The sequence below is a fragment of the Bdellovibrio sp. NC01 genome (genome assembly GCF_006874625.1).
Lineage (GTDB): Bacteria > Bdellovibrionota > Bdellovibrionia > Bdellovibrionales > Bdellovibrionaceae > Bdellovibrio.
Genome location: NZ_CP030034.1, coordinates 3,453,878 through 3,511,039, shown reverse-complemented (window position 1 = coordinate 3,511,039; position 57,162 = coordinate 3,453,878). Strand labels below are relative to the sequence as shown.

58 protein-coding genes (2 of these 58 only partly in view) are annotated in these 57,162 nt (G+C 44.5%); 28 read left to right on the top strand and 30 right to left on the bottom strand.

Features of this window, described 5'->3' with window-relative positions; all coding sequences use genetic code 11:
* Positions 1 to 6 carry the final stretch of a thymidine kinase gene (locus DOE51_RS16715; protein WP_142697665.1) on the top strand. Its footprint begins 612 nt before the window's first position, so 6 of the gene's 618 nt are visible here — the last part of the coding sequence; its start codon lies beyond the left edge, outside the window; the stop codon is at positions 4 to 6.
* Here the strand turns inward: DOE51_RS16715 and DOE51_RS16710 are convergent.
* Complete coding sequence (locus DOE51_RS16710) at positions 3 to 809, bottom strand: ABC transporter substrate-binding protein (protein WP_168196478.1); 807 nt, start codon at positions 807 to 809, stop codon at positions 3 to 5. The genes DOE51_RS16715 and DOE51_RS16710 overlap by 4 nt on opposite strands.
* A gap of 88 nt (positions 810 to 897) precedes the next feature.
* Positions 898 to 2,223, bottom strand: coding sequence for a methylenetetrahydrofolate--tRNA-(uracil(54)-C(5))-methyltransferase (FADH(2)-oxidizing) TrmFO (trmFO, locus tag DOE51_RS16705; RefSeq protein WP_142697663.1), 1,326 nt, complete (start codon positions 2,221 to 2,223; stop codon positions 898 to 900).
* Between the two features lie 140 nt (positions 2,224 to 2,363).
* On the opposite strand from trmFO, the gene DOE51_RS16700 reads away from it, so the two are divergent.
* On the top strand, positions 2,364 to 2,771 hold the full coding sequence (locus DOE51_RS16700; RefSeq protein WP_142697662.1) for a DUF721 domain-containing protein: 408 nt from the start codon (positions 2,364 to 2,366) through the stop codon (positions 2,769 to 2,771).
* A gap of 29 nt (positions 2,772 to 2,800) precedes the next feature.
* On the opposite strand, the gene DOE51_RS16695 is transcribed toward DOE51_RS16700, so the two are convergent.
* Positions 2,801 to 3,679, bottom strand: coding sequence for a trypsin-like serine protease (locus DOE51_RS16695; RefSeq protein ID WP_142697661.1), 879 nt, complete (start codon positions 3,677 to 3,679; stop codon positions 2,801 to 2,803).
* A gap of 239 nt (positions 3,680 to 3,918) precedes the next feature.
* On the opposite strand from DOE51_RS16695, the gene DOE51_RS16690 reads away from it, so the two are divergent.
* Positions 3,919 to 5,859 (top strand): hypothetical protein, encoded by a 1,941-nt coding sequence (locus tag DOE51_RS16690; RefSeq protein ID WP_142697660.1) that lies wholly within the window; start codon positions 3,919 to 3,921, stop codon positions 5,857 to 5,859.
* A gap of 55 nt (positions 5,860 to 5,914) precedes the next feature.
* Here the strand turns inward: DOE51_RS16690 and DOE51_RS16685 are convergent, their stop codons facing one another.
* The 6 genes from DOE51_RS16685 to DOE51_RS16660 form a co-directional block, all read right to left on the bottom strand.
* The gene (locus tag DOE51_RS16685) at positions 5,915 to 6,748 is read right to left on the bottom strand and encodes a hypothetical protein (protein ID WP_142697659.1); all 834 of its coding nucleotides are present in this window, start codon (positions 6,746 to 6,748) and stop codon (positions 5,915 to 5,917) included.
* A gap of 85 nt (positions 6,749 to 6,833) precedes the next feature.
* The gene (locus tag DOE51_RS16680; RefSeq protein WP_142697658.1) at positions 6,834 to 7,358 is read right to left on the bottom strand and encodes a hypothetical protein; all 525 of its coding nucleotides are present in this window, start codon (positions 7,356 to 7,358) and stop codon (positions 6,834 to 6,836) included.
* A 56-nt stretch (positions 7,359 to 7,414) separates the two neighbouring features.
* Positions 7,415 to 8,227, bottom strand: a complete 813-nt coding sequence (locus DOE51_RS16675; RefSeq protein ID WP_142697657.1) for an MlaD family protein — start codon at positions 8,225 to 8,227, stop codon at positions 7,415 to 7,417.
* The gene (locus tag DOE51_RS16670) at positions 8,227 to 8,979 is read right to left on the bottom strand and encodes an ABC transporter ATP-binding protein (protein WP_142697656.1); all 753 of its coding nucleotides are present in this window, start codon (positions 8,977 to 8,979) and stop codon (positions 8,227 to 8,229) included. The genes DOE51_RS16675 and DOE51_RS16670 overlap by 1 nt, the downstream gene beginning before the upstream one ends.
* Positions 8,976 to 9,764, bottom strand: coding sequence for an ABC transporter permease (locus tag DOE51_RS16665; RefSeq protein ID WP_142697655.1), 789 nt, complete (start codon positions 9,762 to 9,764; stop codon positions 8,976 to 8,978). The genes DOE51_RS16670 and DOE51_RS16665 overlap by 4 nt, the downstream gene beginning before the upstream one ends.
* 1 nt (position 9,765) lies before the next feature.
* Positions 9,766 to 10,227, bottom strand: a complete 462-nt coding sequence (locus DOE51_RS16660; protein ID WP_246845153.1) for a hypothetical protein — start codon at positions 10,225 to 10,227, stop codon at positions 9,766 to 9,768.
* Positions 10,228 to 10,458: 231 nt separating this feature from the next.
* On the opposite strand from DOE51_RS16660, the gene DOE51_RS16655 reads away from it, so the two are divergent.
* The 17 genes from DOE51_RS16655 to DOE51_RS16575 all read left to right on the top strand — a co-directional run bounded on the left by DOE51_RS16655 (position 10,459) and on the right by DOE51_RS16575 (position 28,833).
* The gene (locus DOE51_RS16655; RefSeq protein ID WP_246845152.1) at positions 10,459 to 13,236 is read left to right on the top strand and encodes a tetratricopeptide repeat protein; all 2,778 of its coding nucleotides are present in this window, start codon (positions 10,459 to 10,461) and stop codon (positions 13,234 to 13,236) included.
* 8 nt (positions 13,237 to 13,244) lie between these two features.
* Complete coding sequence (locus DOE51_RS16650; protein WP_142697653.1) at positions 13,245 to 14,084, top strand: sigma 54-interacting transcriptional regulator; 840 nt, start codon at positions 13,245 to 13,247, stop codon at positions 14,082 to 14,084.
* Positions 14,081 to 14,494 carry a flagellar basal body rod protein FlgB gene (gene flgB / locus DOE51_RS16645; protein WP_142697652.1) on the top strand — a complete coding sequence of 138 codons (414 nt, stop codon included), beginning with the start codon at positions 14,081 to 14,083 and terminating at the stop codon, positions 14,492 to 14,494. The genes DOE51_RS16650 and flgB overlap by 4 nt, the downstream gene beginning before the upstream one ends.
* 12 nt (positions 14,495 to 14,506) lie before the next feature.
* On the top strand, positions 14,507 to 14,950 hold the full coding sequence (flgC, locus tag DOE51_RS16640) for a flagellar basal body rod protein FlgC (RefSeq protein WP_142697651.1): 444 nt from the start codon (positions 14,507 to 14,509) through the stop codon (positions 14,948 to 14,950).
* A 74-nt stretch (positions 14,951 to 15,024) separates the two neighbouring features.
* A complete protein-coding gene (gene fliE, locus DOE51_RS16635; protein ID WP_142697650.1) occupies positions 15,025 to 15,360 on the top strand; it encodes a flagellar hook-basal body complex protein FliE in 336 nt (111 codons plus the stop codon).
* Positions 15,361 to 15,420: 60 nt separating this feature from the next.
* The gene (fliF, locus tag DOE51_RS16630) at positions 15,421 to 17,073 is read left to right on the top strand and encodes a flagellar basal-body MS-ring/collar protein FliF (RefSeq protein ID WP_142697649.1); all 1,653 of its coding nucleotides are present in this window, start codon (positions 15,421 to 15,423) and stop codon (positions 17,071 to 17,073) included.
* A complete protein-coding gene (gene fliG / locus DOE51_RS16625) occupies positions 17,073 to 18,107 on the top strand; it encodes a flagellar motor switch protein FliG (protein WP_142697648.1) in 1,035 nt (344 codons plus the stop codon). Before fliF ends, fliG begins: the two co-directional genes overlap by 1 nt.
* Positions 18,094 to 18,906: a FliH/SctL family protein gene (locus tag DOE51_RS16620; RefSeq protein ID WP_142697647.1), complete on the top strand. Its 813-nt coding sequence runs from the start codon at positions 18,094 to 18,096 to the stop codon at positions 18,904 to 18,906. Before fliG ends, DOE51_RS16620 begins: the two co-directional genes overlap by 14 nt.
* Positions 18,906 to 20,234 (top strand): FliI/YscN family ATPase, encoded by a 1,329-nt coding sequence (locus DOE51_RS16615; RefSeq protein ID WP_142697646.1) that lies wholly within the window; start codon positions 18,906 to 18,908, stop codon positions 20,232 to 20,234. Before DOE51_RS16620 ends, DOE51_RS16615 begins: the two co-directional genes overlap by 1 nt.
* A gap of 33 nt (positions 20,235 to 20,267) precedes the next feature.
* A complete protein-coding gene (gene fliJ, locus DOE51_RS16610; RefSeq protein ID WP_142697645.1) occupies positions 20,268 to 20,717 on the top strand; it encodes a flagellar export protein FliJ in 450 nt (149 codons plus the stop codon).
* Between the two features lie 4 nt (positions 20,718 to 20,721).
* Positions 20,722 to 21,525 (top strand): MotE family protein, encoded by an 804-nt coding sequence (locus tag DOE51_RS16605; RefSeq protein ID WP_142697644.1) that lies wholly within the window; start codon positions 20,722 to 20,724, stop codon positions 21,523 to 21,525.
* Between the two features lie 10 nt (positions 21,526 to 21,535).
* Positions 21,536 to 23,401: a flagellar hook-length control protein FliK gene (locus tag DOE51_RS16600; protein WP_246845151.1), complete on the top strand. Its 1,866-nt coding sequence runs from the start codon at positions 21,536 to 21,538 to the stop codon at positions 23,399 to 23,401.
* A gap of 20 nt (positions 23,402 to 23,421) precedes the next feature.
* Positions 23,422 to 24,432 (top strand): flagellar hook assembly protein FlgD, encoded by a 1,011-nt coding sequence (locus DOE51_RS16595; protein ID WP_142697643.1) that lies wholly within the window; start codon positions 23,422 to 23,424, stop codon positions 24,430 to 24,432.
* A gap of 1 nt (position 24,433) precedes the next feature.
* Positions 24,434 to 24,871, top strand: a complete 438-nt coding sequence (locus tag DOE51_RS16590; protein ID WP_142697642.1) for a TIGR02530 family flagellar biosynthesis protein — start codon at positions 24,434 to 24,436, stop codon at positions 24,869 to 24,871.
* Between the two features lie 170 nt (positions 24,872 to 25,041).
* Positions 25,042 to 26,325 carry a flagellar hook protein FlgE gene (locus DOE51_RS16585; protein WP_142697641.1) on the top strand — a complete coding sequence of 428 codons (1,284 nt, stop codon included), beginning with the start codon at positions 25,042 to 25,044 and terminating at the stop codon, positions 26,323 to 26,325.
* Between the two features lie 440 nt (positions 26,326 to 26,765).
* On the top strand, positions 26,766 to 27,440 hold the full coding sequence (locus tag DOE51_RS16580) for a response regulator transcription factor (protein ID WP_142697640.1): 675 nt from the start codon (positions 26,766 to 26,768) through the stop codon (positions 27,438 to 27,440).
* Positions 27,421 to 28,833, top strand: a complete 1,413-nt coding sequence (locus DOE51_RS16575; RefSeq protein ID WP_142697639.1) for an ATP-binding protein — start codon at positions 27,421 to 27,423, stop codon at positions 28,831 to 28,833. Before DOE51_RS16580 ends, DOE51_RS16575 begins: the two co-directional genes overlap by 20 nt.
* A gap of 69 nt (positions 28,834 to 28,902) precedes the next feature.
* Here DOE51_RS16575 and DOE51_RS16570 read toward each other — a convergent pair whose 3' ends face one another.
* From DOE51_RS16570 to DOE51_RS16530, 9 genes are all read right to left on the bottom strand, one after another.
* On the bottom strand, positions 28,903 to 29,616 hold the full coding sequence (locus DOE51_RS16570) for an ABC transporter ATP-binding protein (RefSeq protein ID WP_142697638.1): 714 nt from the start codon (positions 29,614 to 29,616) through the stop codon (positions 28,903 to 28,905).
* Entirely contained in the window at positions 29,613 to 30,389 is a 777-nt protein-coding gene (locus DOE51_RS16565; RefSeq protein ID WP_168196477.1) for an ABC transporter ATP-binding protein, read from the bottom strand. Before DOE51_RS16565 ends, DOE51_RS16570 begins: the two co-directional genes overlap by 4 nt.
* The gene (locus DOE51_RS16560) at positions 30,370 to 31,341 is read right to left on the bottom strand and encodes a branched-chain amino acid ABC transporter permease (RefSeq protein WP_142698337.1); all 972 of its coding nucleotides are present in this window, start codon (positions 31,339 to 31,341) and stop codon (positions 30,370 to 30,372) included. The genes DOE51_RS16565 and DOE51_RS16560 overlap by 20 nt, the downstream gene beginning before the upstream one ends.
* Positions 31,342 to 31,343: 2 nt before the next feature.
* Positions 31,344 to 32,246 (bottom strand): branched-chain amino acid ABC transporter permease, encoded by a 903-nt coding sequence (locus DOE51_RS16555; RefSeq protein WP_142697636.1) that lies wholly within the window; start codon positions 32,244 to 32,246, stop codon positions 31,344 to 31,346.
* 18 nt (positions 32,247 to 32,264) lie between these two features.
* Positions 32,265 to 33,386: an ABC transporter substrate-binding protein gene (locus DOE51_RS16550; protein WP_142697635.1), complete on the bottom strand. Its 1,122-nt coding sequence runs from the start codon at positions 33,384 to 33,386 to the stop codon at positions 32,265 to 32,267.
* An 80-nt stretch (positions 33,387 to 33,466) separates the two neighbouring features.
* Positions 33,467 to 34,456, bottom strand: a complete 990-nt coding sequence (pfkA, locus tag DOE51_RS16545) for a 6-phosphofructokinase (RefSeq protein ID WP_142697634.1) — start codon at positions 34,454 to 34,456, stop codon at positions 33,467 to 33,469.
* Between the two features lie 117 nt (positions 34,457 to 34,573).
* Positions 34,574 to 34,846: an HU family DNA-binding protein gene (locus DOE51_RS16540; RefSeq protein WP_142697633.1), complete on the bottom strand. Its 273-nt coding sequence runs from the start codon at positions 34,844 to 34,846 to the stop codon at positions 34,574 to 34,576.
* Positions 34,847 to 35,017: 171 nt separating this feature from the next.
* Positions 35,018 to 35,251, bottom strand: a complete 234-nt coding sequence (locus tag DOE51_RS16535; RefSeq protein WP_142697632.1) for a DNA gyrase inhibitor YacG — start codon at positions 35,249 to 35,251, stop codon at positions 35,018 to 35,020.
* A gap of 66 nt (positions 35,252 to 35,317) precedes the next feature.
* Positions 35,318 to 36,025, bottom strand: a complete 708-nt coding sequence (locus tag DOE51_RS16530) for a hypothetical protein (RefSeq protein ID WP_142697631.1) — start codon at positions 36,023 to 36,025, stop codon at positions 35,318 to 35,320.
* Positions 36,026 to 36,239: 214 nt separating this feature from the next.
* Here DOE51_RS16530 and DOE51_RS16525 point away from each other — a divergent pair, with 214 nt between their 5' ends.
* Positions 36,240 to 37,094 carry a hypothetical protein gene (locus DOE51_RS16525; protein WP_246845150.1) on the top strand — a complete coding sequence of 285 codons (855 nt, stop codon included), beginning with the start codon at positions 36,240 to 36,242 and terminating at the stop codon, positions 37,092 to 37,094.
* Here the strand turns inward: DOE51_RS16525 and DOE51_RS16520 are convergent.
* A complete protein-coding gene (locus tag DOE51_RS16520) occupies positions 37,044 to 37,814 on the bottom strand; it encodes a prolipoprotein diacylglyceryl transferase (protein ID WP_142697630.1) in 771 nt (256 codons plus the stop codon). The two genes, DOE51_RS16525 and DOE51_RS16520, sit on opposite strands and share 51 nt — an antisense overlap.
* A 107-nt stretch (positions 37,815 to 37,921) precedes the next feature.
* On the opposite strand from DOE51_RS16520, the gene DOE51_RS16515 reads away from it, so the two are divergent.
* Both DOE51_RS16515 and DOE51_RS19345 read left to right on the top strand, forming a co-directional pair.
* The gene (locus DOE51_RS16515; protein WP_246845149.1) at positions 37,922 to 38,998 is read left to right on the top strand and encodes a cyclic nucleotide-binding domain-containing protein; all 1,077 of its coding nucleotides are present in this window, start codon (positions 37,922 to 37,924) and stop codon (positions 38,996 to 38,998) included.
* Complete coding sequence (locus tag DOE51_RS19345; protein WP_246845148.1) at positions 38,958 to 39,353, top strand: hypothetical protein; 396 nt, start codon at positions 38,958 to 38,960, stop codon at positions 39,351 to 39,353. Before DOE51_RS16515 ends, DOE51_RS19345 begins: the two co-directional genes overlap by 41 nt.
* Before the next feature lie 8 nt (positions 39,354 to 39,361).
* Here DOE51_RS19345 and DOE51_RS16510 read toward each other — a convergent pair whose 3' ends face one another.
* Genes DOE51_RS16510 through DOE51_RS16495 form a run of 4 tightly spaced genes read right to left on the bottom strand, consistent with a single transcriptional unit; the run spans position 39,362 to position 42,702 of the window.
* A complete protein-coding gene (locus tag DOE51_RS16510; protein ID WP_142697629.1) occupies positions 39,362 to 40,174 on the bottom strand; it encodes a metal ABC transporter permease in 813 nt (270 codons plus the stop codon).
* Positions 40,174 to 40,743, bottom strand: a complete 570-nt coding sequence (locus DOE51_RS16505; protein ID WP_142697628.1) for an ATP-binding cassette domain-containing protein — start codon at positions 40,741 to 40,743, stop codon at positions 40,174 to 40,176. Before DOE51_RS16505 ends, DOE51_RS16510 begins: the two co-directional genes overlap by 1 nt.
* Positions 40,744 to 40,752: 9 nt before the next feature.
* Complete coding sequence (locus DOE51_RS16500) at positions 40,753 to 41,628, bottom strand: metal ABC transporter solute-binding protein, Zn/Mn family (RefSeq protein WP_142697627.1); 876 nt, start codon at positions 41,626 to 41,628, stop codon at positions 40,753 to 40,755.
* Positions 41,629 to 41,637: 9 nt separating this feature from the next.
* Complete coding sequence (locus DOE51_RS16495) at positions 41,638 to 42,702, bottom strand: outer membrane beta-barrel protein (RefSeq protein WP_142697626.1); 1,065 nt, start codon at positions 42,700 to 42,702, stop codon at positions 41,638 to 41,640.
* 112 nt (positions 42,703 to 42,814) lie between these two features.
* On the opposite strand from DOE51_RS16495, the gene DOE51_RS16490 reads away from it, so the two are divergent.
* Positions 42,815 to 44,176, top strand: coding sequence for a sensor histidine kinase (locus DOE51_RS16490; protein WP_246845147.1), 1,362 nt, complete (start codon positions 42,815 to 42,817; stop codon positions 44,174 to 44,176).
* Entirely contained in the window at positions 44,173 to 44,697 is a 525-nt protein-coding gene (locus tag DOE51_RS16485; protein ID WP_142697625.1) for a response regulator transcription factor, read from the top strand. Before DOE51_RS16490 ends, DOE51_RS16485 begins: the two co-directional genes overlap by 4 nt.
* A 35-nt stretch (positions 44,698 to 44,732) precedes the next feature.
* On the opposite strand, the gene lspA is transcribed toward DOE51_RS16485, so the two are convergent.
* A complete protein-coding gene (lspA, locus tag DOE51_RS16480) occupies positions 44,733 to 45,239 on the bottom strand; it encodes a signal peptidase II (RefSeq protein WP_142697624.1) in 507 nt (168 codons plus the stop codon).
* Between the two features lie 60 nt (positions 45,240 to 45,299).
* Positions 45,300 to 45,809, bottom strand: coding sequence for a hypothetical protein (locus DOE51_RS16475; RefSeq protein WP_246845146.1), 510 nt, complete (start codon positions 45,807 to 45,809; stop codon positions 45,300 to 45,302).
* Positions 45,810 to 46,114: 305 nt separating this feature from the next.
* Between DOE51_RS16475 and DOE51_RS16470 the strand changes: the two genes are divergently transcribed.
* Positions 46,115 to 46,597 (top strand): hypothetical protein, encoded by a 483-nt coding sequence (locus DOE51_RS16470; protein ID WP_142697622.1) that lies wholly within the window; start codon positions 46,115 to 46,117, stop codon positions 46,595 to 46,597.
* A 60-nt stretch (positions 46,598 to 46,657) separates the two neighbouring features.
* Here the strand turns inward: DOE51_RS16470 and DOE51_RS16465 are convergent, their stop codons facing one another.
* The 4 genes from DOE51_RS16465 to DOE51_RS16450 all read right to left on the bottom strand — a co-directional run bounded on the left by DOE51_RS16465 (position 46,658) and on the right by DOE51_RS16450 (position 53,678).
* A complete protein-coding gene (locus DOE51_RS16465; protein ID WP_142697621.1) occupies positions 46,658 to 48,190 on the bottom strand; it encodes a sigma-54 dependent transcriptional regulator in 1,533 nt (510 codons plus the stop codon).
* Positions 48,183 to 49,970 carry a CHASE2 and HATPase_c domain-containing protein gene (locus DOE51_RS16460; RefSeq protein WP_246845145.1) on the bottom strand — a complete coding sequence of 596 codons (1,788 nt, stop codon included), beginning with the start codon at positions 49,968 to 49,970 and terminating at the stop codon, positions 48,183 to 48,185. Before DOE51_RS16460 ends, DOE51_RS16465 begins: the two co-directional genes overlap by 8 nt.
* Positions 49,971 to 50,191: 221 nt before the next feature.
* On the bottom strand, positions 50,192 to 51,511 hold the full coding sequence (locus DOE51_RS16455) for a radical SAM/SPASM domain-containing protein (protein ID WP_142697619.1): 1,320 nt from the start codon (positions 51,509 to 51,511) through the stop codon (positions 50,192 to 50,194).
* Positions 51,512 to 51,728: 217 nt separating this feature from the next.
* A complete protein-coding gene (locus DOE51_RS16450) occupies positions 51,729 to 53,678 on the bottom strand; it encodes a hypothetical protein (RefSeq protein WP_142697618.1) in 1,950 nt (649 codons plus the stop codon).
* A 197-nt stretch (positions 53,679 to 53,875) separates the two neighbouring features.
* Here DOE51_RS16450 and DOE51_RS16445 point away from each other — a divergent pair, with 197 nt between their 5' ends.
* Positions 53,876 to 54,139: a 2Fe-2S iron-sulfur cluster binding domain-containing protein gene (locus DOE51_RS16445; RefSeq protein ID WP_168196476.1), complete on the top strand. Its 264-nt coding sequence runs from the start codon at positions 53,876 to 53,878 to the stop codon at positions 54,137 to 54,139.
* A 49-nt stretch (positions 54,140 to 54,188) separates the two neighbouring features.
* Positions 54,189 to 55,169: an MBL fold metallo-hydrolase gene (locus DOE51_RS16440; RefSeq protein ID WP_142697616.1), complete on the top strand. Its 981-nt coding sequence runs from the start codon at positions 54,189 to 54,191 to the stop codon at positions 55,167 to 55,169.
* A 62-nt stretch (positions 55,170 to 55,231) separates the two neighbouring features.
* Here the strand turns inward: DOE51_RS16440 and DOE51_RS16435 are convergent, their stop codons facing one another.
* Positions 55,232 to 57,162 carry the 3' portion of a transglycosylase domain-containing protein gene (locus DOE51_RS16435; protein WP_246845144.1) on the bottom strand. 334 nt of this gene lie beyond the right edge of the window, so only the last 1,931 of its 2,265 coding nucleotides appear in the window; its start codon lies off the right edge, out of view; its stop codon occupies positions 55,232 to 55,234.

Sequence of the window (57,162 nt, the reverse complement as noted above, 5' to 3'; positions counted from 1 at the left end):
GCTTAGTTTTTTCCCAGAAGCTCGCTGTTTTCGGCGAGCTTCGTGTGTTTACGGATAATTCGGTCCCAAGTGCCATCACTGGCAATCTGTTTTAAAGTCTTTTCGATCACCGGCAAATTCTGTTCATTACTTTTTTTGACTATATAATATGCGCCAATTTCAAAGGTTGTCTTACGATCAGGGATGCGCGCGAAATTGCGATCCAACTTCATTTTTGCAAAGAAATAGTCCTGAACAAACGTGGTCTGCATGATCACGGTATTTTTAGAGCGTACCAGCAAGGCATAAGCTTCTTGTAAAGAGGTCGTCGTCATAAAGCGACCCTCTTTTTCCAAACGAGCTGATTCTTCTGGAGTAAAGAAGAACGGTGCGCCCGGCAGAATAATGAATTTCACACGAATATTGTTTATGAAATCCTGAATCGAAGAGTGCACGTGTACCAGCTCTTTCGGACCAGCGACTTCGCGTTGAATCGAAGTGATGGGTAAAAACTTGCCGACTTTGTCATAGCGATTATTGCGAATCGTGACTAATGCCAGGTCGACACGAAACGATGACATTTCTTGATAGAGCTTAGAACGATTGATCTGTTGTGCTTCAAAATTACAGCCGGTTCTTTTTGCAAGTTCATCAATCACGTCAGAGGAAATTCCGACATATTTGTTATGCTGGTCGTCCCGATAGTAAAGCGGTTCAGATTCATTAACGGCAGTTCGGTAAGTCGTTGAACATGTCGGTGCCGTGACCGTCGCAAAAGACCGGGAGCCAAAGAAAAGCAAAGCTGACAGAATCACGGACAAATGTTTCATAAGAACAATCATACTCCCATGGATTCCGGTGGACAAATTTCAGACAAAAAAGCCGCTCATTGTGTTGAGCGGCAGTCTAGGATTCGAGCTATACTTTTAACCATTCATTCATCGCATCTTGTGCGATGGCGATTTGCTTTTTCTTACGCGTTTCTTTGTCACGCTCTTTTTCAGCCAAAGGTGGGAACAAAGCAAAGTTGATATTTGTCGGTTGGAAGTGATCCGCACGAGTTTCATCTGTGATCGCCTCTAACAACGAACCCATCGCAGTCGGGCGCGGTGGCGGAGTGAAAGGTTTGTCTTTCAATTTCTGATCAAGGAAACGTGCCACCATCAAACCCACACACGTCGATTCGAAATAACCTTCAACGCCTGTGATCTGTCCTGCAAAGAACAACCATGGATCATTTTTGCTTGAAAGATCTTTGTTCAAACGTTTCGGTGAATTGATGAACAAGTTTCTGTGGATGCTGCCAAGTTTTAAGAACTCGGCGTTTTCAAGGCCCGGGATCATTCTGAACACACGCACTTGTTCAGCGTAAGCCATGCGTGTTTGGAAGCCCACCATATTGAAAGCAGTGCCCTCTTTATTGTCTTGGCGAAGTTGCACAACGGCCCATGGGTAACGACCCGTGCGTGGATCATCAAGACCGATCGGTTTCATCGGCCCGAAACGCAAAGTTTGTGGACCACGTTCAACCATCACTTCAATCGGCATGCAGCCTTCAAAGAACTCTGTTGTTTCGAAATGTTTTGGTTCGATTTTTTTGGCGTTAGCGATTTCTTCGATAAAGCGGTTGTATTCCTCTTTATTCATTGGACAGTTGTAGTAATCGTCCGTGCCTTTGCCATAACGATCGGCTTTCCACGCGATTTCTGTGTTGATTGATTCGGCGTCGATGATCGGCGCAATCGCATCAAAGAAATACAAGAATTCATCACCGAAATGTTTGCGTAAGTCTTCCGCCAATTCTTCGTGAGTCAACGGACCTGTTGCGACAACAGTCGGGCGCGGTACATCGTTTAAAGATTTGATCACATCCGTGCGCACTTCGATGTTGGGATGATTTTTGACTTTTTCTGTGATCAACGATGCGAACACTTCGCGATCCATGCCCAAAGCTTGACCTGCAGGGACCGCCGCTTCGTGAGCCGCCGACAGGATGTGTGATTTCAATTGTTGCGCTTCCCACTTCAACTGACCCGGAGCTGAAATTGGATTCAAGCTGCCAAAAGAGTTCGAGCACACAAGCTCTGCAAACTTTCCGGTTTTATGTGCCGGGGTCATCGTCTTTTCGCGCATTTCGAAAAGCACCACTTGGTAGCCCATATCGGCTAATTGCAAGGCACATTCAGAACCAGCAAGGCCAGCTCCAACTACAGAGATTTTTTGTTTATTCAAGCTTTGAGTCATGGCGCAGGTAGTACGCTTTTTACACCCGGAATGCAACCGCGCTCTGTTAAAAGGTCGCTAATTTCAAGCCCTTGGAAAATAGCTCAAATTCCGAATGAAAAAAGGGTGAAAAATGGCGCCTTTATGGTAATCATGGCCGTATGGATTTCAATGGTGCCAACAGCAAAAAAAAGAAGAAATTCGCCTTAGGGTCGGAAGTTCTTCAAGCTCTCTTTGAAAACGGTCGTTCACCGTTGTCAGAGCAATTTATGCGTTGGAAACTTTGGGCAAAGTGGGAAGAGGTCGTCGGACCGACAATCGCTAAAAATGCCGAACCGGTTGGTTTCCAACGGGGAGTTTTGTACGTGTGGGTTCGTAACTCCACATGGATGCAGCAGATGATCTTCATGAAAGATCCCATTCGCGATACCATCAATCAGAAATTCGAAAATAATTTCGTGAAATACATCAAGTTCACACTCGATCGCAGAGAAGTTCCACAAAGCGACGATATGCAGTTCAAAGAAATGATTCAAAAGATTGCGCCTAAAGAAGAAGACCAGGAATAAGAACTATTCCGACGAAGTCGGAGTGTAAGTTACTCTTGCGCGTTCACGGCGGTGTAGTCATAAGTCACAGCCAAAGCGGGATTCACCGCATTTGTTAGCATGGCTTGATTTGAAGTATCGATGATCCACTTACGCAGTTCACCCTGTTGGATATTGACGTAAACGCCTTTGTAATTGCAAAAATCAGGAACGCCATCAATCGTTTCAGGCAATTGATAAACTGTTTTTGAAACGACACCCACGATATAGTCGATACCGTCTTTCGTAACCATCGCTGGTCCACCGGAATCACCTTGGCAGATGCCGTGACCTTTACGTTGATCGACGACGAAAGTTTTTTTAGTCTTATCAAACTCTAAAACGGGGATGTTGGTAACGCGTAAAACCCCTAAAGTGTATTTCTCGCCTTGTACGCCGTTGTCTTTGCCGTAGCCAGCAGCAAGAATTTGATCAAACAAAAGAACTGACCACTGATAAGGTAAAGACAATTTTCTAATTCCTGCCGGAAGTGGCTTTTCTAAAAGCAAAAGTGCTAAGTCGTTCTGTTTGTCTTTCGCATAACCAGCATGCACGAATGCTTTTTCAGCTTTGAAGGGTACAATTTTGTTGTTGTTATCGCGAAGTTCAACTTGGGTATGGACCGCGTTCGCCGAAATACAGTGCGCCGCTGTGATGATCAAGCGCGACGTCAAAGCACTAGCTGTGCATTGGGAAGCACTCAACCCTCCGTCGACATTTTTTACCGCGACACCCAAAGACAGCACTTTGGTTTTTAAAACGCCGTTACTCACCACGGTATAACCACCAACCACGGCAGCTTCCTGTCCCGCCGGGACAGTTTCTTCCGAGTGATTTGAACCCTGGCAGGCCGTTAATAGCAAAAGTGCGAGTGCGACAATCTTCTTCATGGTTGGTATTCAATGCAATTCCCGTATCCCTCTGAAATGCCTGTTTTTCAGAGGAGAAATGTAGAACTTTTTGACAGTGACTTTTCCAGGAATACGGACGCAGTTACCAAAATTTTTCGGTGAATGTTCCAGTAGTTTACCGCCAAAAAACAATGACCCGGTGTGTGTTGTGCTTCCTTACAAAATCGTTAGAGTTTCCGCTCCATTGCATTTAAGTAACCTAAACATTTGGAGCGAACTTGAAATTTACATCTTTGTTAACCGCAGCCGTGATTGGTCTGAGCTTAACCGCGACACCTGCAACCAGCCAAGCGGGCTGGGGCTTCCTTGAGCCTGCGAAAATCTTTGAAACAATCCGCAAGCAAATCGCGAAAGCTGAAATCGGCGCTTCCATTGGCTTAATCGATGGTGAATTGATCAATGGCTTCAACACAGCTTTGAAATACCGTTTGGAAAGTGAACCTTCATACCTTGATGGTTTCTACACACGCGTAGACAAGTACTCTTTGAATGCGAAGATCAATCCTGGTGACATCATTGACGACAATGATTCTCCATTTGGTTTTTCTATCGAACAGGGCACAGAGATCATCTTTGCTCGTCAATTCAAAACACAAAAAGATTCTTTGAAGGCAATTCCATACACGTTGAAGAACGTTCCTTTGAATGCCAACAAAGCGATTCGCAACTTGAATGTCGGCGACTTCGTAGCATTGCAAGCAAACGTGGGCGTTGTGTTCTCAGTAGGTGCCAACACTGAAGTCGGTGGTGGCTTCAACTTGGGTGGTTCAACGCATGTCTTCTTGTCTGGCGACTTCATGATCCATCTATTCCGTATGGATAACGACAAAGTTCGTGTGAAGTTGATCACGATGCGCAAAAAAGGTACGGGCATTAATGCTGACCTCGAGTACGGTCGTAAATTTAAAATCGTAGGTCTGCGTGTGGTTGATCGCCGTATCGAAAAGTGGGTGGATCTGACTCCAATTTCTTTGGGCTTCGGTAAAAGCGCCAATGACGTATTCATGCTTGATTACGTGTTTGATTTGAAAAACGCGCAAGCTTCACAGGCTTTCGACGATTTCATGTCTAAGAAAGTTAAATTCAAAGACTTGAAAGTCATTGATCCAACGGCTTCTCGTACAGATCTTGCGAACGATTTGATGACAGATATGTCTGATATCGAAGGCATCTTCAACGAAGACCTAAATCTTCCAGGTCAACAACGCCGTATCGACCGTATCTTTAAAGGTTCGAACACTTCGTTGGATTCATCACAAAGCTTCAAATTGGGCTTGAGTGTCATCAAATTCAAGTCAGGTTTGGTCTACAGCCAAAATCAATTGTTGAATTACGATCGTAACAACAATGAACAACGTTACTTGTTCGATACTTACACAAAAGATTTCGAATCAAGAATCTTGTTCGGTTTGTTCGGTGATAAAACTCGTGATGGCAGCAACTTGGTGTTTAACTCGAACGACGCTTGGACGCCAGGCAGCTTCGTCACTTATACAAATTATCGCGAAGTAAAAATGCGTAGCGTTTCTAAGCGCGACTTCAGAAGTGTACAAGATCAAGTTCGTAAAGCGATTCCAGCAGAAGCTTATGCACAAATTGATTGGAAGAACTGGAACTTTGATGATTTGGTGAATGGTTACTTCAAACACCAATTGTTCATCAACCCAGAAGCTTTGTCGAATATGCCGCCAATGAACACAGTGGGTTATTATAGCGCCTTCGTTCAGTACATTGAACGTACTGGTTTGCCAGTAAAACGTAACAATCCTACTTCACATGGCAACAATGACGATTACGTATGGACTTCTGATTACAGTTCAGACCTTGATGTCATTGCAAAAGGTCTTTCGGCAATTACAAATCCACTTGTAACGAACGAAGCTATGTTCACAAACTTCAGATCTATGCAAAGATCTCAATTGTGGAGAGAGCGTGGCATTAGTTTCATCATGTCAATGGTGCCAAAAGCGAAAGCAAACACGTTGTTTAGTTATGAAATGACGTTCTCGGCAAAAGGTGTGGAACCGATTAACTTTAAAATTGGTTACTGCCCGAACGAAGAATTGTACAAGTCATTGATGTACATTCAAAACGTTATCAACAACAGATCCTTCGATCTTCGTTTGTTGATCGACGAAAACGGAAACTTCAAAAACTAGTTTTGATCACTGTTTAGATAAAGAAGGCCTCGGAAGAGGCCTTTTTCTTTTTGAACTATTGTGGGCAGCCTTGAGGGCCGTACACTTTCGTGCAGATCAGTGCGCGTTCGTTTGCGTCTGGAGTGCGCCCATAGCGTTCGATGAATTTCTTTACGACGTTTTCAAGCAGAATATCTTCTTTCGTTTCTTTGGTGCTGCCACCGAACATTTCTTCCAGGCGTTTCATCAATTCAGCAAAGGCGATGTCGCTTTGTTCTTCTTCATGCTTATGAAGTTCCTCTTTGGTTTTTTCATAAAGGAAATAACCTAAGACCGCGATGGCGATGCGCGAGTAGTATTTAGAAACTATCGTGTAACCACGAATGCCTTCTTGTTTAAATTTATAACGAGCGGCGATTTCTTTGCCTTCCACCGAATCAAAACCCTTCATCATCAGGGTGTCTTTGTCAGCCTTTTTCATTTCAAAGAAAATTTCCGGCAACATCACAGGGGGAGTTCCCTTGGAAGCCGCGGCGAAGCTAATCCACAGAGTTTGAAAGACGTTGAAGGTCTTACTGCGGTTGATAAGTTGTAGCTTGGTGAAAAGGCGGCTTTTTTCTTTTAAGAGACCGTGTTCTTCAAAGTAGCGCTCGAGACCTTTGTGCGTAACTTCTTCACCAATTTGGCGCATCATCAGATCGACCGTGCGTTGATCGGCGTTCATGCGCCAATAGTGTTTGATTTGATATTGCTGACCTTGCTGCTTATCGAAGACTTTTTCGACTAGGAACTTCAGGTCGTTTGAGGAAAGACCTTTGATGTCGCCACTCTTCGTGATGGCTTTTTTAAGTGCGGCATCTAAAGCCAAGTTTTGATAGGGACCTTCATCGGCAAACACGCTGCTACACATCTCTGCCGCGTTTGACGTGGCAAAGATGCATAAGCTTATCAGAATTAGCAGCAAGTGTTTTAAAGCACGCACGAGTGGTTATCTCTTATCTCAAAAGAGTTTTCGTTTGGTCTTCAAGTTGCTTTTGTAGTTCAGCGACTTTTGCTTGCAGAGCAGGGATTTTCTTTTCATCCAATTTCAACACCAGATAGTGAATACCGGCTTTACCTGCATTCATCACAGTCACAGATCCACCAATAAGCACACTTGCGACAGAGAACATGATGTTCAATGAATCGGCCATTTCAGAACGGCCCGTTTGACTTCTGAAATAATAAGCCAGGATGGCTGAACCCAAAGCCGTACCACCAGCGATGATAAGATCTTTCTTAACGTAATGGCGATTTTCCGCGATATCTTTTTGAATGCTTTCTAGATCGTTCTGAACTTTCGCTAGTTCTAGCGTAAGCTTCTGATTTTCTAGGATTTTAGCGCGGATTTCGGCTTCTGTGGCAGGACGTGCTTCCTGAACCAGTGAGTCGATATCAGCCGAAGTGGCTTCTGCCGCGAAAGTGTTTACGGGAATGACATGCAGACAAAAAAGGGCCACAGCGAATAGGTTTTTGCTCATTAGATCCTCCAAAATTGTTTTAAAACTTCGAAGGATCAATAAAGCAAAGCTAAGGCCTATTCGTCTTCTTTTTCGATAGATGTTCTTAGTAACGATTTAACGTGATTCTTACGAGTCGTGCCGCCAAGGGCTGACTTCAATTGATTATGCAGGGTTGGATCATTGATAAGAAGACCCAATGTGCCTTCACCTTTATCAATCTTAGTGACGATGGCATCCAGGCGATCCAAAGTGTGCGCCATTTTTTCACCACCGCGAGCACCGTTCACTGTTCCAACCATCTTCTGCGCATCTTTACTTGCTTGTGCAAGAGCGACAGAAGCTGTTTCGAAGTTGTTCATGATTTTACCCATGCGATTATCAGCGTTCATTGTGTGCGCTAATTTATAGACTTCATTGATAACGTCAAAAATACGTCCTGCTTCGCCACCGCGCTCGGAAATAACGCCGATCAAGTCTGTGGGTTTGGCAACGGCAAGAACGTCACCTTCTTGCACAACAGGGTGACGTGCATCACCCGGGAACACGAATACGAATTTGTCGCCCAAGGCACCTTGCGTGCGGATTTCTACTTCTGAATCTTTACGAACACGATTGATGTATTTTTCATCGATCGTCATTGTTACGTCCAATTTGTTTTCAGCTTCAAGGAAAGTGATTGATTTAACGTTACCGACTGTCACGCCTGACAATGAAACAACGCTACCCTCAGCCAAACCTTGAGTTGAATCGAAGTAAGCGTGAATTTTCACGTACTTTCTGAAGATCGCTTTATCAGCGCCCAAGAAGAAGATCGAAGCAAGAATCGCTGCGATACCAATCGCAAGATAGATTCCGACTTTAAGTTGTGTGCTGCTTTGTGATTCCATTACGCGCTCTCTCCGTTAATAAAATCTGTCATCGTTCCTGACGGCTCGGACTTTAATTTATCGATGGTGTATTGTTCACCAATACGGCCATTCAATAATAAAGCGACCTTATCGCAAACGGCATAAACCGTCGGCATATCATGAGTGACCAGGATCGACGTCACTCCTTGTGCTTTCATTTTTAAAATAGATTCTTGAATTCGTTTGGTATTGTACGGATCCAGACCCGCGGTCGGTTCATCGTACAAAACGACTTTGGGATGCATCATCATCGCGCGTGCTAAGCCCACACGTTTTTGCATGCCTCCAGAAAGACTTCCCGGATAAAGCTTTTCGGCATTCTTATCTAGACCGAACTCTTCTAATTGCGCGCGAATTTGTTTCGCAATTTCGGCTTCGCTAAAATTAAAATGTTCGCGAAGGGGATAAGCTAGATTTTCATAAACAGTCATCGAGTCAAATAAAGCGCCACCTTGAAAGGCGTAAGCCACTTTTTTACGAACTTCGACAAGTTCTGCTTCGTTTTTTGGAACAATGTCTTCGCCATCAATGATGATTTGACCGCTGTCTGGTTTTTCAAGACCCACAAGACTGCGCAAGATCACACTCTTACCTGCGCCAGAGCCACCAATCAAACCCAGGCATTCACCTTTACGCACGTAAAAGCTGACACCTTGGTGAACTTTCTTTTCACCAAATGACTTCTTAAAATCGACGACTTCGATAAAGCCTTGTCCTGCTTCGTTACTCATAACATTTTCTCCACGATCCAGAACAATTTCGACAAAAAGAAGTCGGCAACTAGAATGAGGATAGAAGAAACCACAACGGCTTTCGTTGTCGCGATACCTACTTCTTTCGTACCGTTCTTAACGGTCAGTCCGAAATAACAAGAAGGAATTGAAATGATCAAAGCAAAGAAGAAGCTTTTTGCGAAGCCAGAAAGATAGTCTGACAACGATGATGTCGTAATAACTTTTAAAAGATAAAAGCCGGGATCCAGTTTTAATTCTGTGGCACCAATCAAAAGACCACCGGCATTGCCGACAAGATTTGAAAAGGCCACAAGGACTGGAAGCACGATCAACGTCGCCATCACACGCGGAATAACGATTTTACGAATCGGCGAAGTGCCCAATGCACGAATCGCATCGATTTGTTGAGTCACGACCATACTGCCGATTTCACTCGCAAAACCTGCACCCACGCGGGCTGCCAGCATCAAGCTTGTGAACATTGGTCCCATTTCACGCAAAATAGTCACCGCCAATAATTTGGGGACGTACATTTTGCCGCCGAATTTTTCTAGACCTAAACCGAACTGCAATGCCATCACCATACCAGTACTTGCGGCTGTGATAACGATCAGGGGAGTCGAGCGAATACCCACTTGATAGATTTGCTCAATCCATAATTTCCAATAAATTTTAGTCGTAAATAAATCGCGGAAGATTTCACGCGTCAGCAAACCCACGCCACCAATGAAATGGAGACTTTCTATAATGAATGGCGCTAGTGGGAGAGCTAAGAAGTTCATACTATGGAGCCTTGAATTCAGATTTGAATTTTTCGAAATATCTTAATTCAGGAGTGAACTGCTTTTGTAAACCGCCGTAACTTAAAGTGTAGTTGCAGCCGTTCTTTTTAAAGATCAACAACGCCAATTGTACAGAAACACCGTCAACCTCACCCGTAGAGATCGTTTGACGAGCTTCGCGACCGTTGTATTGAAGATTTTCAGTACTTACGATGCGCAGATTATTCATCGCGCTTAAAGATTCTGTCTCAATGGATTGCAAGCTCGGGTCAGCCGTTCCACCGCATTCCGATAAAAACGAAATTGTATTGCCAGTTTTTTCGCTCTGCCATGTTTTGTCGGCGTTAATCGCTTTGATTTTTTTGAATGGAGCGGAAGGCTCTTCAAAGCTGACATCCTTTGCTGGCGTGATTTTGCCGCCAGGAAGCTGAACAGACACGCAGCCCGCGAATAAAAAACTCATGATGAAAAATCTAAGATGCTTGTACATATCGTCTATCTATCGGAATTCTTTCTTGAATAATTCAGTCATTGTATATGAAACAGGACCAAAGTACCTGTCATGACTTTGTCAGGCCTGACAAAGATTCTATGAAACTTTTTGCCCATCTTGAACATATTTGCCAATAGACCTTTGAAAGGGGTGGCATCGTCTGTGCAATGGCACAGTGAAGGGAAAAGAGGGGTTCAAGGAGTGAACACTTTACTTAAAGCAACGATGGCAGGATGCCTGTTCTTTAGTCTAGCACCCGCATGGGCTGCGAAGGTTACTGGCGCAATTAATTTTCAGGGTGACACTGTTCATCTTGAGCTATCCGGTCAGCAGAACTGGGACTATGACGTCAAACGCAAAGAGGTCAAAGGTAAGACCGTTGTGGAAATGACAGTTCCAGCGATGGACGATGCTTCTGTGAACTCTTTAAATAGCTTCAAAAGTGAAATGGTCACTGAAGTGTCAGTGGATCGCAAAGGTCCAGATGGCAAGTATATCGTTTCGTTCACTCTTTCTGGTTCTTCCATCGACACATTCGATTATCTGACAGATCAACCTTCACGTCTTATTGTAGACTTTTATGTTAATCCAGGTGCAAAAACTGATAAGAAACCAGTTGCTAAAAAAGAAACTGTAGAAAAGTCAGAGGAAGCTAAGCCAGCAAAAACTGTAGCAAAAGCTAAAACTCCAAAAGGCAGAACGCCTGCGACGGCAGATGCATTGGTGATTGCAAATCAAGGTACGACTGTCGCGATGAATGACAATGTTGCGCACAGAGGTATCTTTGACGGTGGCGATCCAGACTATGAGCGCTTCACTGTTAAACCTTACGATATTAAAGAAGAGTCAGTGATCCGCGCGAAAGATAACTATTATATCGGCTTTCCGATGCTTGAAACTCCAGTAACGTACTGGGAAAAAGTTAAGAACACGCCGACAATTTATGAAATCAATCCAAAACCAACGGATGAGAATAAACAGGCTCGTCTTCTTTTGACGTTGTTCGAAAAAGAACGTTATGCCGTTTATCTTAAAACTGTTCAGTGGTTCAAAGAAAAATATCCAAAATCTGAATACAACGAAATCATCGACTTCATGACAGCCGATGTTCACTTGGCATTGTCAAAAGAGCCGGGTAACACAAAAAGCTTCGACGAAGCGATGCAAAAATACAAAGAGGCGATTGCTAAATACCCAACGTCTTCTTTGTCTGAGCGCACGTCTTTGAAAGTCGGCTATTTGACTCTTGAACGTGGCGATAACTTAAGCGCGCTTCGTTTGTTCAAAGAACACATCGACAATAAAAATTTCGGTGGAAAAGAATCTTTGTCCAAAGATTTGGCTCGTATGGGTACGGGCTTGGCTTACATGCGTTTGAATAAATGGGAAGATGCAGTCGCGCAATACGATGCGATTGAGAAAAACTCAACTCATCAAGATTTGAAAGTTGAAGCGGCTTACCGTAAAGGTGACGTGTGGATTCGTGCAAAGAATTACGCGAAAGCCGTTGCTGACTATCAAACGGCTTTGAAGAAATATCCAGAAGGCCAAGCGTTCTATCCAAATGCATTCTACAACCAAGCAGAATCTTTGTTTGGTATGCAGAAGTTCCCACAAAGTTTGGATTTGTATCGTGAATTCGTAAAAAAATTCCCATCAAGCGAGCACGCACCATTCGCGATGACTCGTATGGGTGAATTGCTAGAGATCTTGGGTGCAGATAAATCACGTGTGATGGGTGCTTACCTTGAAACGTATTTCCGCTATGGTGAAAATCCAAGTGCGGTGATTTCTCGTCTGCGTTTGCTTTCAGCTCGTATGAAAGGCATGAAACCAAAAGAAACTGAAAACGCTGTGAAAGAAATCATGTCATTGGCGAAAAAAGTAGATTTGCCAAACATGGAGCAGTTCGCGACGGTGATGGTTGCTGACGGTTATTCACAACGTGGTGAATACGATAAGTCGATCGATCTGCTTTCTAAATACTATAAAGAACATCCAACAAACGTTGACGTGCCATTGATGACTCAAAGAATCGTGGCGAACATCAACAACAAGCTAGAAAAACAAGTTGAAGACGGAAACTTCATCGGCGCTTTGAAAACTCACACGCAGTATTCAGATAGCTGGTTGAAGAATTCAAAACGCTTGGACACGAAATTCAACGTGGGTCGCGCATTTGAAATGGCGGGCGTGCCTGTTGAATCTGAAAAATATTATAAAGACGTTTTGAACAGAGTGTATTCAATCCGTGGTACTGCGGAAGCTCGTGAAATCAACGTGAAAGAACAAATCCCAACAGAAGATGAATTGAATCTTCGTTTGGCGGCTGTTTCTTCGAATGAGCAAAAGTACAATCAGGCTTATGAGTATTTGAAAAACGTTAAAGTACCAGAAAAATTGTCTGAGACAGAACAAATCGAACGCGTAAATATCGCCGTTCGTTTGCTTGAAAGACGTGGCGACACAGATTCAGCAGTTCGTTATTTGGGCGAACTTCTTCGCACTTGGAAAGGTCAGCCAGAACTTGTTGCAGAGCCTTATTTGAAATTGGCAGAGCTGCAACAAAAGCAAGGTAAGAAAGACGATGCCTTGGCCGCTTTGGGTATGATCGACAAATTGGCAAAAGATTCAGATCACGTGTCTCCGGCGATTCATGCGAAAGCGTTAGAGACAATGGGTGATATTTATTTGGCGAACGGTTCTAAGGATCAAGCGATTGATGCTTACAAATCTCTTCTTGATAAATACGAAGAGACTCGTCCGTTGTCGTCAATCCGTTACAAGCTCGGCCAAATTTATTTCAAGCGCGGCGATGTACAACAAGCTGCGGATACTTGGAATACATTTAAGGGTGAAAAAAGTGGTTTCTGGAAAAATCTAGCGCAGGAACAACTTAAGAACTCTGAATGGCGCGATGGTTATAAGAAATATATTAAACGTATTCCAGCAATGTCAGAAAAAGAAGAAAGCAAGTAGGAGACAGGATGTCGTACTTTGATTTTGATGCTCTACACATCGAAGACAAAAAGGTGAATGAAGCGAAGCAGTTGAGCCTGCAATTGGCGCCAACGCAAGCTAGCCTTCTTATTGTCGGTGAAGCTGGTGTAGGTAAAACAAGCTTGGCTCGTTACATTTATACGAAGAGCCGTTCTTCTCGCTTGTATGTTCTAGAGTGCAAAAACCCAGGTGGTTTTGATTTCGCCCGTGTTGAAGGTGGCACTCTTTTGATTGAAGATTTGGATGCAGCTTCTTCTGCAATTCAAACTGAATTGATGAAATTGGCTGAACGCACGGATGGAACAAAACCTCGTTTCATCTCTACGTCTCGTCGTGATATCCGCGCGATGGTGAAGCAAGAACAATTCCGCCAAGATCTGTTTTATAAAATCGCAGTTGTACATTTGGAACTTCCACGTTTGGAAGATCGCGCTATTGATTTCCACAATATCGTGAACTTTATTTTGGAAGTTTCACAAATCATGCACGGTAAATCGGGCTTGCAGTTTTCGGCTGACGCATATTCGCGTTTGAACTCGTGGAACTGGCCTGGAAACATCCGCGAACTTGAAAATGTGATCGAGCGTTCTGTGGTTCTTGCAAAAAATTCAGTGATCGGCGCCGATTCTATTCAATTTGAGGCCGTTGCTGAGGATATGTCAGTGGATTTTGCCCCAGGCATGTCCCTTTCTGAAGTCGAGAAGCGTCTCATCTTACAGACCTTGGAGTTGACGGCTCAGAACCGTACTCGCGCGGCTCAGATGTTAGGTATTAGCATTCGTACTTTGAGAAACAAACTCAATGAATATAAGGAGGCGGTAGTATGAGTGGTGATTTATTCGATAAAACCACCAATGCCTTAGCGACTTCTATGCGCATGAGACAGTTACGTCACAACGTAACGTCTTCTAACATCGCGAACGCAGAGACTCCGGGATACCATGCAAAGAAAATGGATTTCGAAGATGCTTTGTCTCGTGCCCTGGACATGGATGGCATGAACTCTTTAAGCACAAGCAGCCCCGAGCATTTTGCGGTGGGTGGTTTGTCTGCGGCGAAGACTCGTCCTGATATTTACGAAAATCCAGAAGGCGCTGTGAACAACGATGGCAACACTGTCGATCTTGAAAAAGAAATGTCGGCATTGTCGGAAAATGCCATCATGTACAAGACAGCTCTGCAATTGATTAATAAAAAAATGGCTGCTTTAAAATACGCTGCTGGCGACGGTAGATAATAGGAGCAATCAATGGCTGATTTTTTAACAGGGATGAGAATTAGTTCGAGTGGTATGGCGGCGCAAAGAATGCGCATGAATACCATTGCTTCTAACATCGCGAACATCAATACGACACAGACGCCGGAAGGTGGTCCGTACCGTAGAAAAGACGTGGTGTTCGAATCGATGCCAGACGCTAAAAATTTTGGCGAAATCATCACTGGGACGGACCCTCATGGAAATTTCCAACGAGTCCAGGTCACTGATGTGGTCTCGGATCGTAAGGCTCCGCTATTGAAGTACGAGCCGGATCATCCAGACGCAAATGCTGATGGATACGTAGCTTATCCCAATATCAACCTCATGGAAGAGATGACCAATATGATACAGTCATCGCGTTCCTACGAGGCGAACGTCTCTGCGTTGCAGGCGTCAAAAGATATGGCGATGAGCGCATTAGAGATAGGAAGATAGTTCCTGGACCTGGCTAAAAAAGCAGGAATTTTGAGTTAGTTTAGATTACTATTTTGATAAGGAGAGGTGAAGCCATGGAGGGTTTTACTGTATCGAATGCAAACAGATTTCTCGACACTGGAAACATACGTGATTCCAAGTCTCTTTCTGTCGAGGGCCCTTCATCCGTTGGTAGTTCAGCTGAATCTGGCAAGAGCTTCGCCGATACCTTGAAAGACGCTGTTAATTCCGTAAACGAATTGCAAAAGTCATCTGACACTTTTGCTCAGAACGTTGCGACGGGAAAAACAGATGACGTTGCTGGTGCAATGATCGCAGCAGAACGTGCAGACATCGCATTGAGAGTGATGGTTCAAGTGCGCAACAAGATTATTGATGCGTACCAAGAAGTCATGAAGATGCAGGTTTAGTTCTAAGTTTATTTTAAAAGTTTTCGGATGCAGCAGAGTTCTAAGTAGAAGGGGATCGCTTTGAACAAAATTTTCGGTGGATTGGTTGTCCAGTTTCGTGAGTTCTTTAAAAATCTGGGTCCAACCAAGAGGCTTTCAGTCATCGCGGTTACAGTTATCGCGCTTGTGGCGTTGTGTACGATGCTTTTCATGGCATCAGGTAAAGACTATGTTCCATTGTTTACGAACATCCCTACGGAACAAGTTTCTTCTATCGTTGCGAAGTTGAACGAAAAAAATATTCCTTTCCAACTTCGTGATGGCGGTAAAACAGTCGCAATCCCTAAAGAGCTTTTGCACTCAACGCAAATGACGTTGATGGCAGAGATCGGTTCTCCAAAAATGGGTAACATCGGTCTTGAGCTTTTCGACAAACAAGATTTCGGCGTGAACTCTTACGCTCAGAAAATCAATTACCAACGTGCTCTTCAAGGTGAGTTGATGAGAGCCATCAACACTTTGACAGCGGTAAAACAATCTAAAGTTATCTTAGCTCTTCCAAACAAAAAAACGTTCCTTGAAGAAGGCGGTCAACCATCGGCGTCTGTCGTTGTTGAACTTCACCAAGGTAAAGAACTTTCCCCTGATCAAGTTCGTGGTATCCGTTACCTAGTGGCAAATGCCGTTGAAGGTATGGACCCAGATAAAGTCGCGGTTCTTGATGAACGCGGTAAAGTTTTGACTCGTACTTCTGATGGTTCAACGGGTGGTTCCAACGAATTGCTAGATTTGAAAGCAAAAGTAGAGCGCGATCTTGAAGGTCGTATTGAAGACATTCTTTCTAAAGTCGTTGGTCATGCGAAAGTGGTAGCGAAAGTCGATGCGACTTTGAATCACCGTGTGATCTCTTCCGTAGAAGAACTTGTTGATCCAGATAAAACAGCAATCAAATCGCAACAATCTGAAGAAGAATCTTTGGATGGCGCAAGAACAAATCCTTCAGGTGTTCCGGGTTCTCGTTCAAATATCCCGGGTGCTGAAGATAACAGCGGCCAAGTTGGTTTCAAACAAGACGTTAAAAAAGAATTGAAGACAGTGAATTACGAAGTGCCTAAAACAGTTCGTAATATCAGAGAAACTGCCGGCAATCTTGAGCGTGTCAGTGTTGCGGTTGTCGTTGATGGAATCGCGACAACAACAACGAAACCTGATGGCACAACTGAAACTAAATGGGCACCTCGTTCTGCTGAAGAAGTTAAGAAATACGAAGACCTTGTTAAAAGTGCTATCGGTTTCAATGCCGCTCGCGGTGACAGTGTAAAAATCGAAACGATCCAGTTCCAACCAGAAGACTTCTCTGAAGCAGAGAAAATCTTGACGACGCTTGAGCGTAAAAAGTTGATCCATGCATTGTTCAAATGGGCTTTGCTAGGTTTCTCTTTGGCGTTGTTCTTCTTCATCGTGGTTCGTCCATTCATGCAATGGATTACAGACAGCTTCCAAGACTCTGTTGAGGAAATGTTGCCACGTACGATCGAGGAATTGGAAGAATTGCAGTCCGTTGATAACTCTCTTCCTGGTATGTCGACCGCTCTTCCTGTTCTGCAGGAATCTATCGACCCAGAGAAGGCTGAAAGTGAATTGCTGAAAGACCGTATCATGGCATCAATGAGCCGTGATGAAGAAAAAGCAGCGAACGCGTTTGGCATGTGGCTTGTTAGGAAGGATGGCTAATGAAACTTCATAAGGCCGAGAATATCGAGTATGAAAATCTAAAAGGTTTTGATAAGGCCGCAATCCTTATCAATTACTTGGGCCGTGATGCGGTGAAGGTTTTGCTTCGTCGTATGGACGATGCCGACATCCGCAAGCTTATCAATCAAATGAGTAAATTGCGTGTTGTTCCAGTTCACGTCACAAAACGTGTGTTGGAAGAATACTATGAAATGATCTCTGAAACTGAAGACTATATCTTCTCTGAAGACATCTCTGCGAAAGATACAATCGTAGATGCTTTGGGTGAAGAACGTGCCCGCGGTATCCTGGGTGGTTTGAATATCACATCGGGTGGTTCGCGTTCTTTGGAATCACTAGAGATGGTCGATGCGAAATCTTTGGCAACGTTCCTAGTGAACGAACATCCGCAAACTGTTGCGGTGATCCTTGCGCATCTTGAGCCAGAGAAAAAAGGTGAGGTTCTAAAACGTCTTCCAGAAGCACTTCAAGCGGAAGTGGTTTTGCGTATGGCAAACTTGGAGCACGTGGACCCAGAGTTGATCGCAGAGATCGACCGCGTATTGAAAAATCAATTATCTAATACAGCAACAGTCGAACAAGCCAGCCTTGGTGGTGTTCAACCAGTTGCCGAAATGCTCAACGTTATGGACAAGAATACAGAAACAGCGATCATGTCACGCTTGGAAGAGAAAGATCCTCTTCTTGCGGAAGAGATTCGCAAACTTATGTTCGTATTCGACGATATCGTCAAAATCGACGATCGCGGTATCCAAACGCTTCTCAAAGAAGTTCCGAACGACAAGCTATTGCTTGCGCTCAAAACTTCAAGCGAAGAAATTCGTACAAAAGTTTTCAAAAATATCTCAGCTCGTGCGGCAGAGATGTTACGCGAAGACTTGTCGAACATGGGACCTTCTCGTCTGTCAGACGTAGAATCTGCACAACAAGAGATCGTAAATGCGGCTCGTCGTTTGGAAGCAGAAGGAAAGATCCTAATTGCAAGAGGCGGTTCGGAAGATGCCATGGTCTAATAGCGGTGCCAGCAATGGCGCTCCAGTACGTAAAGCGAAATCTGTCCTCTCTAAAGAGTTGGCTGATCAAACCGTGTTGGAATTCGTTCCAATGCGTTTTGACCTAGGCACTCCAGAGCAGGCGATGAATTACGTCCACGAAAAACAACGTGGATCAGATTTCCGCATGAATGATGCCGTTCGTGTGCAAACGGGCGTCGATCAAGTTGAAAAAGTAAATGAAGAAGAAAAGATTGAAGCGGCAGCTCTTGAAAAACTAAAAGAGATTCAAGAGCAGGCTTATCAACAAGCTTACGAGTTGGGCCTTGAAGAAGGTCGTAAAGAAGCTTTTGAAAAAGTATCCGCTGAAATTGCAGAACGCATGACGACTTTGGATCAATTGCTTTTAGCAGTGAAAGAACTAAAGACGGAAATGGCGACGTTCAATGAAACTCACCTTGTGAAATTGTCTTTCCAGATGGCAGCTCGCCTAGCGAAAACACAATTGGAAGGTAACAACGAGGCGATGGTGCAAATCCTTCGTGATGCTGTTGCTTTGGCGCAAGATGAAGAAGAAATCACAGTTCATGTTTCTCAATCACAATTCGATTTCCTTGAAGAGTTGAAAAAAGAAACAGGCCGTGAATTTGAATTCGTTAAAAAGATTCACTTCGAACCAAATGCTGAATTGGCTGATGGCGGTTGTATCGTGGAAACGAACTACGGCGAAGTCGATGCGCGCGTTGAACAACGTGTGGAACAGCTTTGGAAAACTCTTTCTGAAAATATGCCTAAAGTTAAAGACAGGATTGCTGGTTAATGTCTGAATTGGAATTGAACCTTGAAAAGTATTCCGATCTTGTAGACACCACTCACTTAACTCGCGATAGCGGTAAGGTGACAGAGGTCAACGGGATGCTTATCAAGGGCTACCTTCCAGGCGCTAGCGTCGGAAGTATCGTACAAATCGCTCCAGCGGGAACAGAAAAAACGTTCTTAGCTGAAGTGGTTGGTTTTAAAGACAAACACGTCTTGATGATGGCCCTCAACGATATGAGAGGCGTCGCTTTAGGTTCTAAAATTATTCTTTCTCGTCAAATCGCAACCGTTCGTGCCGGCGAAGAGCTTTTGGGCCGTGTGGTTGATGGTTTGGGTCGTCCTTTAGATTCCAAAGGCGAAGTCGAAAACTTCCGCGAGATCCCTTTATACAGCGAAGTCAGAAATCCTTTGGCCCGCAGACCTATTAGACAACCTATTGACGTTGGTATTCGCTCTATTAACGGGGCATTAACCGCCGGTCTAGGTCAGCGTGTCGCAATTATGGCAGGTTCCGGTGTGGGTAAGTCCGTCCTTTTGGGGATGATGGCTCGAAACACCAGCGCTGACGTAAACGTTATCGCGATGATCGGTGAACGTGGCCGTGAGGTTCGCGAATTTATCGAGCATGATTTGGGACCAGAGGGGATGGCTCGCTCTGTGGTTGTGTGTGTGACCAGTGATCAAAGTCCTTTGCTTCGTATGCGTGGTGCTTATGTCGCAACCGCATTGGCAGAGTATTTCTGTTCACAGGGCAAAAACGTTCTTCTGATGATGGATTCGGTGACTCGTTTTGCAATGGCACAACGTGAAATCGGTCTTAGCACGGGCGAACCACCTTCACAAAAAGGTTACACGCCGTCAGTATTTGCGACGTTGCCAAAACTTTTGGAGCGCGCAGGTTCTTTCGAAGGTGAAGGCAGTATCACAGGTTTTTATACAACCCTCGTAGAGGGTGACGACATGAATGATCCGATCGGGGACTCTGTTCGTTCGATCGTCGATGGTCACATTGTTTTGAGTCGTGCCTTGGCTGCTCGCGGCCACTTCCCGGCGATCGATATCATGCAAAGTGCAAGTCGTGTGATGAAAGCCGTTTCGTCGCCAGAGCACGTGAAGCTTGCACAAAAGCTGCGTGAAACCTTGGCTGTTTATAAAGACGCTGAAGATTTGATTAACATTGGTGCTTACAAACCAGGTTCAAATCCAAAGATTGATAAAGCTGTGAAAGTCATCGATCAGGTTAACGACTTCTTAAAACAAAGAGTCGAAGATCCAACGAACTTCACCAGCACTGTTCGCATGATGCAGCAGATTCTTATTAACGCATAATTTAGCAAGAGCGCAGGAAGCGCGAGGGCTTAATTGAAATTTAAATTTCCTCTTCAAAAAGTGATGGATCACCGTAAGGTGAAGGAAAGTCTTGCACAGAAAGACTTTCAGGATGTCGTTGCGGTTTTGAATGAAGAACAAGCCCTTCTCGATAAAATGAATCAGGATGTCCAAGAAGCGCGTGCCCGCATGGGGATGCTTTCTCAGACTGGCGGGGCCCAAGGTCCAGCACTCTCACAAATTCACGAATTCCTTACAGGTCAAAAGCTTCGCATCGCGCATCAGGTCGCAAAAGTCCAACAGGTCGAGAAATTGGTCGAGGCCAAAAGAGAGATTTTGCGACAAGCGGCTCTAGACTATAAAATTATGGAGAAGATGCGCGAGAATAAATTCGAGGCCTACAAAGCGGAACGAACTATTCAAGATCAGAAAGAGATGGATGAAAATACCATCTTGCGCTTCAAAGCTGTGAAGGAATCATAGATAGATGAAAAGCGGATACGATCAATTCTTTAAAAATGCTCGCAAAGCTGCTGACGAAAATAGCGGAGTTAAGTTTCGTAAGAATCCTGCTGCTCCACGTTTGCATCTTGATTTAGCCTCTGAAGATATCGAGCAACAGATCCGCCGTCGCATGAAAATGTCTGGGCCAAAAAAGAAAAAGAAAAAATCGATTCCTTGGAAAATGATGGCTGTTTCCTTTATGGGATTGCTTCTTGCTTTGTGGGGAGTACAAAACCACGAAGAAGTTGAGCGCATGGTGAAGCGCGTAGAAATCACAATGACTGGTGAAGCGGTTGCTGAAAACGTTCCGTCCAAACCAGAAGAAAAAGCCGCAGCTGCAGAGAAAAAAGACGAAGCCGCTGACGGTGAAAAGAAATCTTCTGCGTTAACAACAGAAGATATCGATCACCTGACGAAATTGAACGATAGAAAAAAAGAATTAGATGCACGCGAAGAAGAATTGAATCGTCAAGAATCAGAACTTCAGGCGCAAAAGTCCGAACTTGATAAACGCCTCAAAGAATTGGAAGAGATGCGCGGCAAGATCTCTTCAATGCTTGAAGAGCGTGTCAAGGCTGACGACCAGAAGATCGATACCTTGGTACAGATGTACTCGAATATGAAGCCACCACAAGCGGCTAAGATCTTCGAGACAATGGACGAGGATTTGGTCGTTGAAATACTTGGTCGTATGAAAAAGAAAAATGCTGCTGATATTATGAATTTACTTAAACCAGAAAAAGCTCAGATCATTTCTGAGAAGTACGCTGGGTACAAACGCAGATAGGAGGAGTAACTTGCTATCAACAGTCGGCCCCCAAATGGTGGGTGCGACCGATTTGAAGTCTACGCTCGAGAAAGCGAAAGAGCAGAACTTCAAAGGCTCCGGAACCGAATCTTCATTCGGAAAGACGTTGCAAGATAAATTAGCGACGACACCGAAAGAGGTTAAGGATAATCCGAAACAAGAGATGAGTGCGAAAGACTCGAAGGATTCAAAAGATCCACAAGAGAAAGAAAGCACGAATCGCAAAGCGACGGATGAGAAGCCGGAACAAAAGGTTGCGAAACCAGATGGGACTTTAAAGAAAAAGTCGGCGAATCGACAACAAGCCATTAAAGAATTCATGGACTCCTTCGAGAGTGAATTTGAGATCCCTCCCACACGACTTGTGGAAGCGATGGCGAAGCTGGACGACAGCCAACTTAAAGAATCCCCTGAAACAACAGCAGATGCTGTGATTGAGCAATTGGGTCTTGACGACGCGCAAGCTGATAAAGCTCGTGCGATGTATGCCTCTATGCTTATGCAATTGCAGCAAACGCCACAACAGAAACCTGCCCCAGAAATGATGGCGGGTGCAAGCATGTCTCAACAAGGCATGCAGATGCGCGTGGCCGCGGCTCAACAGAAACAAGATCTGATGGGTTCTGCCGTTGATAACCTAAATAAAAAATTCTGGATGACCCAAGATACAAAGGTTGCGCAAACAGCGATGCCTGATCTAAGTGGTGATCTGATGCAAAATATCACTATGGATGATTCCGCAGATCCAACGGCAGCGTTGGACATGATGGATTCTTCAGAGATGGATATTGAAGCTCCGCAAGCTCAACCTGCGATGCCACAAGCACCGCAAGCGAAACTTCCAGAGCTTCCACCGCACCTGCAAGGTCAAATGCAAGATGCGATGTCACCGGCTCTTCTAGCGGCCTTAGCTGCGAAGAAAGCGGCAGCCGCTCAAGCGAGTGCTGAAAATGCATCGGAAGAAACTCCAGAGTTGAAGGATGAATTCTCGCAAGCTCTTGCAGCACCAAAAGCAGAAAAGCCTTTACTAGGTCCGAATGCTAACAATGTGGTGCAGTCAAAAGATGCGATGAAAGATTTCATGCAACAACAGCAGAATCAATCGCAAGGCGATTCGTTGATGAAGGATGCTAAAGACTTCTTCCAACAAAGTGCGGGCGATAAAGAATCTGCGAAAACAAAACTGACAACGAAATCTGCTGAATTCAAGTCAACGATGACGGGACTTGAAGGACTTCAAGCTCCGCCAATCAAAGGTGAAAGCTTGAAATTCGATCCGATGGCTCCAATGGCGCCAGTGGCTCCGCAGCAGATGGGCAAGGCTGAAAATGAAGCGGCTGTGAAGCAGTTGATGAATCAAGCACAATACTTGATCAAAAACGGCGGCGGCGAAGTGAAAGTTGAAATGACTCCCGAGGGTATGGGAACAATTCATCTGAAAGTTATGCTTCAGGACGGCAAAGTGAACATGCAAATGTCGGCGGATACTCAGGAAGCTAAGAAGACGATCGAGTCTAGTCTAGCTGAACTGAAAACCAGTCTTGCTGCTCACAAATTGTCAGTAGAAAATGTTAAGATTGATGTGGTGAATACCGCATCGACGGATAATTCTGCACAAAATAACCAGCAGAATATGAATGGACAAAATCAGCATCGGGAAGCTCGTCAGTTCTGGAACCAATTTAACGATAACTTTGGTAACCAAGGACGACGCGAAGCTTTAGCTGATTTCCAAAATATCAAAGGTTATGGCGGCAAAGGCAGAGATCCACTTCAACCACTTGAAACTTCGTCAACAAAGACGGCAGCACGAGCGGTGAGTGGTAAAGGTTCTGGTCTTAACTTAGTAGCATAATTTGTACAAGGAGAAGGTACATGACAATGGTGAATGCGAAATTGGGAGTGAATGCGTTCGGTGCAACTCAGGCAAAACCTGAAAGCACTAACAACACAATGAACACACTCAGTGCCCAAGACAAAGCAAAAACCGGTGAAGAGGATGTTGGCTCGGTTGCCAATAAACTTGCTGATCCTAACTGGATTGATCCTTCGAAAAAACCTCGTACAGCGGGCAATCCCAATTTGGATAAAGATGCTTTCTTCAAATTGATGCTTGCGCAAATGAAGAACCAAGATCCAACGAATCCGATGAAGTCACATGAGATGGCTGCTCAATTGGCGAACTTCTCGTCACTCGAGCAAATGCAGAACATGAACAAAACACTTGAGGAATTGAAGAACGCACAAAAGCCTTCAGAAAATTTCCAAGCGTTGAACTTAATCGGCAAAGCAGTTGCTGGTGATTCATCAAAAGTTGTGCGCGGTGTGAATGATAAAGATCACGATTTCCGTTTCAATCTGCCAATGGCAGCGAACGAAGTTCAAATCAAAGTGCGCGATGCAGACGGTAACGTTGTTCGCACGTACAACTTGAAAGGTTTGAAAGCGGGCGAAAATAAATTGACGTGGAATGGTGAAGACGAAAAAGGTATGAAAGCTGCTGCTGGTGAATATCAATTCTTAGCAGAAGCAAAAACTGGCGACGGTAAGAAGATGGGTATCAAAACTGACTTCGACGGAGTGATCACAGGCGTGAGTTATTCTGCAGAAGGCCCAATCCTTAACGTTGGTAACCAAGCGATTCGTTTCCGTGACGTGAAAAAGATTACGGACCCACGTCTTATGAGAAACGACCAGAATGTAAATGATGTTACAAACCTAGACTTGAAGAAAGATAGTGTCGCAGCGCAAACTGGAAAAGAGCCGAATGTAGAAGTACAAAAGACTTCCACTCCTTCAGCTCCTGCGGCAAAATCTAAGATCATGGATACGGTGGGTTTATCTCGCGACATGATGGAAAAGATCGCCAAGGAGACTGTGAAGTAAGATGGTTGACTTAAAGAAGATACAGACATTCGATCAACTCGTTCCGAGTCAACCGGGTAAGGTTAAACAACCTGATCTGGGTGGTACGGGACCATCCTTCAAGGATACACTCGATTCTGTCGGTGGTTTGAATAAACCGCAGAACTTGAATCAAGTAAATCCGCAAGGGCTTGCAAAAGCTACTGAAGGAGTGAAGTTTTCGAATCACGCGATTGAGCGCATGAAAACTCGAGGCATCAGTTATAGCCCCGAGGATATCACGAAGCTGCAAGACGCGATTTCGAGAGCAGCGGCGAAAGGTTCAAAGGATTCATTAGTATTAATGAATGACTCTGCACTGATCGTCAGCGTGAAGAATAACACAGTGGTCACTGTGATGGACAAGAATGCATTGAAAGAAAATGTATTCACGAACATCGATTCCACAGTAGTTATTTAACCGCAAAGCTCACTGAAGCTGTCCCGAAGAGACAGATAAAGTGAAAAAGCTAAGAACATAGAATGTGTTCAAGGCTTGGATAGAAAAACTAAATAAATGGGCTGGTCCTCGCAGAGGAGGCCCTCCAAACGACGGATTCCGATTGAAGACGTCAACGACATGGAGGTCACATGGGTATTCTTTCTTCATTGTACACGGGTGTGTCTGGTATGACTGCACAGGGCGAAGCCCTTGGAGTTATTGGTGACAATATCGCCAATGCCAACACTATCGGTTTCAAAGCAAGCCGCGCAGAGTTCCAAGATATTATCTCTAAAAACTTAAAAGGTATTCTTGGTGGTAACCAAATCGGTCGCGGTGTGAAGATCGGTGCCGTAAACCCAATTCTTTCTCAAGGTAACGTAGACGCTACTGAAAAAGTAACTGACCTTGCTATCTCTGGTGACGGTTACTTCAAAGTAAAAGGTTCTGATGGCGAATCATACACTCGTGATGGTTCATTCCACTTTGACCGCGAAGGTTACCTAGTAACAAACGACAATCAAAAAGTTCAAGGTTTCGCTACAGACGAAAAAGGTAACGTTGTTAACAAAATGACGGATATCAAATTCCCTCGCGCCTTGATCCCAGCTAAAGCGACTAAAGAAATCAAGTTGGACCTTAACTTGGATTCTCGTATGGAAGCGACTAAAAAATTCGACGTTAACGATCCTTATTCGACTTCTCACTACTCTACAGGTGTTGAGATGTACGACTCTCAAGGTAACAAGCACTTGTTGTCATTGTTCTTCAATAAAACAGCTGACAGACAATGGGAATACAAAGGCTTGGTTGACGGTAAAGAAGTTACTGGCGGCGAAGAAGGTAAAATGTCTGAAGTGTGCTCTGGTAAATTGGAGTTCACGGTTGACGGTAAACTAGACAGCAACGTGATGTCTTCTGCAAACTTCAACTTCAAAGGTGGCGCTCTTCAAGGCCAACAAATCAAGTTGAACTTCGGTGACGCTATTAAAGATGGCGGTAAAGGTTTGGAAGGTACTAAACAGTACGGTAAAAACTCTGACCTTATCTCTTGGCATCAAGACGGTGCGGCGGCTGGTACGATCACGAACTTGTCATTCTCGGATGAAGGTACGTTGACTGCGGTTTACTCAAACGGTCAAGCACAAGACTTAGCACAAATCGCTTTGGCGAAATTCGAAAATCCGGAAGCTCTTTTCAAAGTTGGTAACAACCGTTTGAAAGAATCTAGAGATTCAGGTGGCGCTTCAGTTGGTGGCCCGGGCACAGCAGGCCGTGGTAAATTGTTCGCGAAATCTCTTGAGAGATCTACAGTGGATCTAGCGACTGAGTTCGTAAACATGATCCAAAATCAACGTGGTTTCCAAGCCAATGCGAAGACAATCACAACAACAGACGAACTTCTTAACGAAGTTATTCAGTTGAAAAGATAATAAACTAAATTAACAAGTAATGAGCGAGCACCCACTCGCTCATTACTAAAAACTCTCGAACTCTTTCCTTGATGAGAGGAACGTAAGAGCTCTGTAATCGGCGGATGCTTTGACGGAATTTTTGCACGCATCGTGCGAAGATTAAGCGCTCGAGAAGTAGATTACTTAAACCATGTCTTAAGCGAACTCTTTGACCCGGAGTTCGCTTTTTTTATTCAAAATACTCGCGTTCTCCTCTTTAATCCGGCCAATATAAACAAAATTTCTCGTTGGCAACCTCGATTCTTGGCTAATGAATTTCATCTGCGCAATAGAACTCACTAGTGTAATTAAATGTCTGTAATAATAGGGAAATCATTAAAACTACCACTTTTGTTTAGAAACAAACCTGATATACACTGTGCCCAGATTTAACAATCTAGTAACAAAGGTGACTCCCAATGAGATGCTTAGTAGTTGAAGACGATAACGAAATCGCAACGATCGTAAAACAAGGTCTTGGAGAGCTTGAAGGCGAAGTCGAAGTGGAATCTAACGGCCGCCGTGCTTTCGAAAGAGCGCTAACAAACCATTACGACATTATCGTTTTGGATTTGATGCTTCCAGAAATGGACGGTTACACGTTTGCTAAATCTCTTCGTGAAAAAGAAGTGAACACACCAATCCTAATCTTGAGTGCACTTCGTGAACTTGACGATCGCTTGAAAGGTTTGAGCATGGGTGGTGATGACTACCTTACTAAACCATTCGCGATGGCTGAACTTCAAATCCGCGTAAAAAATCTTTTGAAGCGTGCACAAAAAGCTTCTGAAGTAACGCAATTGGTTTTCCAAGATTTGAAATTGAACCGCTTGAATCGTGATGTGGTTCGCGCAGGCAGAAAATTGGACCTTCAAGAACGTGAATTCGTTCTTCTAGATCTTTTCATGAGCAACCCAAATAAAATCATCGGTAAACAAACTATTCTTAAAGAAGTTTGGAATTATGATTTCGATCCACAGACAAACGTGGTAGACGTACTTGTATGCCGTTTGAGAAACAAGTTAGAGAAAGATTTCCCTACACGCCTAATCTATACAGTCAGAGGTGTAGGTTATGTTCTTAAGTCGTCTTAAGCCGACTCTGTTCCGTATCAGCACCAAGCTGACGTTCGCGTACTCCTTGGTGTTGATCCTCAGCTCGACGCTGATTTTCAGCTACCTCTATTTTCAAATTACACACGCTCTTCAAGATCAAGAGCGTGTGATTCTTCAAAGCAAACTCGAAGAATATAGCAATCGCATCGAAATTCGTGGTCTCAAGGACTTCAATGAATACTTTATGTATGTCCCGAACTACGATCGCGATGCGAGCTTGCTGATCGGTGTCTTCTCTGCAAAAGGGGAGATGATCTTCTTCCATGAGCCATTCCCAAGCTTCAAAGTCGACATGGATCTTTTGAATAAGGAATTGGCGAATCAGAAACAGCGCTATTTTGATTTCTCTTTGCCTGAAAAGTTCGGCAACGAAGCCGTTTTGGTTTTGGGTCGTAGCTTAAAAGACGGCAGCCGTTTGGTCGTCGCAAAAAGTACAGAAGGCTTGGGCGCTCAGTTGCGCAATCTGCAAAAGATCTTCTGGTGGTCGTTACTGCCTGTGGCCCTTATCGGTTTCTTGGGTGGTCTATTCTTATCGAATTCAACTCTAAGTCCTGTACGTGAAGTCATCAACTCGATGAAGAAGATCGACTCTGGTAATTTTGCCACTCGCGTTCCGGTTGGTAACAGCGAAGATGAACTCGAAGAATTGAAAGTCCTTTTTAATAAGATGCTCGATAAAATCGAAAATCTGGTGAATGGACTGCGCGAAGCCTTCGATCACTTGGCCCATGATATTCGTACGCCGGTAACTCGTTTGCGTGGTCGTGCGGAAATCGCACTGCAAAGTGAAGGCGACGTTGAGTCTTACCGTGAAGCTTTACAAAGCTGCTTTGAAAACTCAGATAAGATTTTAAACTTTCTTCAAGTACTGTCTGATATTACAGAGGCGGAAAATCGTTCGCGCAGACTTCGTCTGGAAAAGAAATTCATCAGTGATTTAGTCACAGATATGATGAATTTGTACGAAATGGCTTTCGAAGAAAAAGAAATTCAGGTCGTGCAAAAACTTGATAAGCACGATTGGGCGATGGTGGATTCACGTCTGATTTCTCGTGTGATCGCGAATCTGTTGGATAATGCGCACAAGTACACGCCACCAGGTGGTACCGTGACGATTGAAACAATCAATCAAACTGAAAATGTGATTTTGCGCGTGACAGATTCGGGCCCGGGTATTGCGGCGGATGAGCATTCATTGATCTGGCAAAAACTTTATCGTATCGACAAAGCTCGTTCTGAATACGGAATGGGTTTGGGTTTGACGTTTGTAAAAGCCGTCGTTGAAGCCCACGAAGGAAAAGTATCAGTGAAATCACCAGTCAAAGACGGCCACGGTACAGAATTCGAAGTGATCTTGCAAAAGATGGCCTAAAGGCACGGACTTACTTTTGGTTGAGATTTGCGTCAATAAAGGGTTTGCGGTTAGCAAGCCCTTTTATTTTTAGACGCCAAGGTAACTCTTACGAACTTCATTGTTATTTAAAAGATTCACAGCCGAATCTTGCATAACGATTTTTCCAGTTTCCAAAACATATGCACGATGAGAAATCTTCAAAGCCATTCTTGCGTTTTGTTCAACGAGCAAGATCGTCATGCCTTCTTGATTTAGTTTTTTAACGATATCAAAAATTTGCGCAACGATCAGCGGAGCCAATCCCAAAGACGGTTCATCCAATAACAAAATCTTCGGACGAGCCATCAATGCGCGGCTGATCGCAAGCATTTGCTGTTCACCACCTGACATCGTGCCAGCCATTTGCCACAGACGCTCTTTCAAACGAGGGAATAGTTCCAAGCACATATCCATGTCTTGTTTGATGCCGCCTTTGTCAGAGCGTGAATAAGCACCCATCGTCAGGTTTTCTTCAACGCTCATCTGTGGGAAGACGCCACGCCCTTCAGGGGATTGTGCAAGTCCCAAACCTACACGTTTAAATGTGGGAACCTTCGTCAGATCTTGATCTTCGAAATACAATTTACCAGTGCATGGCACAAGCCCAGATAGCGCACGCAATGTCGTTGTTTTGCCGGCACCATTAGCGCCAATAAGACTTACAACTTCGCCCTTGTTCACTTGGAAAGTAATGCCTTTCAAAGCGTGGATCGAGCCATAGTGTACGTTTAAATTTTCAGCTTGGATAATAGGGGAGCTCATTCAGCCTCCTCAACGCCAAGGTAGGCTTCGATAACTTTTTGCGAATTTTGAATGTGCAAAGGTGCGCCTTCTTCGATTTTTACACCGTGATCAAGAACCACGATGTTTTCGCAAATACCCATCACCAGTTTCATATCGTGCTCAATCAATAGAACCGTTAATTTGAATTGTTCACGAATCTTCGCAATCGTTTCCATCAAATGATGCGTTTCCGAATGATTCATGCCGGCAGCAGGTTCGTCTAACAACAGAATCTTTGGATCCGTTGCTAGGGCGCGCACGATTTCAAGTTTGCGTTGCTGACCGTAGGGTAAAGATGAAGCGGAGTCGTGAGCTTTGCTTTCCAAAGAAAACAATTTCAGCAAGTCCATGGCTTTATCTGTTAGATATTTTTCGGTCTGTTGATAACGAGAAGTCTTTAGCAACGAATCGAGTAAACCATAATTCACGTGTTGATGTGTCGCGATCAAAACATTTTCTAAAACTGAAAGGTTTTTAAAAAGACGAATATTCTGGAAAGTGCGAGCCATGCCTTTATGGGAAATTTGGAAAGGCTTCAAACCTTTCAGCGAATGTCCTTCTAAAGTGACCTCGCCCAGTGTTGGCTGGTACACGCCCGTCAGCATATTGAACACAGTTGTTTTGCCGGCACCGTTAGGTCCGATCAAACCTGCAAGCTGACCTTTCATGATTTTGAATTCTAAAGAGTCGACAGCTTTTAAACCGCCAAACTGCATCGTGATCTTACGAGCTTCAAGCAGAACGTCGGACATATTTTCTCCACACATCTGAAAGTTCAAGCTCTCCGAAGATGCCTTTAGGTCTCCAGATCATAACCAAAATTAAAGCTAAAGAGTAAATCACCATACGCAAATCAACGCCTGTGATTTCTTGAAGTGGGCGCAGGGCTTCTGGCAAAGCTGTGATAAAGATCGCAGCGACAATCGAGCCTGTCATCGAACCCATGCCACCAAGAACAACCATGATCACGGCATTGACGCTAGTTAAGAACGTGAACGACGAAGGATTGATAAAGTTTGTGAAGTGCGCGAACAGCGCACCCGCAACGCCGGCAAAGAAACTTGAAAGAACGAAAGCGCGAACTTTCATGCTAGTCGTGTTAATGCCCATTGATTCTGCGGCGATCTCATCTTCACGTACGCTCAGGAAGCCGCGACCGTAACTTGAATGCATCACTCGCCAGATCGTAAAGAAACAAATCACTAACCAAATGGCAGCAAAACCAAACGACATTGGGAACGAGCCGATACTTGGGATATTTGCCAAACCACGAGGTCCGCCCAAGAAGTCCATGTTTAACAAGGCCACACGGATGATTTCGCCAAAACCTAATGTCACGATCGCCAGGTAATCACCTTTTAATCGCAGTGACGGCAGACCAACAATGAAACCCGCCGCTGCGGCAACAAGGCCGCTGCCCAATGTGAAAATGAAAGCGGAAAGAAGTGAAAAATTAGAAGGCAGAAAATCCCACTTCGTTGATGCGTAAGCGGAAAAGTATGCACCCAAAGCCATGAAGCCAGCGTGGCCTAACGAAAACTGTCCTGTGTAGCCGTTGACTAGATTCAAACTCATAGCCATCAGTGCGTTTACGCAGATGAATAAAATCGTCAGTTGAATGTAAGCGTCTAGGCCGAATTCGACAGCGACACCGAAAAGACAAAGACTAATGAATGCAAAAAGCGGATTCTTCAAAGCTTTGATCATCACACTTTCTCCACAGAGTATTTGCCAAGAATTCCGGCGGGTCTAAAGATCAAGATTAAAATCAAAATACCAAATGCCAAAGCATCACGATACGTCGACGACAAATATCCGACGACCATTTCTTCAGATAAGCCCATGATCAAGGCACCAATCACAGCGCCACCGACGTTGCCAATACCGCCAAGAACAGCAGCGACGAAGGCCTTTAAGCCAATCATCATGCCCATCAAAGGATCGATCTTAGGATACTTCATTCCCACAAGCACGGAACCGACACCAGCCAACGCCGAACCAATCACGAATGTAAAAGCAATAATGCGATCAGGATTTACACCCATTAAACTTGCGACGCTGATGTTCGAACTTACAGCGCGCATCGCACGACCCACTTTTGTTTTATGAATCAGGAATTGCAAACCAAGCATCGCAAGCAAGCTGACAATCAGAACTGTGACGTCGAACGATTTCAATTCGACTCCACCTGCGGAAAAGATCACAAAATCTTTCATGACTTCAGGAAAAACTTTAGGATCGGCTCCGAAAACAACCTGACCGCCGTATTCAAGAAGAAGGCTGACACCAATGGCAGTAATTAGAATATTTAATTTTGGAGAATTACGAAGGGGACGATAAGCCAAGCGTTCGATCAGCAAACCCAGAACACTGCACACAACCATCGAAGCAATCAAAAGAGTAATCAGAGTCGGAAGGCCGGGTTGAGCATCAATTCCCAACCAACGCGCGACATAGTAAGCCGCGAAGGCGCCCACCATATAAACATCCGAGTGGGCGAAGTTGATCATTTTCAGAATTCCGTACACCATCGTGTAGCCAAGGGCGATCAGAGCGTAGATAGATCCAAGGCTTAATCCGTTGATAAGATGCTGTACGAAATCCTGCATAGTCTCCTTAAAAGACGATTAAGGCGCGACAGTTGAAATGTACTTACGGTTTTTACCATCGACTTGGATTACAACCGCACTTTTCACAGCGTCACGATTTTCATTCAAAGTGATTTTACCAGTTACGCCAGCAAAATCTTTCGTCTTAGCTAGTTCATCACGGATTGCTTTGCCTGACAAGTCTGGTGCACGTTCAATTGCAGCGGCCAAGATTTTTGCAGCGTCGTATCCCAAAGCTGCCAATGCATCCGGAGTTTCATTGTACTTCGCTTTAAACTTTTTGATGAACTCAGTCACTGCAGGCTCTGTCGATTCAGTCGTGTAGTGGTTTGAGTAATAGTTGCCGTTCACAGCCTCTTTGCCGATTTCAGAAAGCTTGTCGCTATCCCAGCCGTCACCACCCATCAAAGGAACTTTAATTCCCAATTGACGTGCTTGCTGAGCGATAAGACCTACTTCCGTGTAATAACCAGGGACATAGATGGCTTCTGGATTTTTAGAACGGATTTGAGTCAATTGTGCTTTGAAATCGATATCGCCCGATTGATAGCTAAGATCCGAAACGATTTCGCCACCGCGCTTTTTAAAATCTTCTACGAAAGCGTCAGCAAGTCCCACGCTGTAGTCGTTCTTAACGTCACGAAGAACTGCGGCTTTTTTGATTTTCAAAGTTTCAGACGAGAATTTCGACATGACCGCACCTTGGAATGGATCGATGAAGCAGACGCGAAAAACATAATCACCAATTTTAGTGACGTCAGGATTCGTTGAAGCTGGCGACACGAACGGTACGCCATGTGATTGCGCAATCGGTGCTGCTGCTTTCGAGCGACCGCTAGCGACGCCACCAATAATCGCAACAACTTTATTCGAAGTGATCAGGCGAGTGACCGCAGAAGCAGCTTCTTCGTTCTTGCCTTGGTCATCCATGGCTTTTAAATCGATTTTTTTTCCTTTGATACCGCCAGCAGCATTGATTTCGTCAAATGCCAAGCGCACACCTTTGTTTGAGCTCAAACCGAAAGTGGCTTCACTGCCTGTCATCGAATCGTATTCGCCGATTGTGATGACGTTATCTTTTTTTGTACATCCTGCCAGAAGTGGCAAAACCAGAACTAGGGAAAGTAGAAGACGTTTCATTCAGACCTCTTTTTAGAAAACTATGAATATCCTTTAGGATTCAAGTATCTAGAAAAGAGGTCAAGACAAAAGGGAATGAACTATGTGGCCAAAAGATTTGCTAAGGAGATCAAATCCATTTGGGATTTTTTCTCGGTCTTAGTGACGATATCCAAAGGCACGGTTACAAGGCGTTCGCCCTCTGTGCCGATCATGATGTCACATTGACCTTTCAGAAGTGAATCAACCGCTGCGGCACCCATACGACTTGCAAGGATACGATCCGCTGCTGTCGGTGAACCACCACGTTGTTGGTGACCCAAGATAGAAACTTTCGCTTCCATGCCTGATTTTTTACGAATGGAATCAGCAAGGTCGTAAGCACGACCTGGTTTTTGGCCTTCTGCTGTGATCAAGATACTGCTTGTTTTACCACGAGCGATACCTTCTTTGATGTGATCGATCGCTTTTTCAACAGTCGCTGTGCCATCTGGAGTGAAGATTTCTTCCGCTCCACCTGCTAGGCCCACGTGGGATGCGATGAAACCAGAGTTGCGACCCATCACTTCAACGATAAACAAACGATCATGAGAAGCAGCTGTGTCACGAATACGGTCAATCGCTTCAAGCGCCGTGTTGACGGCTGTATCGAAGCCGATTGTTTTATCACTGCCAAAGATGTCGTTATCAATTGTGCCAGGAACGCCAACGATAGGAATTTGATGTTCTTCCCAAAGTGCATGAGCACCGCGGAACGAACCGTCACCACCGATGCACACAAGGGCATCAATGTTATGTGCTTTCAAATTTGCTGCAGCTTTGGCGCGACCTTCGGGTCTTTGAAAATCAGCGGATCGTCCAGTTTTTAAAACCGTACCGCCACGTTGAATGACGTTTGCCATATCACGAAGTTGAAGTGGCGCAATCACGTTGTCGATCATGCCGACATAGCCGCTATGAATACCATAAACTTCAAGTTGCTGAGCAATACCGACACGAACCACAGCACGAATGGCCGCGTTCATTCCAGGGGCGTCGCCGCCGCTTGTATATACACCGATTCTTTTGATTTTCTTATCGAAGGTTGCCATACGGGAAATCGTACTGCTTTGCTTGATTGAAGGCAAAAAAAAAGGACGTTCTTACGAACGCCCTTCTCTGGTCTACACTTCAACGTTGTCGAAGTAGCAGAAATCTCTTAAAGGAGATTACTTAACCATTGATTTGAATTCTGCGCCAGCGCGGAATTTTGGAGCCCAAGCAGCTGGGATTTTGATTGCTTTACCAGTTTGTGGGTTGCGACCAGTGCGAGCTTTACGTTTAGCTTTAGTGAAAGTACCGAAGCCTACCAATTTAACATCGTCACCTTTTTTAACTGCTTTTTTGATGTTTTCTACTGCGCAATCCAAGATGTTTTCAGCTTGAGCTTTAGAAACTTTAGTTTCAGATGCGATTTTTTCGATAAGTTGTGCTTTGTTCATGTGAACTCCTGTTTAGACACGTGTGTGTGTCCTGCGTTGTTATAAAAATCTTGATGATAACTCTTCGTCATCCAATGACAGCCAAATATGAAATCAATTTTTAGTTTTCGTCAATAGCATTTTGCGAAATTAGCTCGCACTGCGCTTTTCAAAAGCATGCAATGCTGAAAACTAATGCTGATGATTGTTTCCTTCATCGCTATCGTCGTAATTGTCTTCATCGGAAGTTAAAGGATCACTTGAAGAATGTCCTACGGGAATGCGGTAACCTTCGCTGGCCCACTCGCCAAGATCGATAAGTCTGCATCGTTCAGAGCAGAAAGGACGAAAAGCATTTTCTGGTGAGTACAAAGTCAAACGCCCGCACTGCGGGCATTTGACTTGTCGAACTTTTGGTTCAGTCATAATTTTGGATTCTTGCAAACTCTTGCTAGCAGCGCAAGACGCAAGGTTTCTAGTGCGGAGTGCAGATTAGAAACGTTTGAACTTACCGCTCGCCATCTTAGTTGCTACACCGTTGAACGGGTAGTAGATGTCGTAAGAGAAGTAAGTGTCATTCACAGTACCTACTGGAACTTGAATTTGGATCAATCTCAAACCGCCACCATTCCAAGAAGAACCGTTTGATCTGATTTCGAAACCTTTGCTGTTGTTGATCAAGTTATAAGTCGTTGCGCTATACAAGTTCAATGGATTTAGTGCTGCACCGCCACCGCTGATGCCGAAGCTTGCAGTGAAATACTGTGGAGTTGGGTATGCAGTGAACTGAATCGAAGGTTTCAAATCTGAACCCATTGACCAAGCAACTTGAAGTGAACCAGCAACCCAGGCATTACAGTTTGCATAACCCGTGTTAATCAATGACCACACTTGTGTATCACAGATGCCCATCGCTTCTTTCAAGAATGCTTTATAAGCGCCCGTGTTTACGATCGTCATGTCACCACGATATTGTGTGTAGACTTGATAATAATTGTAGTCATAGTAATTCACTTGCGTCGTAGGACCCGTAGGATTCACGATGCCACCGTTTGCATTTACGCAATAAGATCCATTCCAAGAAGAACCCGCTGGGCACGAAACTCCGTATGCACCATTGGAACTGTCGCTACCTTTACTGCAGCCAACGAACCAAACAGTCGATGCGATAGCCGCGAATGCGAAGATAAACTTTTTCATAAGAACCTCTCTTAAATAAATAAACTTCTACGAAAGGATGCTACTTCATGAGACGTGCCAAAGGATTTGTGGAGCTAAGGTGGAAGTAAATCGATATAGAGGTGCTCTAACTGTTAGCTTCAGATCACCCAGAGACAATTTGTGTCGCTTTCGTCTAAACATCCCACAATGAGACGTTCTTTGTCAGAGTGTTAAAATCATTACAGTGGAATAGATGAATTCGAGTGTGTTAATTTGGCGCACTATGAAGGGCTTTAAAATCTCTCCCTACATTCTAGCCAGCATCCTGTTGATGCTTTTGTTTTCGATGATGCAGATGACGCGTCAATCGCTCAGCAAGCCCGTTCACGCGCAAGAACAATCTCAAGAGCGCAAAGACTACTTCTATCTTCCTGTAGGTTCTGCGAACGTTTCGAATGTCTCAGAACAAGACTATCGCGAATTGATCACGGACTTTCAATCGCACTATCAAAGCGCTGTTATTCAAACAACAGGAATGCCGCTACTAATCCCGAACGAGTGGAATAGTCCGTACTTCACGGCCTTCGCGATTAAGCGTGATACTTACATGCAAGTTTCATTGTGGGGAGGAATGGCGCGTGCGCCGGGCTTCACCAAATTGCAATTGGCGGCAGCGCTTTGTCACGAGATCGGTCACGTGATTGCGGGAGAGCCTCGTCAAACAATTCCTGGTTCTGACTGGGCATCGACAGAGGGTAATTCTGATTTCTATGCGGCTCGCGTGTGTTTGCCGGATTATTTGCGACGACATCCAGAATTGGCGAAGACTCTTGTGATTAATGCAAGAATTCAGCACATGTGTGGTGCGAATGAATCATGTCAGCAAGTCGCGCAAATTGGTTTTGATTTGGTAAATAGCTTCCAAAGATATTCTTATCGTGAATTCACGCCGGTCAGTCTTGATGTGCGTGCAGCTGCGGTGACTGAACTGGTTCGCAACTCTTATCCAACAGATCAATGTCGTTTAGATACTTTTTTAGCCGGAGCAAGTTGCCAACTAGGACAACAATGCCATGCCCCGACGTGTTGGCTTCCGGCGCAACAATAGCAGCAAGCCTAAAGCGATCAGCGCAATACTAATCCAGCTTGAAATAGAAATGCCCAATGAAGGTCCGCGGAAATCTTCACGGAAGGCCTCCATCAAAAGTCTGCCGATGCCGTGAAGGATCATCCATAAATAAAAAACAGATCCGGCATCGCCCAAAGATTTCGGGCGACGATGATTCGCACCAATAGACTCAACACCCATCAAAATGCAGACGACACCCATTTCCCACAAGAAGGCATATACTTGGGTCGGGTGACGACCACTGATGGCCCAAGGAAGCTCGCAATATTTTCCGTAACAACAGCCCGCAAGCAAACAACCTAAGCGACCAAAGCCGTAAGCAAATGCTGTGACGGGTGCAAATAAATCCAAATACCTTTCAGTATCTTTCGGAGCTTTGATTTCAAGAAACAACACGCATAAAGCGGCCGCTAAGATCGCGCCACCGAAGTAAACGAAGCCGCCATCCCAGAAGTACAAGATGCGCATGTAGTCTTCTTGGTAGTACGTCAGGTTCTCGTAAAACACGTGCATAAGGCGCGCGCCGATGAAGCCGGAAACCATAATTATCAGACTTAAGTCGAGCGTGATCGCGTGAGATAAATTGTACTTCTTCGCTCGATGAGTAATCCAAAAAAGACAAGCCATGACCACAACACTGAGGACAAGGTAATAGCTCGGAATTGAAACGCCGGAAGTGACGTGAATCAGCGGAAGCAAACGTCCTCCTTAAACACGGACGATAGACTTAATTTTTGTTAGATTCCCAGAAATATTCAAGAGCTATCTACCCAAGCATAGCTGTATCACTACATAATTGGTCCTATATGAGACTGCACCCGGCCGAGATTGCTAAGGAAATCAAAGGACACTCTTTTTTCAAATCCTTCAGTGAAGATTTGTTGCTGCAAGTTTCTGCCATGATTCATTCTGCCAGCTTTAAAGCTGGTGATTTCATTCTTAAAGAAGGCCAAAAAAACGATTCGCTTTATTTTTTACGAAGCGGAAAAGTTGAAATATCTTTGGCCGGCGAAATCCTAGCAACCTTTGAACATCCAGGTGAAGTTTTCGGCGAGATGAGTGTGATTACAAAAAATCCCACTTCAACAACCGTAAAAGCTTTAACTGATGTCGAGTGCTTTGCGATTCGTTCTGAAGATTTCGCCCACGTTCATCCAAAAGATAAAGATCGTTTTCAAGCTCTTCTTTACCAAATTTATTGCTTCATCTTGACGGAACGTCTGATGAAGACGAATGAAAAAGCACGCTTATTTGAAATCTTGAATCGCGAACTTCATGAAGCGCAAAAAGCTTTGACTGAAGGTCGTGGCGGTCGCGTTCTTTTGGTAGAGCCAGATAAAAAACAACAATTGCCAGTGCGTATGGCCTTGGGCGGTACCGGTGTGCAATTGGATCTTGCGGGTGACGCGGAAGCGGCTCGTGAATTCTTAAAAAATAATAAATACGATATCGTGTTGGCGGAAGATAGCTGCGTCGAAGTCCTTAAAGAGGTTCATGACGGTAAGCTTGCGCCACACGCGGTTCTTTTGACTAGCAAAGACGTGCAAGGAAACTTGCAAGTTCTTGAGCACAATCGCTTTGTTGAACATATTATCTCTCGCGATGCGGAAGATAAGAATGCGACAATTCGTTATGTCTTAACGGCGTTGGGCAAGCTTCTGAATAAAAACATCTTCGGGGTTGAAAAATACCTAACGTGGGGTGTGGAAGTTCAAAAGAAAACGGTTTCTCATTCTTCTCAGCGTGAACAACTTCGCGATGACATGGTTGCCTATTTCAAAAAAAATGGGTGTACGCAGTACTGTTCTAGATCGTGTGAACACCGTGACAGAAGAGATGTTAATGAACGCGATTTACGATGCCCCAACGGATGCGCAAGGTAAGTCGTTATTTAATCATCTGACTCGTAAAAATGAAATTCAATTGGATACGCACCAACAGTCGCAGCTTTGTTATGGCAGTGACGGGGTATTGCTGGCAGTTTCAGTTGTCGATCCGTTCGGCTCGCTAACAAAAGACATCATCGTTGATTACTTGATGACTTGTTATAACGGAACAGCGGGCAGCTTGAATACGCAAAAAGGCGGCGCGGGTCGTGGTCTTCATCAGATCATCGAAAATGCGGATCTAACTGTATTCAACGTGAAAAAAGGTATTCGTAGCGAAGTGATTTGTCTGTTCAATATTGACGGTCAAAAGCGCGAAGCTCAGCCATCATTCCATTATTTCTTCGTTTAATTCGGGCATTACAGCCCGAATCTAACAATAAATCCTACGATAATTTGACCAATCAAAACGCACGGTACTGTGGGTAAGTTCGTGGATAGCAGCGATAAGCAAAATCCTAAGAAGCAGCCCAGGGTTGAAATCAGGAAAACCCCTACTGTATAGCGTTTCAGGTTGCGCGCTTTATTTGATGCAAAACTTGTCGAGATAAATAAAGAACCAATTGTGAACAAGTATCCCATGCCTTGAATCGCTAAAGTAGTAAGCAAAAGTGTACCGACATCAAAGATGCGATTCTTCCAACTGCGATGAATAAGGCTTTGATTCACTAACTCAAAAGAGATGTGTGTAAGCTGTCTCCAGTAAGTTAATACAAAACCAGTGAACAGGGCTGCCGCCACCAAAGCCAACTGCCCTGTGGCATCACTCATCACTGCAAGATCGCCGAAGTAGGCAGCTGCCATGTGCGATTCCAACGAAGGAGTGATCGCCGTCATCAAATAAGTTAAGGCTAAAAAGAAAACGAACAAAGTCAGATAGATGTGATTGCGATCAGATTTCTTTTCAATCGCAAAATCAGAAATCACCAGCGTCAACCACCCTAGAGTCAGACCGAATAATAAACTGAGCCAATGAAAATCCGTGCCCATTAAGATATTTGCGACCAGGCCTAATACGATACCTAATGAAGACCCTTGGCCCAACACGAATACTTGTGCGCTTTTTTCACGTGCGGTCCATTGCGCACCCACGAGTGCTAAAGCTGCTGCCATCACGATCGACGAAGGCAAAGACCACTTATATATTTGCAGAAGTTCTAAGAAAGCAGTCATTAGCGAATCTCCACGTAGCGAATTTTTGGCCAATCTTGGATCAATGATCGATGCGAGATTAAGACCATCGCGCTTTTCGGATTTTCGCGCAGATACTGACTTAGACTGTGTTCAAGCAGTTCGCCAGCTTCCTTATCAACGTGATTGAACGGTTCGTCTAAAAACAGAATGCGGGGCTTACGTAACAAAGCCGAAGTGAATAAAACCTTCTGGCGTTCACCACCGCTTGCAGTATTCCATTTTTTATTCAGATCAAGACCTTTAAGTAAAGGGGACGTGACGTCTTCATTCATCAACATATCTGACAACGTCAGCGGCAGATGAAAGTTTAAATTTCCAAGTTGGGGAAGATAGGCGACGTCATTAAAGGCAGGAAGAATTTCGTAGTCACCAGCAAAGCTTTTATGAAGACCTAAAAGAGTCTTCATAATCGTGCTTTTACCTGCGCCGTTTTCTCCGCGCAGAAAAAGCACTTCGCCTTCTTGAAGTTCAAAATTCACAATCGGGGAGAGGGCTCGGCCTTCACGGCTGAATGCTTGTAAATTACGAACCTCAAGAAGTTTTTCCATAGGACATCCTTATGGAATGGATTTTACCAACAGATTTTGCAAACCCTCAATTGTTTTAGCATCGCCTGACGTTTGAACGTAAGAAGGAACAGTCACGACTGGAATTCCAGAAAGTTCACGGAATCTTTCAAGTGTCGCATGCGGAGCTGACGCTGTCGCAAACAAGACTTTCACACCCGCGGCCTTCGCAGCTTGGGCGGCTTGCGCAATTCGTGCTGCTGAAGGTGGCATGCCGGGCTTTTCTTCCAATGAACCGGCTGAAGAAATTCCGTAGGTCGCAAAGAAGTATGTGAACTCTTTGTGATACTCCATCATTTTGACTTTCTTGATTTTCTTTTCAATCGCAGCGTGCAGATCGTTCATTTGTTTGCGGAAAGTATCATAATTTTTCTGGAAGTAGTCTGCCTTTGCTGGCTCTGTCGCAGAAAGAACTTTTACGACCTCAGCTCCTGACTCCGCCAATTTCAAAGGGTCTAAGCCAAAATGGGGGTTGCCATGTGGATGTACATCGCCAAGCGAACGATCGACAACACCCACTGGAATTTCAAGCGGCTTTACACTGCGACCTAACTCGCAAAAACCAGTGCCACCTGGTTGCACTTTGGCGTTACCAGATTTGTCGACAACCTTAGGCAACCAACCGATTTCCAAATCCAAACCAACTGCGCATACGACATCAGCTTTGCGCACTTTTAAAATATAATCGGGACGAGCATCTGAATAGTGAGGGTCTTCGCTGCCTGACAGAAGAGTTGAAACTTCAACTTCATCACCGCCAACAGCTTTTACGACCTCAGCAACGTCAGGCAAGGTCGCAACGACTTTGATTTTAGCAAATGCATTTACAGAAAGAAAAAGACAGAAAGTTAATAACAACGATTTCATTTTTCACCTCTAGAATGCGTGTGCTGGGTGAGCGCCCAGGATCGCGATAAATTGCAATTCGATTTTTCTATCAATTTGATCTGCCATTTGCGCTTGGTTTAACACCTCGTGAGTATAAGCCACGCGCCAAGTTGCAAATTCGCTGGTTTTGAAAGTCAGCGTTGGAACAAAAGCATAGTCGAGATTTTTCTGTCTGTCGTTTGTGCCTTCGAAATTTTGAGATAAATCAGAGAACGCATCCATACGCAAACCCAGTGACCAGTTTTCGCTAAAACCATACTCTGGATAAATATACGCACCGATTTTTTCGCTGCGATCTGTGTCAGGGCTGTTTTGATTTTGGTACCAGATTTCAGATTGGAAGAACCAGCGATTGAATTTGCCTTCTTTTTGTTTGTAGACGAAATCCAAGCCACCTAGTTGCGTTTGTAGACCCGTTGAATCCGTGCGACCTAAATATGTACCACCAATTTGCAAACCGTTGTTGGCGCCTAAGTCGATGAAAGTAACAGGATGAATATAGTGAACTGGTACACGTGGTTTTTCACGAGGACTGTCTTCGCCCCATTGATAGCCGTTTGTCACACCGACTGTGATGTCCCAGTAACTGTCTGTTGGCAGAAGATAACTCATCTCTAAGCCCGTATCGTGAATGCCTTCTTCCGCGAAGAATTCTTTTTGCACGCGAGGCGCAGAAATAAACGGCCAGTCATGTTGATGGAATTGATTCAAGCGACCGACTCCTAAGAAGAACGTCCCGGCTTTAAAACGGAAACCGTTAAAAAGTTTCGTCGAACCGATATAACCTTCATGAAGTTCCGCTTTGTATTCGCCATCTTCGTTGTGGGCCGCAAAGTTGATAACCGCATCAAAGTAAGGATCAACCGCGCCATAAAGCATGAATTCAGCAGAACGAATTTCTAACTGATTGTTGTCTGAATTATCTAAATCCAGTGGAGCAACAGCATCAATCGCGGCAGAGAAGTTAAGGTTTTGCAGAATGGGCGCCTGGCTTTGTGCAAGAGCAGATTCCGCAGACAGAAGAAGGACTAGGGCAGCAAGTATCTTAGTCATCGTAGTTTCCGTAAGGTTAAGTTCCAACCTCGGCGAGGCCGAAGTATAAGTCTGATTTGTAAGCTAGTTAGATCTAAATAAGTTAAATGCAAGTTACTTGCAACAACATTAAATGGATTGGGGACAGCGCGTAAGCAACTTCCGGTTGCAGGGTGAAGACTTCCTTGCGAGCGCAAACCACGTCGACTATGAAGTGGGCATGACGACACAGTTTTTTAGAATATTTTGGCCTGAATCAGCGACGCGTATTCAAGGTTTAGTTCGCTTTCGTTGGATGGCCATCATCGGAATGATTTTCGGTGTCGTGCCGTTGTTGCAAGTTGGGTATTTGCAAAAAAATCAGATGCCGTTCTTCATGTGCGTGATTGCATTGCTCGCATTATTCAACGGATTGACTGAAGGTATTTGGAGCAAGAACACATCTTTAGTAAAAGAAGATCGACTGTTGTTCGCACAGCTAACGGTCGACTTGTTAACGGTAACCGCGCTGTTGTTCGTGTGCGGATCAGCGAACAATCCATTAATTTTCATTTTAGCGGTTCATGCTTTCTTAGGCGGTATGCTTTTAAGAAGTACGCTCAGCGGCGTTTTCATTGTTGTCGTTCTGGCCCTACTGAGTATTTTGCAATTCGAAACATATCAGGACTCTTCCATCACATTGAACGTTGATAATCGCGAAATGTATTTCGACTTCATGGCGCAATGGTCGGTCGTGATTATTTCGTGGTTCGTCGCGCACTTGTTCTCGGGTCTTTTGCAAAAACAAGAAGAGCGCATTCGTGAACTGCAAGAACGTCAAAGTAAAGCCGATCGTTTGAAAGCTTTAGGCGCGTTGACGGCGGGATTTTCTCATCAGCTGGCGACTCCGCTAAATGCTTTGCAATTGCGTTTGAATCGCGCGCAACGCAAATCTTTGACGGAAGAAATTCAAAATGAATTAGTGGAAGCGCAAAGTTCGTTGCAGGAATGCGTTTCAGTCTTCCGTCACATGGCGGAAGTGTTTTCGAATTCGACGGCGGCCGAACCACAAAATACCAAAGTGCAAACTTTAGTGACGGACGTTTTGCGTGCTTGGAAGCAAGATCATCCCGAAGTAAACATCGAAACTCATTTTAGTGACGAAGATTTGTTCTGTCAGATTCAAGTTCTGGCTTTTGCGCAAAGCTTGTTCGACATGCTTGATAACGCCTTTGAAGCCTCGTCACAAAATGAAGTGCAGATTTCCTTGCGTCTTTACAAACAAGATTCTCTGGCTGTCTTAGAAGTGATTGATGCAGGTAAAGGTTTGTCGAAAGAAATTTTATCGCGTTTAGGTGAGCCTTTTGCGACAGACAAAGTTGGTGGCAATGGTTTGGGCGTGTATTCAGCGCAAATGATGGCACAATCTTTGGGCGGGGAGTTTCGCTTGTACAACAATCAGTCGGGCCGAGGCGCCACCGCAAGACTTACGATTCCTGCAGGAAGTGCACTATGAAAATTGCAGTTAAAAAGCTTCTTTTAGTTGAAGACGACAAACGCCTGCGCGAAGTTTTGCAAGAGGAACTTAGCGAGCGCGGTTTTGAAGTGCAAGCTTTTGCCGCCTTGCCAGATTTAGCCACGATTCAAACGGCTGACGGAGCATTGCTGGATCTGCGTATCGGCAATGAAAGTGGTCTTGATATTATCGACAATCTTAAGAAAAGATTCCCTGGCATTCGCATTGTCTTGATGAGCGGCTTTGGCAGTGTCGCTTCTGCCGTTAAAGCTATGCAGTTAGGTGCGGAAAACTTTTTAACCAAGCCTGTAACGCCAGATATGATCGTGAAAGCCTTCGCAGTCGATGAAGCATCTGTTGACGTAAATAAAGAATCCGAGATTTCTTTAGCGCGCATGGAGCGGGAATACATCGATTACGTTCTGCAAACTTCCGATGGCAACATCACACAGGCCGCGAAAAAGTTGGGTCTGCATCGTCAAAGCTTACAGCGTAAATTGCGTAAGAACGTTCCGAAATAAAAAAGGCACCTCGTGGGTGCCTTTTTCTTTACGTGCTAAGTAGCACTTTCTGATTTTTCTTTTTTCTTATTTTCGATCAGCATCAACAGCAGCAATAAACCAACCCCGCCAACGATCGCCATATCAGCGATGTTGAATGCAGGCCAGCTCCAGCGGCCATAAAGATGGAAATCCAAGAAGTCGATCACATAGCGGAAACGCAAACGATCGATGTAGTTTCCGATCGCGCCACCGAAGATGCTTGAAAGCGCGATGATTTGTTTTGTGTCTTCGTCTTTCACTCCACGCAAGATACCCAAGATAATGACCAGGGCAATCGGTGGCATAGATAAGAAGAACAACTCGCGGAATGAAGGATGGCTTTCTGCCAAGAATCCAAACGCTGCGCCGAAGTTTCTTACGTAAGTTAAGTTAAAGAAATTAGGGATCACAGAAACTGACTCACCCAAATGGAAGTGAGTGTGAATGAACATTTTTACGCCTTGATCTAGAGCGATCAAAAAACCAGCGATAGCCAAAAGCCAGATGTACTTTTTCTTCATGAAGTCGTGCCTTTACGAATTAGAAAACTCACTATAGCCGAGAATCCTGAAGGATTTAAGCTATTTCAGCATGCCTTTGGATTTCACATAGCCGATTTTAATCAACATACGCACAACTTCCAGGTCAGAACTGAGGTTAAACTCCTCTTTGACTTCCTGAATCATCTGCTGAGAGCCGCAGTCCAAAGCCTCTAAAAGGTTTGTCGGGCGAGTCATCGCTGTAACCGTTTTTTCGGTATACGAAACCTGCGTCTGTGTTGGCGTAACTTGGGGAACATGAACCGGCTGCGGAACGTGAGCTTGTTGCGGTGGAACATGAGTCACCGGAGCTTGCGTTGGCGGTGGCGGCGGAGCTTGGTAAACAGGCTGAGCGGGACCCGCAGACACAGCGCCTGAAGCGGGGCGATCTAATTCACCCATCATTCCTGCTAAGCTCTTAAGTTCATTCTTGAAGTTCTGGATGCTGGGACGTTCAAGGGCTGAATCGCCGTCGCGAGTCGCTTTCAAATAAAGACTGACTAGAATATCAGGAGTCGTCGCGATCTCCTTGATAGAGGAATTCTGTCCCATAAGCCATTGATAGGCCTTCAACAGAATGTCCTTTGTGTATGCCTGTGGAGGCAACGGGTTCATAGTCATGTGTTTTTATTTCCCCTGTGACGAGGAGCTGAAACTACAGATTCACAGAACCTGAGTCAACGCGAACACAGAGCAACTTTCAAAAATCTTTTGCTTAAAAAATATGCATCACTAGATATGGAGCGAATTATTGAATTACAAAACTAGAAGCGCAGCGGAAAAGTAAAAATAGTCGCAGAGTTTTTCTTGCATTTCCCCGCAAACCCTACGGGACAATGGATCTTAAAGAGGTCTTTATGAAATTTTTAGGAGCGCTACTTTTTTTATTGCCACTTCATACATTTGCTAAGGGCATCGCTTGCCATCCTAATTTGCACGAATCACAAGTGCAGATTTCGTGGAACGAAAACGAGGTGATCATGCACGTTGAAAATCCGACGGGCTACTCGTACATGCCACAAATGGAAACTGTGGGTGAAAGTTCAATTCCATTTTTAAAAATGCAAAGCGAAGACCTTAGAAAATTAGGCGACACGTTTGAATATAAATGGAGCAGAAAAGATTGTGAGCTCGGTCAAACAGACGAGTGGCTGATTTCATGTCACGCGGAAAGCAAATCCGATAACGGCATCACTGCGTATGGCTTCACAACCGCAAAAATGACAGAGACTTCTTTGAACGGAAAATTTGAAACCTTCCGTGTGCGTTTGATTTTGCTGCAAACGAACACGTACTTCGTGACGATCCCAACGGCGCTTGAAAAATGCGCGCGTTTTTAAAAACAAAAAAGCCCTGGTTTTCGCCAGGGCTTTTTAATTTCAAAATTTCTTATCGCGAGATTACTGACCAACGTAGTCTTTTGCGTTGATACCGTATTTTTCGATCTTTCTAAGAAGAGTCTTCTTAGGAATGTTCGCGTGAAGCGCCGTTTGGTTGATGCGACCACGGAACGTCTTCAAAGCTTTGATGATAAATTCTTTTTCAAAAGCTTCTTTTTGAGCGTTGAAGTCCAAGCTTTCAGCAGAGCCTGTGAATGGAACGATTTCTTCACCGTCAAGATCGCTGTCGTCTCCACCTAAATCAGAATCTTCATCATCACCAAGGCTTGAATGCGCTTGAACTGCTGCCGATACGCCTGCGGTAGCAACTGAAGAAGCCGTTTCCATAACAGAAGGAACTTCGATCAAGTTTGTGCCTGTCGCGATCAACAATGATTCAGGAAGTGAAGCGATTGTGATGATGTTGCCCATCTCAAGAACGAATGCGTGTTCAATCACGTTTTCAAGTTCACGGATGTTACCAGGCCAAGAATGCTTTTTCAAAACCGCCATCGCGTCTGGAGCAATACCGTTGATACGTTTGCCATGAGCTTGATTGAACTTCTTGATAAAGATGTTCACCATGTGCTCCATGTCGTCTTTGCGTTCAGCCAATGCTGGCAAGAATATAGGTACGACGTTCAAACGATAGAACAAGTCTTCGCGGAATGAACCAGCTTTGATCATATCTTCCAAAGGACGATTTGTCGCAGCGATGATACGCACGTTTGTTGGGAACTCACGGTTTGAACCAACTGGTGTAAATACTTTTTCTTGAAGAACGCGCAAGATTTTAACTTGCATCAACTGAGGCATATCACCCACTTCGTCCAAGAACAAAGTGCCGCCTTCTGCGAATTGGAACTTACCGATTTTACGTTGATCAGCGCCCGTGAACGAGCCCTTTTCGTGACCAAACAATTCAGATTCAAAAAGGTTTTCTGGAATCGCAGAGCAGTTGATCGCAACGAATTTTTCATCTTTGCGGGCAGAGTTGAAGTGGATTGCTTTCGCAACCAACTCTTTACCTGTACCTGAAGAACCGCGGATTAAAACCGGAGTATCTACTTTGGCAAGGCGGTGGATGATGTTGAACACTTTCTGCATTTGCGAAGTGTGGCCGATGATCTTGCGACCGGCTTCAACCATCACTGGAGCAGAGGCTGCGATATTCGAAATCAAGTTGTGAGCGTTCACTGCTTTGTCGATCAAAGCAAGCAAGTCATCACCAGCAACTGGTTTCGCAAGGTAGTTGTAAGCGCCATCTTTAACTGCTTGAATCGCGTCGTTCAACGTTGCGTGGGCAGTCATGATGATGACGATGATACCTGGATTGAATTCTTTGATTTGGCGAAGAGCTTCTAGGCCATTCATGCGAGGCATGTCGACATCAAGAATAACTACGTCGTAGTTCTTATCACCAGCTTTGATTTTTTCCATCGCATTTACGCCATCGAAGGCCTCATCGATTTCAAAACGTTGAGTGACAGCTAAGGCTGATTTTACGGAAAGTCTTAGACCTTGATCGTCGTCTACAACTAAAACCTTAAGCATGAATACCCCCCTGCTCGATTGGCAGTTCTACCGTAAAAGTGGATCCATTTCCATAATTAGATTCTACGGAGATGTTTCCCTTGTGCAGTTCTGTAAAATATTTAGCCAAGTACAATCCCAACCCTGATCCCTTAATAGGAGAGGACTTAGCGTTCTTACTTCTAAAAAATTTCATGAAAATGTTGGCAAGTTCATCCTGAGGAATACCAGGGCCCTGATCGGCCACTTGGATGACCACGCGGCCTTCCGCTTCCTCGCTGCTTACCATGATTTTTGTGTCTTCCGGAGAGTACTTAATCGCGTTCTCTACCAGGTTCGAAAGGACTTGTTTCATCAAGTCCGCATCCATTGGAATTGGGAACATTGGCTCCAATTCAGATACGATTTGAATGCGTTTTACCTTCGCCAGGAATTCATGCTTACGAATGACTTCCTGAAGAAGATTGTTGATGTCACGGCTTTGTAAATGAAGTTGAACGCCTTCACTTTCGATACGGCCATAATTAAGAATAGCGCTGATAAATTTTAATAAGTCGTCAGCCGAATGTTTGATCGTATCAACGGCTTCACGCTGTTGCGAGCTGATCTGTGTAGAATCAGTCAAGATCACATCCGTCATCCCTTGAATGCGCGCAATCGGCGTTTTCAAGTCATGCGACATCATCGAGATAAAGTTCGTTTTCAACTCTTCAACTTGGCTTAAAAGTTTATTCTTTTGATAGTATTCCCAGCTGCGACGATTTTCGACGATCAAGCGGTACGGAATAAAGAAGTAATAACATAAGAAGATCGTTAGTAGCGGAGCCGCCATTGTGATCCATAAACCAAATGGCCAGAACGCAAAGTAACAAAGCAACGTGAAGCCTGCGACGGTGATACCCAAAAGCATCAAACCCTTTGTAGGCTTCATTGTTAGGACGACGTGAATTGTTAAAATCGAAATCAAAAGAATCAACAAACCGTTCAGCCATTTCGGCGCAAGAACAGGTGAAGAGTTCAAAATCATTGTATCGAACATGTTCGCTTGCAGTTCTGCCGTTGGCATCGCCATGATTTCACGCGAATACGGAGTCAAAACGTAATCTTTTGCAGTTTGTCCCGTGTCTTGACCAACGATCACGATTTTATCGAACATCGTGCCCGCAGGAACCAACGACGCTAAAACGTCTGCGAATGAATGGCGTGGATAAGTGCCAGTCGGGTGGAAGTCGATATAAGTCTGCTGCGAACTTGCGAACTCAAATTGACCTTTGATTGCCGAAAGATCGCTGACTTGCGGATTGTAAGTCGCAGCCACCTTCGCATGGAACAAAGGTTGTTTTTGATAAGAAACCAACATGCGACGAGTGACATTGTCTTTCGCATAGATTTTCAAATCAGAAGTTTTCGGAGCTGACGCCAATTGGATTTTTTCAAATGGCGGGGGCAGACTTGGTGGCGCTTGGCCTTCAAGAACCAAATCATCGCTTGCGACAAACAAACCAGGAGTGCGTGCAGCTAAGTCAGCAAAAGCTGCTTTTTCAGCGTCTGTCCCTTTAATGTCTTCAGTGCGTAAATCTAAAAGAATGTAGCGTGGACCTTGTTGCGCGATCTTATCAACTAGCTCTGTTAGCATTGAAGCTGTCAGATCGCTTTTAAGTTTCTTAACTCCTTCAGAGTCTAAGATAACCAGGTCTATTTTTCCGGAAGTGACTTCACGCGCTTTCGTGCGCACGCGAAGGTCATAAAGGAATCCCTCGATGTAATCCAACTTAATCTGAGACAAAAAGAAAGCGATCACTGAGGCTAATAAAATCCTCAATGCAATAGCAGGAGCATGTTTGAAGCTGCCGCCAGTTTCTGTTTTGTCTCTAAGGGAGGGAGGGAGAGACATACAAATATTTACTTTCTAAAGACTACGTGCCAGTTAAAGGAACGCAACCTGGTTGCATCGCTTTTGAAGTTGGCTCTGTTTTCTTTGGAGCTACTTTTTTGATGTGTTTAGTGTCTGATTGAGTCATGTTAACCTCTGCTTCTCTCATAGTATAAAATCGTAAGTGCAATTAAAGATCTAGTTCTTTCACAAAAGCTGACGTGCTTTTTGTGTTTGTCTCCTGTCAGTGACTTATGCACAAAAAGGCATCCGCCACCGCACAAGAAACGCGCCCAACAAGTTTGACACTTGTTCTTTTCAATAAGTGGGCTTTGTAAGCTTTCAAGCGCTGTATTCAAATTCTCAACATCGCCAAGCATTTCGTTTTTCTTACCTACTTCAAGTGGGCAAGAGTAAAGCTTGCTGTTTGAATCCAACGACAACAAAGACTTACCAGTACCGCAGTAGTTTTCACTTCTGCGTTGTTCGTCCAAGGCTGAAAAGTAGCCATCGAACATTGTGATTTTGCGTAATTCAGTTTCGCCGCCGCGGTCGTAAGCCAAAGCCGCGACTTTCGACATCTCGCTGATGAATTTTTGATTCGCTTCAGATGCCGCTTCTGTCACGTCGAAAGTGAATTCGTAAGCGTCAGCATTGAATTCAGAAAAGAAACGGTAAGCTTTTTCGACTTCCAAATTCGTGCGGCTGAAAACGGCGTGAAGAAGGATTCTGCCAAGTTCTGATTTATGTGCCAGAATCTTTTTAAGACCTTCAACCGTCGCTTTACCAGAACCTTGGCCATTCTTTTGTGGACGAGCCAAATCGTGAGTTTCTGGAGGACCGTCGATACTTACTGTGATCGAAGTTTTGATCGCAGTTAAAATATCAAGGATCTTGTCGTTCACTAAAGTCGCATTCGTGATGACGTTGAAAAATGATTTTAGATTTTTTGTCGCCGCGATCTCATTCACATAGTCAGCGATGATTTTGATCGCTTCAGGGTAAAGCAAAGGTTCGCCACCCAAGAACGTGATCGAGAAACTTTCACCCTCTGCAAGTTTATTCATGAAGTATTGAATTTGCGGCAAAGTTTTTTCGATAGAAATCTTAGCAATCGGATCGCCGTAAGTGCCGTCACCACCAGCAGCGCAGTATGTACAGTGCAAGTTGCAGATTTGCGTTACGTTGATAGTTAGCGCACGAATTTTAAATTTCGCGTTTGGAGTTTGTGCTGATGGATTGATTTCTTCATTCCATCCTTCAAGAGAACCCAAGGCTTCAGCGTTGACGCCAGCTTCGTTGGGTTCCATGTTCATCACGAATCCGTTATCGAAAGTTGTCGGGGCCATAGACGCCCAAGCTTCTTCAGAAACCTGAGCAACTTCCAGATTGCGCGCGTGAAAAGCCACCGGTGCTGATTCAACACCTGTTTTAATGGCAATAATGTCTTTGTGCCTACGCAATTGCATTCTGGTTTCCCTTCGTCACCAACACCCACATGTGTGCAAATGACGGGCCACTGAAAACCGCTTAAAACCGCCCTAAACCATCAAAAACTCACGGTTTTCTGGGGTCAAAATGCACTTTTTACAGCCTTGTTTAAGGGTTGATGGGGTCTTTTGAGGGCGAAAATGTCCTCGCGCAGGATAAAAAAAGGGCCCCGATAGGAGCCCTACTAATGTTGGATTACTTTTGTTTGACCGTAAATTCGCCGTTTTCATCTGTATATAAACGGAGGTCAAAAGAGCGGTCGGTGATGATCTGTTGGATGTACATCAGCGATTTATAAAGCTCTTCTTGAGCGAAGTTTCCGAATTTAAACGAAATCGTCTCAACACCTTTTGCAGAGAAAGTCATTTCGTAGGAAATCAATGTCGCAAGCTTGTCTTGTGGAACCAGTGATAACAAGAAGGCGCCACCGTATTCTTGCCATAATGGGAAGTCTTTGAGCAGCTTGAACTGTTGATAACGGCGCTCTGATGTTTCGCCCGGATTAAACACGATCGCCAAGCTGCGCGCGATGTAACTGATGTCAGCTTCATAGCGTTCAAAGCCATGTTGGTCATCGCCGTACACAGATGTTTCATGTGGCGGGACGCGAGGATAACCGCGCTCTTTAATGAAGTTATACAAACGACTGTACGCCATTTGATAATCCAGGCTTGGCATATAACGAAGACTGTCGGGGTGAAAGAAGATTTCATTTTTAAAGTAGCCATTCACGCGTTGGCCCTTCGAGAAATCCCAATTCTTCCAATCAATTTTTGCATATTGAGAAGCTGGAATAACTTCGCGCACGTGTTCTTGAATTTTTCTGAAATCACGTTGCGAGACGTTTTTCATTTTCAATTCACGACCCAATGTTAAAGCCACGAAATCAAGGGGCTTCCACGTGTCGTCAGAAGAGAACAGCATGTTCGTAAAGATTTTTGATGAGTCACCAAACAAGCCAAAGATAGCGTTTACTTTCTTCGAAGTTTGGAAGCTATCAAGGATGTACTTCTGTTCAACTTCATCGCGATCAATATGTACAACTTTATTTTGTGCATATGTGGAACCCGCCTCGAAGCGTAGGACGTTCAAGCCGAATTTGAATGAAGAACCACTGCTGATCGAATCATTTGAACCTTTAAAAACACGGTCGATGCGACGTTGTGAAGGTTGCAAACCATGGTCTTCAGCAGTGATGGATTCAACGTCAGTCAGATCCGTTAAGACGTCTTCTTTGACGGCGTCGCTATTGCTGATGGGATTGATAAAGGCCAATTCACTAAAGCGTGTTTTCTTGTGAATCAGGTTGTCGAAGGCTTGTGCTGCTTGCGCGTTATTCAAGTCGAAGACGTAATCAAGCATGAATAGGTTGTTCGCGTCTTTATTGATACCTAAGTTCAAAGGATCTAAGTTGATCCAGCTTTTAATTCTGTGATCCGCCCATTTGAAGCCCACAATCTTAAAGTTATCCATTGTGACGCCCGCATCGGCACCGCCACCTTTGCCGCGAATGGCGATCAACTTCAGACGAAGTTTGTTGTTGGGCATACGGAAAGTATGAATCAAAAACTCACCCGAAATATAAACGTGAGTAGAGCCCGAAGCATTGCCAATCGCCGTCAAAGGCGCACTGCCATTGAGTGACAAGACCAAGGAAAGTTTGCCGGTAATCGCTACGAAGTCGCCAGGATTTAAATTTTTAATGGCCTGTTCCGCCGATAACGGCAGATTTTTAGGAGTGTAGGGAAGGGCCGTCAAAGATTCAGATTGTTTTTTAAACTGACGAGCAAAGATGATTTCCGATTGATGATCAATGCTAAATCCAAGAGGTAAATCATTGCCATCAATGAAGTCACCCGGGTTTGCGTCAACGTCCAGAGTGTATTTATCAAGACGTGTATAATAGCCGTCCACATAGGAAGGTTCCGACTGCATTTTGTATTTCAATGCCGCTGAAAGTCCGTCGAAGACTTCGGCGTCGACGATATTTACCGTTGCTCCGATTTTCTGCTTGGCGATTAAGTTTTTAACTTTTTGTGCGAGTTTCGCTGGTTCAAGAAATTCTAAACCGCCCGCATGTGCTGGCAAAGTAGATCCAATAATTAAACCCGCAGACAATGATAACGTAAGATAACGTTTAAGCATCTTTTCTCCGACAAGAATTTCCGGCATTTTTAAACGGTCATTAAATATCAGAAAAATGGTATTACCGACATTCCTCGGCACCGGCAGAGAAGAAATCACAGGCTCGTTCAAACTTTAGACAGAAGGATAATTATGGAAGAGTTTAAATATTTTCGATTGAGCCTACAGATGTTCGATGCTGTGATAATCGTATGCAGGTGAAGTTTATACTCAACAATCAAGAGACAACAGTTGAAGCAGAAGAGGGAAGAAGTCTGCTTGATTTAGCTCTGATTGCGCGTATCAATCCTCCCTACTCTTGTCTTGAAGGGAACTGCCGCAGTTGTCTCGCGGTGATAGAGTTCGGCGACGTCGGTGGCGACGTTCCTGAAGACAAAGATGAGAAAAACGTCGTTCGCACTTGTCAGGCCGTACCTAGGTCGGAGCTTGTTGTCGCAAATTACGACAAAGTTGCTCGCTAAAAAATATCTGTTTGGAAACATATATTTTCGACGGTATCCTAAGCTCTCTATGTCTCTCACTATAAAATTCTGGGGCGTGAGGGGATCACTTCCTTCAGCACCAACACCGACGGAATGGACATATCATATTGAAGGAGTTTTAAGAAACTTCTTCTCGATGGGCTATCGTGACCTTTCTCAGGTTTCAAAATATATCAAAAGCGTTGAAGAGCCTGTTGTCGGTGGTTACGGGACTGCCACTACGTGTGTGGAAGTTCGCAGCGGAAAATCGCAAATCCTGATTGATGGTGGCAGCGGTATCCGAACTTTTAGTGAGTCGATCATGTCAGGAACGGCGGGTCGTGCAAAAGGGCCTTTCCATATTTTCATGACTCATTTCCATTGGGATCATGTGATCGGTTTGCCATTCTTTACGCCACATTTTATTCCTGGCAGCGAGATTCACTATTACGCGGTTCAAGAGGATCTTGAGCAGTTGATTCGTGGCATTTTCAAAAAGCCTTACTTCCCGGTGCCGTATGAAGCGTTGAAAGCGAAAATTCACTTTCACGTTTTAGAGCCTCGTAAACCCATCAAAGTCGATGATTTCACAATCACTCCTTATCAACTTGATCATCCAGATCCATGTTGGGGTTTTAAAGTTGAAGCGGGCGGCAAGACGTATGCACACTGTGTGGATACGGAAGGTACGCGCGTGACTCCTGAAGAATTGGGACCTGATTTGCCGTTGTATCAAAATGTCGATGTGATGTATTTCGATGCGCAGTACACGTTGCCTGAGTTGGCTGAAAAAGCAAATTGGGGTCACAGCGCTGCTCAAGTTGGACTTGAAATTGCGTTGCGTGAAAAGATTGGCCAAGTTTTATTTGCCCATCACGATCCAGGTGCAAGATCTGAACACGTGATGGAGTTGAAACGCCAAACGAAAGAGTACTACGAATCGTTGATGGCCAAGGCTTCTGAAAACAAAGAGTCGATTCAGCAAATCATCTGGGACTTCGCGCACGAAGGCTTAGAGATCAAACTTTAAATCTCCGAGAATAAAAGGCAAACTACTCCGACGAAGTCGGAGTGCAGACAAGCGAACTGAGCCTAAGGCTCAGTTCCTTTTCTAAATATCAATTCAACAGATTTTGGATCGTTCGGGCCTTTGATGGCACCGAGTGCTTGCAGAGTGGCTTCATCAAGAGTCACTTTCTCTGTGCCTTCGGGCCATGGGAAGTCGTCGGCAGGATAGCGCACGCCCACTTTTTTCATGAAGTTGATCCACACAGGAAGTGGACCACTTGTTCCGGTTAAGCGATGTGAAAGATTGTTATCGTAACCAACCCACACAACAGTCGTCATGTACGGAGTGAAACCACCGAACCACGCATCTTTATTATCTGACGTCGTACCTGTTTTACCTGCAGCGGGATTCAAGAAGCCACTTAACGTGACAGAGCGAGCTGTGCCCGAAAGCACCGTTTGTTTCATCATGCTGACCAGGCTTGCAACCGTTGCTGGGTCTTCAACTTGTTCACCTTTTGGATCATGAACAAAGACTTCGACATTTTCACCATTCAAAACTTTGCGGATGAACGAAATTTGATTTTTCTTACCCAAATTTGCAAGCGTCATATAACTTTGCAGAACTTCTTTCGGATACATTTCAAACGCACCCAAAGTCACTGAAGGGAAAGATTTCAATTCAGAATCCACACCCATTTTGTGAGCGATATCGACAATATTTCCAAGCCCAACAGCAATCCCTAAAGAGGCCGTAGCCGCATTCAATGAATTTTTCAAAGCAAAGAACATCGGCACAGTTCCGAAGTATTGTTTGCCGTAATTATCAGGCGACCATGACTGGCCTTCGTACTTTGTTGTGAATTTTTCGTCTTTCAACAAAGTGATCGGTGTATACGGTTTGCCTTCCGGAGTTTCATTCATCAAAGCCGTCAAATAAACGAACGGCTTCATGATGGAACCCACTTGGCGATGGCCATCAATCGCGCGATTAAATTGCGTCATACGATAGTTGCGACCACCAACCACGACACTCACTAAACCCGTTTTGTTGTCGCCAACTAAAACGCTGCCTTCAAGAGTATTGCCTTTTTCTTTCAGACCTTTGATGTACTTGTTGTTTTTCTCAAGGTTATCAAGCTGGCCACGCAAAGCTTCTTGCGCCACTTGCTGGGCTTGGAGATCTAAAGCAGTGTAGATCTTCATACCTTCCGGAGAAATTTTTAAAGTCTCCATCTGTTTACGAACGGCATCCAAATAGTAAGGCGCTGTTTCGGTCGCAAGAACAACCGGAGCACTTGGCAGTGGAACGCGATCGGCAACGTCAGCTTGTTCCGCAGTGATGAACTCAAGACCTTTCATCTTTTCAAGGACAAGATGTCTTCTGTTGACTGCATTTACAGGTTTTTTGAAGGGATTATAAAGACCTGGGCTGTTAACGATCGCTGCAAGCAATGAACAATCACTGAGGTCCAATTCTGTGACGTCTTTGTTGAAGTAATAACGAGCGGCCGCACCATAACCACGGATTTGGAACGATCCGTTTTGGCCCATATAGATGATGTTCAGATAAGTTTCTAAGATTTCATCTTTACTGAAGCGCGATTCTAAAAGAATCGACATGATGAATTCATTAAATTTTCTTTTGATCGTTCTTTCGCTGCTTAAGAAGTAGTTTTTCACTAATTGCTGAGTGATCGTACTTCCACCTTGCGCTGTTCTTCCGTGAGTTAAGTTTTTAAGCAAGGCGCGGAAAATACCCTTATAACTGACGCCACCATGCTCAAGAAATTGTGCGTCTTCGATGGACATGATCGCATTTGAGCACATTGGTGGAACTTCGCCCAAAGTGACCGGTTTTTGCATCAACGGTTCGTTGCCGATATATTGAGCAAGTAACGATGCTTCACCATTCAAACTAGGAACTTCATGGAAAGGGGAGCCTTGGAACACTTGCGAGATTAAATTGTCCTTTTGCAGGACGATAACTTGAATCGACTGATCAATGTGGGCGG

Excerpts from the sequence above, each read along its gene's own strand:
- fliE (WP_142697650.1), top strand. The coding sequence starts at position 15,025 with ATGGAGGGTTTTACTGTATCGAATGCAAACAGATTTCTCGACACTGGA.
- DOE51_RS16470 (WP_142697622.1), top strand. The coding sequence starts at position 46,115 with ATGAAATTTTTAGGAGCGCTACTTTTTTTATTGCCACTTCATACATTT.
- DOE51_RS16590 (WP_142697642.1), top strand. The coding sequence starts at position 24,434 with ATGGTTGACTTAAAGAAGATACAGACATTCGATCAACTCGTTCCGAGT.
- DOE51_RS16555 (WP_142697636.1), bottom strand. The coding sequence starts at position 32,246 with ATGCAGGATTTCGTACAGCATCTTATCAACGGATTAAGCCTTGGATCT.
- DOE51_RS16575 (WP_142697639.1), top strand. The coding sequence starts at position 27,421 with ATGTTCTTAAGTCGTCTTAAGCCGACTCTGTTCCGTATCAGCACCAAG.
- DOE51_RS16695 (WP_142697661.1), bottom strand. The coding sequence starts at position 3,679 with ATGAAGAAGATTGTCGCACTCGCACTTTTGCTATTAACGGCCTGCCAG.
- DOE51_RS16500 (WP_142697627.1), bottom strand. The coding sequence starts at position 41,628 with ATGAAATCGTTGTTATTAACTTTCTGTCTTTTTCTTTCTGTAAATGCA.
- DOE51_RS16525 (WP_246845150.1), top strand. The coding sequence starts at position 36,240 with ATGAATTCGAGTGTGTTAATTTGGCGCACTATGAAGGGCTTTAAAATC.
- DOE51_RS16650 (WP_142697653.1), top strand. The coding sequence starts at position 13,245 with ATGTCGTACTTTGATTTTGATGCTCTACACATCGAAGACAAAAAGGTG.
- DOE51_RS16660 (WP_246845153.1), bottom strand. The coding sequence starts at position 10,227 with ATGAGTTTTTTATTCGCGGGCTGCGTGTCTGTTCAGCTTCCTGGCGGC.
- DOE51_RS16665 (WP_142697655.1), bottom strand. The coding sequence starts at position 9,764 with ATGAACTTCTTAGCTCTCCCACTAGCGCCATTCATTATAGAAAGTCTC.
- DOE51_RS16680 (WP_142697658.1), bottom strand. The coding sequence starts at position 7,358 with ATGAGCAAAAACCTATTCGCTGTGGCCCTTTTTTGTCTGCATGTCATT.
- DOE51_RS19345 (WP_246845148.1), top strand. The coding sequence starts at position 38,958 with ATGAACGCGATTTACGATGCCCCAACGGATGCGCAAGGTAAGTCGTTA.
- DOE51_RS16535 (WP_142697632.1), bottom strand. The coding sequence starts at position 35,251 with ATGACTGAACCAAAAGTTCGACAAGTCAAATGCCCGCAGTGCGGGCGT.
- DOE51_RS16505 (WP_142697628.1), bottom strand. The coding sequence starts at position 40,743 with ATGGAAAAACTTCTTGAGGTTCGTAATTTACAAGCATTCAGCCGTGAA.
- DOE51_RS16490 (WP_246845147.1), top strand. The coding sequence starts at position 42,815 with ATGGATTGGGGACAGCGCGTAAGCAACTTCCGGTTGCAGGGTGAAGAC.
- DOE51_RS16440 (WP_142697616.1), top strand. The coding sequence starts at position 54,189 with ATGTCTCTCACTATAAAATTCTGGGGCGTGAGGGGATCACTTCCTTCA.
- DOE51_RS16700 (WP_142697662.1), top strand. The coding sequence starts at position 2,364 with ATGGATTTCAATGGTGCCAACAGCAAAAAAAAGAAGAAATTCGCCTTA.
- DOE51_RS16585 (WP_142697641.1), top strand. The coding sequence starts at position 25,042 with ATGGGTATTCTTTCTTCATTGTACACGGGTGTGTCTGGTATGACTGCA.
- pfkA (WP_142697634.1), bottom strand. The coding sequence starts at position 34,456 with ATGGCAACCTTCGATAAGAAAATCAAAAGAATCGGTGTATATACAAGC.
- flgB (WP_142697652.1), top strand. The coding sequence starts at position 14,081 with ATGAGTGGTGATTTATTCGATAAAACCACCAATGCCTTAGCGACTTCT.
- DOE51_RS16670 (WP_142697656.1), bottom strand. The coding sequence starts at position 8,979 with ATGAGTAACGAAGCAGGACAAGGCTTTATCGAAGTCGTCGATTTTAAG.
- DOE51_RS16605 (WP_142697644.1), top strand. The coding sequence starts at position 20,722 with ATGAAAAGCGGATACGATCAATTCTTTAAAAATGCTCGCAAAGCTGCT.
- DOE51_RS16615 (WP_142697646.1), top strand. The coding sequence starts at position 18,906 with ATGTCTGAATTGGAATTGAACCTTGAAAAGTATTCCGATCTTGTAGAC.
- DOE51_RS16450 (WP_142697618.1), bottom strand. The coding sequence starts at position 53,678 with ATGCTTAAACGTTATCTTACGTTATCATTGTCTGCGGGTTTAATTATT.
- DOE51_RS16540 (WP_142697633.1), bottom strand. The coding sequence starts at position 34,846 with ATGAACAAAGCACAACTTATCGAAAAAATCGCATCTGAAACTAAAGTT.
- DOE51_RS16485 (WP_142697625.1), top strand. The coding sequence starts at position 44,173 with ATGAAAATTGCAGTTAAAAAGCTTCTTTTAGTTGAAGACGACAAACGC.
- DOE51_RS16710 (WP_168196478.1), bottom strand. The coding sequence starts at position 809 with ATGAAACATTTGTCCGTGATTCTGTCAGCTTTGCTTTTCTTTGGCTCC.
- fliG (WP_142697648.1), top strand. The coding sequence starts at position 17,073 with ATGAAACTTCATAAGGCCGAGAATATCGAGTATGAAAATCTAAAAGGT.
- DOE51_RS16530 (WP_142697631.1), bottom strand. The coding sequence starts at position 36,025 with ATGAAAAAGTTTATCTTCGCATTCGCGGCTATCGCATCGACTGTTTGG.
- DOE51_RS16595 (WP_142697643.1), top strand. The coding sequence starts at position 23,422 with ATGACAATGGTGAATGCGAAATTGGGAGTGAATGCGTTCGGTGCAACT.
- DOE51_RS16675 (WP_142697657.1), bottom strand. The coding sequence starts at position 8,227 with ATGGAATCACAAAGCAGCACACAACTTAAAGTCGGAATCTATCTTGCG.
- DOE51_RS16455 (WP_142697619.1), bottom strand. The coding sequence starts at position 51,511 with ATGCAATTGCGTAGGCACAAAGACATTATTGCCATTAAAACAGGTGTT.
- DOE51_RS16565 (WP_168196477.1), bottom strand. The coding sequence starts at position 30,389 with ATGTCCGACGTTCTGCTTGAAGCTCGTAAGATCACGATGCAGTTTGGC.
- DOE51_RS16570 (WP_142697638.1), bottom strand. The coding sequence starts at position 29,616 with ATGAGCTCCCCTATTATCCAAGCTGAAAATTTAAACGTACACTATGGC.
- DOE51_RS16580 (WP_142697640.1), top strand. The coding sequence starts at position 26,766 with ATGAGATGCTTAGTAGTTGAAGACGATAACGAAATCGCAACGATCGTA.
- DOE51_RS16495 (WP_142697626.1), bottom strand. The coding sequence starts at position 42,702 with ATGACTAAGATACTTGCTGCCCTAGTCCTTCTTCTGTCTGCGGAATCT.
- DOE51_RS16685 (WP_142697659.1), bottom strand. The coding sequence starts at position 6,748 with ATGTGTAGCAGCGTGTTTGCCGATGAAGGTCCCTATCAAAACTTGGCT.
- DOE51_RS16550 (WP_142697635.1), bottom strand. The coding sequence starts at position 33,386 with ATGAAACGTCTTCTACTTTCCCTAGTTCTGGTTTTGCCACTTCTGGCA.
- trmFO (WP_142697663.1), bottom strand. The coding sequence starts at position 2,223 with ATGACTCAAAGCTTGAATAAACAAAAAATCTCTGTAGTTGGAGCTGGC.
- lspA (WP_142697624.1), bottom strand. The coding sequence starts at position 45,239 with ATGAAGAAAAAGTACATCTGGCTTTTGGCTATCGCTGGTTTTTTGATC.
- DOE51_RS16620 (WP_142697647.1), top strand. The coding sequence starts at position 18,094 with ATGCCATGGTCTAATAGCGGTGCCAGCAATGGCGCTCCAGTACGTAAA.
- DOE51_RS16465 (WP_142697621.1), bottom strand. The coding sequence starts at position 48,190 with ATGCTTAAGGTTTTAGTTGTAGACGACGATCAAGGTCTAAGACTTTCC.
- DOE51_RS16510 (WP_142697629.1), bottom strand. The coding sequence starts at position 40,174 with ATGACTGCTTTCTTAGAACTTCTGCAAATATATAAGTGGTCTTTGCCT.
- DOE51_RS16475 (WP_246845146.1), bottom strand. The coding sequence starts at position 45,809 with ATGGGACAGAATTCCTCTATCAAGGAGATCGCGACGACTCCTGATATT.
- flgC (WP_142697651.1), top strand. The coding sequence starts at position 14,507 with ATGGCTGATTTTTTAACAGGGATGAGAATTAGTTCGAGTGGTATGGCG.
- DOE51_RS16515 (WP_246845149.1), top strand. The coding sequence starts at position 37,922 with ATGAGACTGCACCCGGCCGAGATTGCTAAGGAAATCAAAGGACACTCT.